Origin of the sequence: Saccharolobus shibatae B12 (assembly GCF_019175345.1) — an archaeon.
In the GTDB taxonomy this organism is placed as follows: Archaea; Thermoproteota; Thermoprotei_A; order Sulfolobales; family Sulfolobaceae; genus Saccharolobus; species Saccharolobus shibatae.
Genome location: NZ_CP077717.1, coordinates 518556 through 576106, shown reverse-complemented (window position 1 = coordinate 576106; position 57551 = coordinate 518556). Strand labels below are relative to the sequence as shown.

Sequence of the window (57551 nt, the reverse complement as noted above, 5' to 3'; positions counted from 1 at the left end):
GTAATATTATAAAATCTTTTGAGTTCGTTAATTCTTTAATTCATTCTTTAGAACTATCTGCTGTTTTAGTTGTAGTTGGAAATCTATTAGGTATATTATTGGCTGGATTGCTCTATTTTCTAACTTCAAATAAGGCTAGATCGCTGTTCCTTTCTATTATAATATATCCTCTAGCTATATCAATGGCTGTAAATGCTTTGATTTGGTTATGGCTATTTAATATAAATATCGGGATCGATTGGCTTTTCGTCAAGATAGGATTACCTCAATTCCCTTGGTTGTCATCAACCTCTACTATGTTTCCTAGTTTAATTTTGGTAAGTGTATGGGCATATACTGGAATAGCTGCCTTATTTTACCTAGCAGGTTTTATGAATATTGATAAGACAGTAGTGGAGGCTGCTAGATTAGATGGAGCTAGCTCGTTTAAGATACTTTATAAGTTTTTAATTCCTAATTCTAGTAACTCATTTATTATATCAACTGCGTTGCTTTTCCTGTTCTCTTTTAGAATATTTAGTCTGCCATATATATTATCCGGAGGGCCTACTAATGTTTTCTTGCAGACCTTAGTAGTTTACATGTATTATCTATTTACTGTTGAGTTTTTCTCTCAAGCTACTGCAGTATCAACTATAATTACTGTAATAGCCTCAGTAATTATAATACCATACGCTCTAATTATAATTAGGAGGTGGATTAGGAGATGAGGCCAATAGTTAAGGCTACTTTACATTATCTTGCTTTAGCTATAATAAGTATAATATGGCTTATTCCGGTTTATGCGATGGTTATAAATGGCTTTAAGAGTAATTTAGAAGTTTTATCCAGCCCAGTATTAGCTACTCCTACTTCGATTTCTATTAGTGCTTATCTTACGGTTTTCAATGCTTTAGCGAAACCATTAGTAAATAGTTTAATAGTGGTAATTCCTACGTCTTTTATATCTGCGTTTCTTGGAGCTATGGGGGCTTACTTCTTTTATACCTTAACCTATTCTTTTAGTAGATTTTCATCTATTCTTAGCGATGTATTATTTTCCTTGATAGCATTAGCAACTTTTATTCCCTACCAAGCTACATTAATACCTCTAACCAGGTTAATAGTAGCCATGGGTGTTTTAGATACGTATATAGGAATTATATTTGCAATGTTAATTTTTTATATACCTACTGGAGCATTATTAATGTCTATGTTTATCTCAGTAATTCCTAGAAGTTTGATTGAAGCAGCTAAGTTAGATGGGACGGGGGATCTAAAGATTTTTATGAAGATAGTATTTCCGCTTTCCTTACCCGGTTTCATTTCAACTTTAATATTTATTATAATAGAGTCTTGGAATAATTTCTTCATTCCATTAACTTTGGTAACAACACCGGGAATGAGATTAGTTTCTGTAGCAGTTCAATCTTATACTGGCGGGTATGGTACTTTGTACAATGATACTTTCGCTGCAGCTATGCTAGCCAGTATAATACCTTTAGTTATATTTATATTTCTTGGCAGATACTTCATTAGAGGGCTAATAGCATTAGGCGGAGGAGGTAAGGGGGTGTAATATATGGTTAAAATTGTTGCAAAGCACATCTCTAAATTATTCAAGAAGGGTAAAGTTATAGCCCTAGAGGACGTTAATATAGTTATCGAGAACGGAGAAAGATTTGGTATTTTAGGTCCTAGTGGCGCCGGTAAGACCACCTTCATGAGAATAATTGCTGGTTTAGACGTACCTTCCAGTGGAGAACTGTATTTCGACGATAAGTTAGTTGCGTCAAATGGTAAACTAGTTGTTCCTCCGGAAGACAGAAAGATCGGCATGGTATTTCAAACTTGGGCTCTATATCCTAATTTAACAGCGTTTGAGAATATTGCGTTTCCTTTAACTAATATGAAGATGAGTAAGCAGGAGATAAGGAAAAGGGTTGAGGAAGTAGCCAAGATTTTAGATATTCATAATGTTTTAAATCACTTTCCTAGGGAATTGTCTGGAGGACAACAACAAAGGGTAGCTCTAGCTAGAGCTTTAGTTAAAGATCCGTCCTTGCTTTTACTCGACGAGCCATTCAGCAATTTAGATGCTAGAATGAGGGATAGTGCTAGAGCTTTAGTTAAAGAAGTCCAAAGTAGATTAGGAGTAACCTTGCTTATCGTCAGCCATGATCCCGCTGATATTTTCGCCATTGCTGATAGGGTAGGGGTCTTGGTTAAAGGCAAATTAGTTCAAGTGGGTAAACCTGAGGACGTATATGACAATCCGGTATCAATTCAGGTTGCTAGTCTCATAGGTGAAATTAATGAACTGGAGGGAAAGGTGACTAATGAGGGGATAGTTATAGGCAGTTTTAGATTTCCAGTGAGTGTCCCTGGTGATAGAGTGATAATTGGTATTAGACCAGAAGATGTGAAGATATCGAAAGATGTCATTAGGGATGACTCTTGGATTTTAGTTGGAAAGGGGAGGGTCAAAGTTATAGGCTATCAAGGAGGTCTATTTAGGATAACTATAACTCCATTAGATTCGGAGGAAGAGATATTCACGTATTCTGATCATCCGATGCATTCTGGTGAGGAAGTATTAGTATATGTAAAAAAAGATAAAATAAAAGTTTTTGAAAAAAACTGAAATCCCTTTTAGAAAGCTCTACCTTTCCATTTTACTCTATGGTTTTTTGTGGTTCTTCAGCTAATCTAGTTCCTAGTGTTTCTGGTCCGAAGTATTGTGCAATACCAACTATTAAAGCTCCAATCATCAATAATACTGCTGTAGAGAACCATACGTTATTCGGCGTATCTATTGACTTAAACAAGTAGTTATGCATTAGAGGTACATATATACTGAACCAACCACCTATGAAAATTCCAGAGGAATAACCGAAACCCACTCCAGAAGCCCTCATCGACGCTTTAAATCTCTCAGATAAATAGATTGGTATTATTCCCCAAGGTCCTTGTGTTATTATACCGATAATTATTGAAAATAACATAGCAGTCATAGCGTTACCTGCAATAGCCGCAGTAATAAGCCCATAATAAATTGGTATTGCAATTATAAAGGTAATTATACTCCATATTATTGTTAACCTTCTTCTTCCAACATACTGGGATAAGGTACCGAACATTACTGCACCAGCAAATGCAGCGTAAGTACCAATACTATATATGTAGTTTGCTTCTCCAAGGCCAAACGTTGAAGGACTATGTTCTAAAATAGTAGGCACAAATGCAAATAGAGAGTAGGCGAAAAAGAACATCCCTGTCATATATGCCATGACTTGAAAGAAATCTCTTCTATAAGGTGGTTTAAACAAATCCACTAATGGTGTCCTTCTAATTAGATTCCTCTTTTTAACGTCTTCAAAAACAGGTGTTTCTTTCATAGCAAGTCTTACTGCTAACGCTATAAAAGCCGGTATTAAGGCAGTTAAAAACACATATCTCCACGCAAACTCCTCAACACCGGATACACCATAAATTCCAATGAAGATACCCTCTACCACGGCAGCTAATGCTGCGCCAAATGAGAAACCACCTTGAACTAGTCCACTAATGAAACCTCTCCATTTATATGGCGTCCACTCCATTGCAAATGGATGACCAGCAGAGTATTCTCCACCAGCGAAAATACCTACCGCAACTCTTATTAAAACGAATAGAACGAATGAAAGAATTCCGACTTGTGCGTAAGTTGGTAATGCTGAAGTTAGTGCACTAACTATTCCTAAGCCCAATACTGTTATTATTAAGTCAGCTCTCCTACCTATCTTGTCTCCCAAATTTCCAAATATTGCTGAACCTAGGGGTCTGAATATTATTGTTAAAGAATATGAAAGAATGACATTAAAGGTCGCAATTAGTGGGCTCGCAGGTGGTAGAATTACCTTTGCTAGCACTGGAGCTATGCTTAAAATCATTGTTAGATCATAGGAGTCTAGAAGGAATCCTATGAACTGGGATATTATTGCCTTACCTGAATCCCACGTGAACTTTTCTGGCTCCATTTGCTTTTTTAACTTATTGGCTTTTTAAAAAAATTAACTTCTCAGAAGAGAATGTAAGTTATTTAAACAGCATACAATGGTCAACATTTTATACCTTGCATGTATAGAAAGTGAGATATGAAAGAGATAAACAGAATAGCGATTATAGGAGGTGTAAGGTCTTTTAGCGGTTCCATAATTTGGCCATTTATCGGATTCGCATTATATAGAGTTTATGGATTCTCGCTGGATACTGTTTCGATATTTTACTTAATCCAAGCGTTGATCAACGTTATCGCGTCAATTGGTGGAGGGATAGTAGTTGATTATTTGGGGAGGAGAAATGCGATGATGCTTTCCACGGTTGTTTCCTCATTGGCTCTATTTACAGCATATCTAGTTAATCTCCCCATACCTATAGCGGGATTGATTTTATTACAAACATTCTTTAATAATATATACAATGTATCTTCTACTGCAATAGTTGGGGATATTTACAAAAGGGCTGATTTAGTTAAGGCGTTTAGTAGGCAAAGGGTTGGAATTAATGCGGGATGGGCCTTAGGACCCTTGATTGGCGGATATATGTTCACATTTTACGGATTTAGGATGCTATTATTGGTGTCAAGTCTGATAGCGATAATCCCAATACCTCTAGTGAGATTATTACCGGAATTTAAGGGTGCAGGCAGTATTTTAAATTTTAACGTCAACAAGGAGTTTGCGCTCTTTCTAATTTCCACATTTCTTACTTTCGTGTTAGTTGGTCAGTTGGGATTCGGTTTACTAACATATTATAATGCCCAACTTCATTTCACAGAATTTCAAGTCAGTATACTATTTGCCATAAACGGAATTATGATAGTAGCATTCCAAGACCTAGTTGGAAGACTTATAAGTAAAAGGATTTGGTTAATTGTAATTGGGACGCTAATTTATACCTTTGGATATTTCGGAGTTGCATTCATCACTAATTTTCTAGTAGCATCAATCGATATTATGATTATAACTATTGCTGAAATGATAGTGACACCACTATCACAAGCCATTGCTAACTCTTTATCAAATCAGAGTTCCAGGGGGAGACAAATTGGATTATACAGTATGGTTACTGGAATTGGCAGGGTATCGGGGTCATCGCTAATAAGTGAGCTTATGAACTATTATTTATACACTCCCGTCATTTTATGGGGAATAATGTCTTCCTTTGGTCTTGTTTCTGCAGCTATTTATTTGTACCAAATAAAAAGGATAAAAACTAACTCATTCCAGCTTTAGACTTTTGCTTAACGAACATGTACATTACAGCTAAAATTATTACTCCTATAACGTCATCTATGGGTATACCAAAATACACTGGATAAAACCAAGCCCATGAAAACGGTAGCCTAAGATCAATTATCCAATACATAACATCTTCAACTATTGACCCGTAAATTAAGTACCATACTGTCTCAATGGATAATAGTTTACCCGAGGCAAGATATGAGGGAAACGCGAAAATTAGAATATAAATTACTCTGTAAAAATAAAGTGATACCGTTGGAGTGAATAAACTTTTCATCCACGTTGGTGAGCCTAAAACCTTTGAAGGATCCCATTGCATTCCTAGTTCAAGAATAGCGTAAATAATTGAGAAAACAGTCATAATTGTTAGTCCTCTACTATTAATCATAATCTTAAAATTTGGTTATACCATTATATATCTATGTTGGATAAAGTAATGGAGACTGTGAGGAAATTTGACCCAAATGCAGAAATAAAGATCAAGACTGACGACAAATTTACAAAAATTAGAGTGAAAAGCAATAGATACTGTGATAGAGCTAGGATTTGGATTTCCTTACATGAACTATTTAAAGATCGTGAAGACGTCATAATAGAGGTAGAATGAGAACAATACTGAGTAGCGATATTGTAATTATGTAGAAATAGTTAAAATTATATTCAGTCAGATTCAAGAGAATCCTATTATTTTTCACTGATAAACAGTACGTAGTTTCCCTTACAATTACCACTGTAATTGGTAAAAGGATAAGGCTTAGTTTGGAGAGAATTGAGAGGGTGAGGAGTACTATTACATTCATCTGAATTATTGAATTCAAGGTTGACCATTGGATAACGTTTAATATTTTAGGTCTCATATTACCGGGATAGTGGAGAACTTTACCCATTACGAGCTTTATTAGCATGTGTGCTAATAAAAGGAAAAACATTATTCCTCTAGTTAATGCATTATCGCTAATGTTAAGCAATACTGCTATCAGAATACCTATCATATAGTATGTAATACTCGATAGGATAGGGACTACATACGATTCCTTCACCTTTCTAAATGAGTAAAAATAATAAGAAAAAAGTAATCCCTTATAGGGATCTAGCCCCTCTACTATCCCTAGGCTAAGGATAGCAATAAGAGTCAGAGGAAGCATCTCCTCCCCTTAACCTAACTTGATGTGATCTAGCCTCTCCAAAATCCACGAAGAACTCCTTATCCACATTTAGACCTCCATCTGGATTAGCATTTAGTTTAACCATCCATCCCTTTAAGCCCTCAGGATAGAATTGATTATCCCAAGTACTATATAGGGAATTGGTAACGTAAACTCTTTTTCCGTCCCTACTGATTTCAATCATCTGAGGAGCTCCAGTAAGTTTATGATCTGAGGGATGGTCAGCCCTATGAAATATACCTCCCAATTTGACCTTTCCAGTAAGTACTGGTTTAAATGGATTACTCACGTCGTACTGCCTAATCTCTCCTATACCCCATAAGCTAACGTAAAGGAACTTATCATCAAGGCTTAAGTCTATATCAGTAACTAATGGTGGTACAGCCTTAAATGGTTTCAATATCTCAGGCAAACTTCCCTCAGTAGGTTCCGCAGGGATTTCAATAACCTTTTCCGCATTCCACTTACCATCTTCGTAGTACCATAACCAGATTGAACTGCTCAGATCCTTTAGGCTTACTACCATATTTATGAATCCCATGAGTTTAGTTGGGTCATGTAGGGGTCTAAGCTCTAACGCCATTCTATTCTCTTCACCAAGGGTTACGCTTGATACCTTCTTTCTTCTCCTCAAGTCCCAGAAGTGTATCCTATTTCCATACCTATCTTTTAGATGTTCCAATCGAAGCCCGTTCTCAATAGTGTTTGGCACTGCCCACTCACTAGTTACCATTACTTCATTTGGTAAATTCCACCAGAAATCGTAAGCCAAATATTGATCACCCCTATCTATTTCCCATTTACCTAATGGTTCAAAACTGTAATGGTCTAGCATTAAAATTCCTCCAGGATCCTCACCGTTTTCATTGCCAAGAGCACTTATGTACACACCGTCTGGTCCACAATGTACTGTATGTAGCCTACTATAACCCGTTACTTTCTTAACTTCCTCTGGTTCTATAGTTTTAACTATGTTAGGCTGTCTAGGGTTTAATTTTGTATCTATTATGTAAATTCTTGAGGAGCGCAAACCGGGTACTACTAGGAATCTTCTCTCAAAATTAGGTCTTCCATTAGGGCATAGGGCTGAACTGCAGGCGTTCCAACCAAAGTGATGTAGCTCATCATTGATATACGGTAATTCAACCTTATGGATTACCTTAGAATAAGTTTCCGATTCAAGCTTTACATCAACTACCGCTATGAAATCTGGCCTATTTATTCCAGTTCCCGTGTATAAACAAGCAACATAAGCTAAGTCCTCTGGAGGTGATTTCATGGCCATCCTTGGAGATGGATAAAACGTTGGATCTCTCTTAAAGGGAGCGAAAACTGATGGTAATTCCATTAAAGTTAGTTTATCTCTAAACCTTATAAAGTTTTATTATTTGTGCAAATTATTGAGGTTGAACATTCATGTTAATTTTCTTATCCCTTATTATGTACCACGTTCCCAATCCAATCGCACCAAGACTTCCCTCAACGTCTTTAAAAGTAATCTCCACTACGACTGCAGTTCTACCTTTTCTTATTACATTTGCTTCAACAGTAAACGGCCCCCTATACATTGGCTCTAGGAAATTTACCTTTAGTTCTTGTGTTACCTGATCCATTCCATCGTTTATTGATAGAACTGCCAATCCACCTGTGTAGTCTATGGACGCAACTATCATTCCACCATTTAGAATATTTCCCCTTCTTGTCAGCTCCTTCTTGAACGGTATTTGTGTTTTAGCATATCCCTCCTTTATCTCTAAAATCTTCACACCTAAATAATGAAATACGTAATCGCTATCGTATCTCTGTAAAATTTTTTCAATATCATAGTTTTGGGAATCCATTGATATAATAATGTATAAGCATTCTTAAAAATCTACCTATATAGAGTTATAAAAAAATATTAATTTCTTGTATCTTATTTGTTAATCTTTTCAAACTCTGCCCTAAACTCCTCTAAAGCTTTTTTAATCTCCTCTACAGAAGCCTCATCCTCCAGTGTAGTTATATCTCCCACTTCAGCCCTAGTTGCAACTGCTCTTACAACTCTTCTCATTATTTTTCCACTTCTCGTTTTAGGCAATTTGCCTACGAAGAATATCTTATCTATAGTGGCTATTGGTCCTACCTTTTCTCTTACCGTCTTCAGTATCTCTTGTGAAAGTTGTGCATTAGGTGTATAACCTTGTCTCAAAATTACAAACGCATAAGGCACCTCTCCCTTAACTGGGTCTGGGACTCCAATTACCGCTGCTTCCGCAACTGCAGGATGCTCAATTAAAGCTGACTCTAACTCATATGTACCTAACCTATGCCCAGCTACCTTGATAACTTCATCAGCCCTCCCTAATATCCAGAAGTATCCATCCTTGTCCTTAACAGCGTAATCACCAACATAGAACATTCCAGGGAATCTACTCCAATACACCTTCACGTATCTTTCAGGATCCTTGTAAATGGTCAATGGCATTCCAGGCCACGGATTCTTTATAACAAGATATCCTCTTTCCTCAGGGTTAACTTGTTTCCCATCTTCATTAACTACATCTGGCTCAATTCCCAATATTGGTGGACCATTTGTCCCAGGTTTCATTGGCACAAGATATAATCCTGGTAAATGAGATATTAGAATACCTCCAGTCTCAGTCATCCACCAGGTGCTTCCAAATGGTACCTCCTCTCTACCGACTAATTTCCATAACCACTCCCAAGCTTCCGGATTTATTGGTTCACCTACAGAATGCATTAGCCTAACAGTGGAGGTAATGTGAGCCTTAACCCAATTATCACCATATTTCATGAAGCTTCTAATTGCAGTGGGTGAGGTATAAAGGATTGTGATCCCATACCTTTCAATTATCGATACCCACCTATCCGGTTGTGGATAATCCAAGGCTCCTTCATACATTATTTCAGTTGCTCCTTCCATTAATGGTCCAAACACAATGTAAGAGTGTCCAGTAACCCATCCTATATCAGCAGTACACCAATAAATATCGTCATCCCTTATATCGAATACCCACTTCATTGTAGCGTGTAATAATGTCATATACCCTCCAATATCGTGGACTATACCCTTAGGTTTTCCAGTGGTTCCAGAGGTGTAGAGTATATATAACGGATCTTCAGATTTCATCCTTTCTGGTTCAACGTAAACGTTTTGTGGAATGTCCTTGATTACTTCATCAAAGTACTTATCTCTACCTTCAACCATGTTGACCTTATTACCTATCCTTCTAACTACTATTACATCCTTTATTGTTGGGGTCTTCTCCAAAGCCTTGTCTACAATTCCCTTTAAGTCAACAACTTTACCCCTTCTCCATCCACCATCTGCGGTAACTAGTAACTTAGCTTCGGCGTCATTAATCCTATTTGCTAATGCGTCAGCGCTAAACCCTGAGAACACCACCGTAAAGATTACTCCGATCCTAGCAGCAGCTAACATGAATATTGGTAATTCTGGTATCATTGGAAGGTAAATCGCTATTGCATCACCTTTCTTTAACCCGTATTTCTCCTTCAAGAGATAAGCTACTCTATTAACTTCCCTATATAGATCGTAATATGTTAACTTTCTAACCTCCTTTGGGTTTCCCTTCTCGTCCACCGATTCTCCTTCCCATATTATGGCAACCTTATTCTTCCTCCAGCTTTTAACGTGCCTATCTACAGTTAGATAAGAGGCGTTAAGCTCTCCACCTACGAACCACTTATAGAATGGAGGATTACTATCGTCTAGTGTTTTCTCCCATGGTTTGAACCAGTCAATTTCTGAGGCTATAGATGCCCAAAATTGTTTGTAATCTTTTACCGTTTGGCTGTGAATCTCTTTATACGTATTTATACTTACTAGCCTATTTGAATTCAGTTTTGGGTTTATCTTTTGATCAAAAGGTAGAGCCCACGTTACTGACATATGTTATATAATGGAATTCTAGGTAATAAATGTTAAGTAGAATACTGTAAGGTAATAAACTTTATAAGTATATTATTGCTATATAAAAATGTCATGACAGAGCAAAAAAGGGCAAATCCAGCCCCCTTAGGACTTTCTGGTTTCGCATTAACAACACTCGTGTTATCTACCTTCAATGCAGGGTTAATAACACAAGGAGCATCGGTGGTGTTGGGACTAGCAGCGTTTTATGGAGGATTGGCTCAACTATTAGCCGGAATATTGGAATGGAGGGCAGGGAACACTTTTGGCTATACTGCCTTCTTTACTTATGGTGCATTTTGGGAGTGGTATTTCCTCACCGCGGGAGGATTTTTTGGAGGAGTCACACCTCAAGCTATAGGCTTGGTATTAATTGCGTTTGGAATCTTTACGTTAGCAATGTGGTTTGGCACGTTTAAGGCAAATCTAGGATTATTCATGACATTTCTATTACTGTGGATAACGTTCTTCCTACTTGGAGTGGGTGCCATGGCCGGAAATGTTGGACTATCTCATGCCGGTGGATATGTAGGAATATTAACGGCAATTGCAGCGTGGTATACTGGACTAGCTATTGTAGTAGCTGAGAGCTTAGGCAAGAGTCCTCCAGTAGGAAGACCAATAATGAAATAAAAAAGTATTTACATTTTTTAGCTCAAATCTTATTGTAGTAATTTTTTCATTAATTCATAAAAGTTTTCATAAGGATGAATTGCGGTTACTTCTATTGTTAGTGAATGACCGAGCTCCTTAACTATTGGTAGGGTCTCTAAAATCTCGTCTAATTCCTCATGAGAGTTAACATCTATTATCGCTACAACCTCTCTTCTTCCAGTAACCTTGTACAGACCCTTTATCTTCCCAGCCTTAACTGCTGGCATTGCTGCCTCAGCTTCCCTTTTCCATATTTCCATTAACTGCTTTTGCGTTATATTCGTTGGTTGTTTTATCTTAAACCATAGAAGGAATAGCATCAAATAATATTAAGTTTAGTTACTTATAAATTGATTTGTTTGTAAGTTAACTATATCTACTTATATTTTTGTCCTCTCTCAAATCCATAAAGTACTGAAAAATTAGATACGATTCCAATTGCTAAAAGGAGATGAATTATGGAGATTATTGGAGAAGCGTTTATGGTATATAGATACCCTAATGCGCCAGTAATAACGATCAATCCAATATTTCCTGCAAGGAGTCTCTTTTCCATTTGTAGTTCTACCCTAAAATAACCATAGATCGCTAGTGCTAGAAGTATAATTGCAACAAAGACATGAAGTAACAATAGATAAGGAGAGTTGTAAAAAACGATTATATTTCCTAAAAGTGTTTGTAAAATAGCTATTCCAGCGCTCACTAGCCATATGTTCAAAACGTTATTACCTCATAGCCTTGATTGACGTAATAGGATACTCTCTCACCGGCTGGCATCAATGACACTCCTAAATTCTCTAGATGAGGCTTTATGTTCATTGCCTGCGCAACTCCTATGCAAGCAGAGTCTACTATTTTATTTTGAAGGAGCTCTTGGAACATGTTTTTCATATCGCCATCCAATTGCGTTAATTTCTTCTGACTTGGTCCGAAGTATATCACTTTAACGTCTTCATATCTCTTATTTTTCACTGAGTTATAAGCCATTCTCATTGCTAGATCGAACTTCTCGTCTCCAGACATTATTAAGAAGAGGACTTTTGCCATATTTTCATCTTTTAAAATCACATTAAAAAGTTTAACTTAATAATGTTCTTGATCTAGAGATTAAAATTCCCAAAAACATCAAGAAAATGCCGAATAGCTGTATAGGAAAAGGTACAACGTGGTACAGTAGGAACTCTACTAGAGTAGTTAGAATAGGCACAGAGAAGCTGAGAACTGTTACCTTAGGTATCTTCTCAGCCTTAACCATCATGTTCCAAAGGAAGAAAGAAATGGCCCCACCTAAAGTTGAAGTATAAGCGATTCCTATATAAAATTCTGGGTTTGGGTCAATGTTATAGTCTATTGGGAGCAGTAATGCTAGAATTATGCTCCCTATCGAGAATTGACTTGCATTTACTGTTATAGGATCGTAACCCTTTAATTTTCTGTAGAAAACTGTGAATAACCCCCAAAATAGGGCATTGACGATAGTTATAATTGAACCAAATAGTGTGAGACCATGAACCAATGGTAAACCGTATAAAATTACGCCCGAGAAACCTATTACTACTCCAACAATCTCAAGTAGCGCGGGTCTTTCAAATAAGATGAGAAAGGAAATGGGTATTGAAAACAAGGGCATTGTATAGCTTAGCACAGCTGACTCAGCTGGGCTTACATAAAGTAAACCATACGCCCATAATAATGATGATACTGTAGTGTAAACTGCCAATTGTATTACGTCTCTGTTAAAGATAATCTTTCCCCTACTAATTGATAAAAATATAATAGAAGAGATAGCATACCTAATGAGATTGAAAGAGATAGGTGATGAAAACGTTATGGCATCCTTTGCGAAGTAGTAGTTAAATGATGTTATTATTACATAAGGTAGTAGGTATTTTAATATTTTCACGTGCTAAATGTTTAGGAGTAAACTTTAAAGTTACCTAACAAAAGTCAGCGTATTCATTTATAAATTTGTTTTATGATATATTTTTTCATGGTTGATCCTGTAGAACTGTCAAGGAAGTACGAGGGAAAAATTGAGATATATCCGAAAATTCCCATCACCTCTTATAACGATTTCGCTCTCATATACACCCCGGGTGTTGCTGAAGTATCTAAGGCGATTTATAAGGATCCGGATAAGAGCTTTGAGTTAACAAGTAGGTGGAACACAATAGCAGTAGTAACAGACGGAACTAGGGTTTTGGGATTAGGAAATATTGGCCCAACTGCAGCAATGCCTGTGATGGAAGGGAAATCTCTATTGTTCAAATACTTAGGAGGAGTTGATGCAATACCTTTGCCAATTAACGTAAAGAGTGCAGATGAGTTCGCAAATGTTGTAAAAGCTCTGGAAACGTCCTTTGGCGGGATTAATCTTGAAGATATTGAGTCACCAAAGTGTTTCTATATTCTGGAAAAATTGCAATCCATGTTGAATATTCCAGTATGGCATGATGATCAACAAGGTACTGCAGCAGCTATTCTAGCCGGGTTGATTAATGCGATGATATTAACCAATAAAGACCCTAAGGAAAGTAAAGTCGTATTTTACGGAGCTGGAGCATCAAATATTGCAGCAGCTAGAATTTTAGCTAAATATGGATTCAAATACGAAAATATTGTAATGATTGATAGTAAGGGTCCATTATATGCTGATAGGGAGGACGTAGATCACTTAATGTTACATCATAAGTGGAAGTACGAATTGGCTATAAAGACGAATAAATGGGAAGCTAAGGAGATAAAGGACGCGTTTAGTGGTGCAGATGCAGTAGTTGCTGCATCTACTCCAGGTCCCAATGTAATAAAGAAGGAATGGATAAGTCTGATGAATAAGGACGCAATAGTCTTTGCCTTAGCCAATCCAGTTCCAGAGATATGGCCGCAAGACGCTAAGGAGGCAGGAGCGAAGATTGTCGCAACGGGTAGAAGTGATTTCCCTAACCAAGTTAATAACTCCCTAATTTTCCCTGCAATATTTAGGGGAGTTTTGGATAGTAGAGCAAAGGCGATTACAGATGAGATGACGATTGCAGCCTCTGAAGCTCTAGCTAAATACGCTAGGGATAGGGGGATAAATGAGAACTACATAATACCTAGAATGGATGAATGGGAAGCATTTTACGAGGAAGCAGCAGCAGTTGCTAGTAAGGCAGTAGAAGTAGGGTTAGCTAGAGTTAAAAAGAGTAGAGAAGAGTTCAGGGAAATCGCTAAGGAGAGAATATTAAGGGCTAGGAAGATAATGAATTTGGTGATATCCACATGGTCACCATAAGGAGGGCTACTAAAGAGGACGTAAAAACGTTAATAGATTTTTTCAGTAGAATGTATAGGTTAAACAGCGAATTCGATCCCTTACTATTGACTCCAGAGAATTTGGAGGAAAGGATTAACAAAGTGGTAGAGAAGAGTCTTGAAGACCAAAATGAAATGATAGTGGTAGCGGAAGATCAAGGTAGGATAGTTGGTGCTGCCAGGGTTTTAATAATAGATAGGATATTTTATACACCGGAAAAGGAAGCATTAATTAGGGAGTTTTACGTACATCCTTCATACAGAAGGCAGGGAGTAGGTAATGAGATAGTAAATTTCATAATAAGCGAGTTGAAAGAGAGGGGAATAGAGATACTAGGAGCTGAATTCCCTTCTAGAAATTTAATAGCAATTTCATTCTATAGAAAAATGGGCTTCAGGGAAATATATTGTGAATTCATTAAGAAAATTTAACCATTTTTTATTCCGGTAAATACTCTTCCATACCAGAAATTCTTCTCAAGTCTCCTAAGGCCTTAGTTACACTTTCTCTTCCAAACTCCCTTTCGTAATCGAAAATGCCTTTAGGAAAGCTTAATCCTAATCTGACACCTAGGTCAATATCTTCCTTGCTTGCAATTCCATTTTTAACCATCCAATTTGCCTCACTTATCGCAGGAGCTATAATGTATAACGGATTTATTTTTTCAGCTAGTTGTGGAGGTAAATTAGGCTTAACATACTTATTTGATGGATAAGTATAGAACCCTTTTCCACTCTTTACGCCTAGATCTCCCTTTTTTGTCATCTCCTCTAGTGTCTTACACGGATAGGCCTTAAATCCCCTTTCCATCATTGCAGAGCTTACGTAATAGTTAACATCCACACCAGTATAATCCACAAGTTCGAAAATTCCCATTGGAAATCCCAATTTATATCTAGCTACTGCGTCTATCGCAGTATATTCACAAATACCCTTTTCAACAAGCATGCAAGCTGTGGTGATAATCCTCAATAATATTCTATTAACCACAAATCCCGGTACGTCCTTATTAACCATTATTGGTATCTTTCTAAGGGATTTAATGAATTCATAAGTCTGTTTAATAGTGTCGTCTGAAGTTTTACTTCCCCTTATTATCTCCACTAACTGCATTAACACTGGGGGATTAAAGAAGTGAGTTCCTACAACCCTTTCCTGCATTTTTACAGCAGAAGCAATTTCCGTAATTGGTAAGCTACTAGTATTAGTAGCCAATATCGCATTATTGGGTAATAGTTCCTCAAGCTTAGAAAATAGTTGTCTCTTTAAATCCAATTTCTCTGGTATTGCTTCTATTGATATATCAATTTCCCTTAACTCATTCGATAACCCTTCTATGGTTTTAATTCTTCCCAAAACGTCCTCAACACTTTCCTTTAAGTTACCTTTTTCATATAATTTATCCAAACTCCACTTGACCTTCTGTATTGCGTTATTCAATATATCTTTAGATACATCACTCAGATACACGTTATACCCAGCTATGGCTGAAACTTCGGCAATTCCGTGGCCCATTGTCCCTGCTCCAACTACCAATACATTTCTTATCATGAAATTTCAACCTACTGGAACCAGTTCATAAGTTAGATATCCTTCTGGTTTCCTCTCAACAACCTCAAGTCTAACCTTCATTCCGACTCTAACTTCCTTAGCCCTTACCCAGCCTAGAACATTTACTCCATTACTCATCCTAGCTATACCCACTATATAATCTTGATAGTGAGAGAATGAGGGAGGTTTGACGTTAATTACGGTATATGCCATAATTTCACCTTCCTTAGGCATTTCAATCCATTCTAAATTGGATATTTTGCACTTTGGACAATCATCTTGAGGCGGAAAATATACAGAACCACACTTTGGACATTTAGTAGCTAAGACTTTACCCTCCTTTAACCCCTCAAAGAATTTGTATATCTTTTTAACTGGAATTTGATACCTTAGGTCAATCTCCCTTACGTCAATCCAAAGGGGGTTATTAGTCTTTTGTTCATTCACTATTGGTAATTTAGTTGTCTTTATCACGTTATCAAGCATTGACAAAGATTGCGAAATTTCCTTTTGCATCTTATCCCTTATTTCATTTAGACTCATGTAGATGGCCTCCTAGTTGAGTATATTGTTACGTATGCGTAATGTCCAGTTCCTCCAACGTTGTGTGTTATTCCCATCCCGTTCCTAACATCCACTTGTGTTCCCTTGTGTGCTCTGTATAATAATTGTCTTGTTATTGATACTGCCATGCTTACCCCAGTTGCCCCTATTGGGTGTCCTTTTGCTTTTAACCCTCCATCAACGTTTACTGGTATTTTTCCACCTATGTATGTTTGTCCTTCTCTTGCCAATAGGTATCCCTCACCTCTTTTTGCGAATCCCAAATCTTCATATGCCATTATTTCCGCTATCGTGAAACAATCGTGCACATCTGCTACGTCGAAGCTCTTCCATGCGTTATCGAAATCAATTCTAGCTCTCTTATACGCTTGCTGTGCTGCAATGTAAGCTGCTTCTATATGTGTGAAGTCAGTTCTCCTACTCAAGTTTGCAGTGCCGCTAGCAACTCCTTGTGATACTATCCATACTGGAGAATCAGTTATCTTTTTAGCAACTTCCTCAGATGCTAAGACTATTGCAGCAGCACCGTCAGTAATTGGAGAGGAGTCCAGAAGCTTTAGGGGATAAGCAACTGGTTTGGACTTCAAATATTCCTCCATAGTTATTTCTTTTTGAAATTGTGCATAAGGGTTCTTAGCCCCATAATAATGATTCTTAATGGCAATCTTTCCTAAGTCTTCCTCTTTCATACCATACTTAGCCATATATGCGGAGGCGTGAAGTGCGTAATATCCCGGGAAGGTCAGCCCGAAGTTCTCAAACTCCCAGAAATAGCCCCCAGCCCTGCCAATTAGTTCAACCACTTGGGGATTAGGTGCTTGATGCATTTGTTCTACTCCCACGACTAATGCGATGTCGGCTTCACCAGATTTAATTGCTAAATAGGCATCTCTTATTGCTGCACTTCCAGTAGAACATGCTGCCTCAACTCTCATAGTCCCCTTTGGTGTTAGGTTACAATACTCCCCTACTATTACTGCTGGTAATTCCTCGGAACTCCAATTCCCTACATTGCCAACAACGAAGTATTGTATTTCATTTTGATCTATGTTTGCTTCTTCAAGAGCTTGTTTAACTGCCTCCCAAGCGAGTTCTTGCAAATTGACATCTGTCCTTACCCCGAATTTGGTGTGTCCAGTTCCGATAATTGCTACATTTCTCATAATTTAATCTACCACTTGATAGTTTATTTAGTTTGTGTCATGTCTCTAAGTACCTTTTTATCTATCTTATTAGTTGAAGTTAGAGGCATCGAACTTATGAATATAAATCTATCTGGAATCCACCACTTTTGGATTTTGCCCTCATCCGCAAGTTTCAATAGGAATTGCCTTATTTCCTCTTCTGACACTTGCTCTTTCGGAACTATGAAAGCCGCTGGTCTTTCTCCCCATTTCTCGTCCTTAATCCCAACCACTGCAACTTGAGACACCTTGGGATGTAATGATATGGCGTTCTCTAAGAGCAATGAAGGAATGAATTCTCCACCGCTCTTTATTGCATCCTTCTCTCTATCAACTATGTGAATGTATCCGTATTGGTCCATATAGGCTAAATCGCCAGTGTGTAACCATCCTCCTTTCCATAATGCCTTAGTCCTCTCTGGATCCTTATAATACTCTTGAGTTAACCACGGTGCTCTAACTACTATTTCCCCTATCTTACCAGTCTCCTTTTCCTTTCCGGTAGCTGGATCGACAATTTTAATTTGAACTAAAGGAATTGGTGCTCCGGCAGTTATTTGTTCCATAAATTTAGTGTTGTCGTCCAATCCTTCAATTGCAGAGTTATAATAACCGACTGACAATACTGGGCAAGTTTCAGATAGACCATATCCCCCTATTACAGTAATACCTAATTCTTTCGCCTTTTTGGCTAATCCTTCTGGTAGAGCAGAACCTCCTATTGTAACTTTCCATCTTTTGAATACGTGAAGGTATTTAGGAGCATCTGGGTTTGTTAGCAATAGATACAGTATAGTTGGTACCATGGCTGAATATGTTACGTTCTCCTTATCCATTAACCTTAGTATAAAACTGTAATCGTATTTACCGGGTAAAACGTATTTAACTCCTGCCATCAATGCTACATATGGATATCCCCAAGCGTGCACGTGGAACATTGGTACTAGGATCATATATACGTCGTTTGAGGTCAAGCTTAATGGGGGTCTAGCACCAACTAGGCTTACGCTCATTGCATGTAATACTATTTTCCTATGATTAAACCATACGCCCTTTGGTTCTCCAGTAGTACCAGAAGTGTAAAAGATCGTTGCCATATCGGTTTCATTAACGTTAATCTCCTCTTCCAATGGCTCATTTGACTCAATCAATTCCCAAAAATCTATTGTATCTAATGAGCTTCTCACCTTTTCCTTAGAATCACTATAGGATATCACTTTCATTCCCACAGGCATTATTCCCTTTGCTTTTTCAATAAGTGGCATGAACTCGTCTCTTACTACTAAATACCTATCCTCTGCGTGTAATATTGTCTTTGCTATTAACTCCAAGGGATATCTGATATTTACCGTGTGTAGCACTGCACCTACCATTGGTATTGCATAATAATTATGCATATAAACATCAGTATCCCAATCTATAACTCCTATCTTTTCCCCTATCTTAACTCCTATCTTTCTTAATCCATTTGCTAACCTTTTTACAGAATTTGCGAAAGATCTAAAGGTATATCTTCTAATATCTCTATATACTATTTCTCTATCTGAAAAACTTCTAGAACCAGAATCTAATATCTTATCTATTGTTAATTGGTACTCATAATATTCGCTATTCATGTTATAATACTTAGAAAAACAACTATAAAAAATTTTACATCTTAATTCCGAGGAGTCTTCTCGCAGTTTCCCTTAATATAACTAGTTTTTGAATATCGTTAGCACCTTCATATATTCTCATTACCTCAACATCTCTCAACAATCTCTCTACACCAGTAGAAGTAGCTACACCATATCCGCCATGAACAGTTATTGCCCTAATTGCAACCTTCTCTGCAATATCTGTTGCGTACAATTTCGCCATTGATGCTGCTACTATAGCCTCATTCTCAAGACCACGATCAAATAAACTAGCTGCCCAGTACGTAAGTAGTCTTGCAGTATTTACTTCAGTTAGTGATTCAGCTATCTTCTCTTGAACCATCTGAAATCCTATCAATGGACTCTGGAAAGCAAACCTCTGAGTAGAATATGTAACCATTCTCTCTAGTGCAGCTTGTGCAACACCCACTCCTTGAGCGGCAACACCAACCCTCGTCCTATCAAAAGTCGCCATTGCGTACTTAAACCCGTTTCCCTCTTCTCCTAGTAGATTTTCTGCGGGGACTTCAACATCCTCAAAGGCTAACTCTGCAGTGTTTGATGCCCTTAGTCCCATAGTCTCAATTCTATTTAATACCTTAACTCCTTTCCATTCCCTTTCTACTATGAACATCGATATCCCTTTCCATCTGGCATTGGGCTCTGGGGGTGATGTCCTAGCTGTAACTACGTAATAGTCAGCTATCCCACCATTGGTGATAAAGATTTTCCTACCATTAATAACGTACTTACCATTTATCTTTTTAGCAACTGTTTGTATTCCAGCAACGTCAGATCCAGCGGCTGGTTCAGTATTAGCAAAAGCTGCAACTTTATCTCCTCTAGCCACTGGAGTAACGTACTTTTTCTTCTGTTCTTCATTACCGAAAAGCAATATTGGAGTCATGAATAGGCCTCCAACAGATATTCTCGTAGACAACGAGGCCCAAACTCTAGATATTTCCTCTTGGGCTATGGCAGTCATTAGCGTATCTCCACCTTGTCCACCGTACTGTTCTGGTACTGCAACGCCATATAGACCTATTTCCTTAGCTTTTTCTAGCACTTCCTTTGGTACTGTACCTTCTTTTTCACCCTTTTCAACATAAGGTGCAACGTCTCTCTCCATGAATTCCCTTACTGCTCTCCTAAATAGTTCATGTTTCTCAGAAACGTTTACAGAAAATGCTTCCACACTATTGAAAGGTAAAACCATATATACTTAAGACCTACTAGACTGATTATAACTCTTTCTATCATTAGGTTTTATTTTAGCCTATAATTTAGCGTATACTTACCTCAAAAACTAATATGTTACTCATAATGAACTAAAGAAAGGTCAACGTAAAAATACAATATTTAGGTTATCACCTTATGAGAACTACACGTATAAAGAAGGTTAAATTACCTTTAATACAGCTCTTCCTAGAACCTTTCTCTCCATCATTTTCTTATACGCCTCATTTATCCTCTCTAGTTCGTAAATCTCATATATCGCTTTTATTTTCCCTTCTCCCACTAATTTAATAGCCTCCTCGTACTCTGCCCTAGTATAAGATGCCGAACCTATAATTTTATGTTGTCTCATTATAGTCATGGCTGGCCTTAACAACGTTATTGGCTCGCCTTCAGTATTTCCGATCAAAACTAGAGTACCCTCCTTCTTTAGTGCCCTCAAGGAATCGTTTATTGTTTTAGAGCCTACCAGTTCAAATATGGCATCAAACTTCTCACCTCTTATATCGCTAATGGGCATTACTCCCAATTCTTGCAGCTTTTCCCCTTTAGACGATAGTCCATAAACACTAGAAATACCCAAATATTTCAAATATTGTACGAGATGAATACCCACTCCTCCACCTGCACCAGTCACTAAAACTTTACTATCTCTATTTAAATTTGCAAGCTTAGTTGCGTGAATTGCAGTTGCTACGGGGTCCATGGTTGCGGCGTATTTTTCTAATTTATCGTCTGGTAATGGTATAATGTTTCTTTCTGGAATTATAACCTCCTCAGCGTACCCTCCAGTTATCTCTCCTTCTCCTAAAATTCTAGCATTGTCGCACAGATTCTCCTTCCCACTTTTGCAATACTCACAGCTTCCGCAATTCAGATTTGGATAAATCGCAACAGGTCTTCCCTTATAGTAGCCTACTATTTCATGTCCTAAGATTAAGGGCAATTTAAGGTTTTTAAATCCACCCTTCCAGATAACCAGATCTCTTCCACATATTCCAGTATATGCTACATTTACTTTAACTCCTACCCCTTTAGGCTCAGCGTTACCTATAACAAAAGGTGAGTTAAACTGTGTGAGAATAGCCGCTTTCATGTATTAAAAAAGTAATTGATTGTTAATATATTCATTGTTGACTTAAAGACTTAGGTACAAACATACACTTATCTTCAATCTTTCCAGCTAAAGCGTCATCTAATAGAAGATAAGGATTCTTAACTTCTTGTAAGCGTTTTCCAGTACCTCCTCTAAGTTCTAACACTACCTCGGATAATATGCTCAAGGCTATCTCCTCTGAAGTCTTTGAACCGATATCTAAGCCTAATGGGGAGTGCAATCTTTTCTTAATTTCCTCTAATGGGATGTTTCTCTTCATTAGTAATGAAATCATTAAAGCTGCCCTCTTTTGGCTAGCAAGTAACCCAACGAACCTAGCCTTCTTTTTCATTGCGATATATAACGCATCTATATCGTATGGTTTGCCTCCCTCATTTGCGACAATTACAAATGAATCCTCACTTACCATTTGTTCTAAGAGATTTAGATCATTTGAGATGGCGTAAACTCCAACAAAGTCTTCCTCTTTAACATCACCAGATCCAACTACTGCAACGTAATAACCCATATCTACTGCCAATTTTGCTATAAACTTGGCAATAATACCGGATCCCACTACAATTATAGCTGGCCTAGGTTCTATCGGTTCAATGATTAATTTTCCACCCTCTACATCCTTCTGAATTACCTCACCCTTTTCCAATGCTTCCAGTGCAAGTTCAATTATTTCCTTATTCAAACTTCCAAGAAGTACTTTTCCATCAGATACTAAAGTCCTCTCTAGCCTATCTCCCTTGTAAATTGAAACTATTGCAAAGCGCTTCCCTTCGGCACTTAACTTTGAAATTAATGGAAAGATCTCACATGAACTCATAGGTAAATATTAAATTAGCTAATTAAATACCTTTTTCTCTAACTAGTTTTAATTCTTTAAGCATCTAGGGAAACTCTGTTTCGATACCCATTTAAATAGATGGGTTTATAAAATCCATGACATTAATTTCTTATTATAGCGATTAGTTAAAAAAATGGTATAACAGAAAAGTTTTTTATATAGAAAAAATAACTTACTTATGCCACAACCAAATATGGAAAGAGTTGGATTAGAAAACATTAGAAAGGGAGCTAAATATTTCCTAATCTACTCCGTCCTAGACATTATCGCATCAGTGGGAGTTTTCATAATACTACTGTCAGAGTTTCATTTGCCTTTAACAATCAACAGTATCGTGGCCCGTTCTGGAGTTTACGCTGAGATTGCCTTAATTACTGAAGCAATTTTGTTGCCAATATTCATACTCTCGTTTTTAAGAACAAGAGAGGGATTTAAATTACTAGCCACTTCTGGAAGGAACCTAAATAAAGGAATATTGGGAGGTACTATAGCAGTAATAGGTTACGTATTAGTTCTAGCTGGACTAATAGCTCTTATACCAGTTCAGTCGCAACAAAGTGTTATGCCTATTGCTGGTAGGATTGTGATAGGTGGATATTTATTGTCGCTCGTTGGAGTATTTTTAATAGGAACAGCATATGTGGGGGCCGGTAATATCTATGATAATAAAACCATGAAGAGAGGAGGAATACTAATTCTAACTTGGGTTTTAATTGCATTTATAGTTGGTATTGCACATAGCGAACCAATTGCAATATTTTCAGAGATATTTGTTAGTTCGGTCGGATTACTTAGCGCCTATCTAATATCCTCAGGGTTAGGACAAATTCTAAGAACAAAACAGATCTAAAAAACACTATAAGTGTAAATCATTTTTTAAGAATCTTCTATTAGGTTAGTGAAGAAGAGAATGCCAGTTTGAACAGTTGGAATATTGACCAAACAACGCCATAAGTAGTATTTAGATTTAGATCCTTATACTCTAATGCTGACTTCCCTTTAGTTCCTTTAAGCCTTTCGAAATACCACTCTATAGTGTTAAACACCTTATCGATCATATACGTTACAATTGATCTTATTAAAGGGTTCTTGCTAGTATAAGCTATTGTACTTCCCAGCCTTCTAGTAATCTTCAAGTCATATTTCCATGAGAGATATAGCAAATCCCAATATCTAGATGGTAATCGCTCCAATGCAGGTAATGGATTATCCCTAATTTTGGATAAGCCCATAGGTATAACGGGTAGTGGGAATATCCACGCAATTGGTTCGTGATCTATGATATACTCAACTAAATTTATTGAATCCTCGACGTCTTTGCCAGTCTCCTCTGGATACCCTATTGTCATTGTATAGCAAGGGAAGATATAACTTTCGTTCATTATGGCTGTTGCCTCGACTATCAAATCTTTCCAATGAGTGTAGTTCCAAGGATAAGCTTTCATCTTCATATACTTATTAAATATTTTTTCGCTTCCGGTCTCAAGTCCTACAACTGGAGCAACAGCCTTTTCCTCATTCCATTCAGCTATCTCACTCATAGCCTTAACTGTCTTAGGACTTAACTTGACCGGCGCTGCGGAAATGTGGGCAAAGTTTATGTAGTCTACTCCAGCTCTCTTCAACTCCATATATAGCCTCACTATGGCATCGTGGTTCACCTCATTGAGTCTTTTAGTACCATATAGCAACATGTCATCAGTTATTAGGCTAACGTCCTTAATTCCAGCTTTCATGTTAACCTCTACCTCTTTCATGATGTAATCTAGTGGGAAAGAGATAAACGTATCTGGAGTCACCGAACAGAACCAACATCCCCTAGGGCAACCCCTAGTGATCTGAACTTCACCGCCCCTAGAAGGGTTAATAATTGGTGGGATTTCCTCCAATTTTCTAGGATATCTACCCTTTACTACTCTAGGTACTACCTCCCCCTCTTCTAACTTCTTGATAACTTCTGGGAAATCAACTTCTGCATGTCCTAAAAATATTACATCCGCCCAATCTGGAGAATCCTTTTCCAATTGCCAAGCCCCCGCCCCTCCTATTACGACTTTGAAGTTGTATTTTTCTTTTAATTTGTTTACCTTTTCACCCAATTCGTCAAAGAATTTAGCAGTCCACGTCTCTCCTCCTCCAAAAATTATGCTAAGTTTTGCACTAACTGGTTCAATTCCTCTTGGGTCATGAACGTTAATACCGACTACTTTGGTCCCCTTACTAGTTACAACCTTCTCTAGTTTTTCCGGCGTTGTAACTATTGCGTTAAATCCGCTTCTCGCTAAAACTGCCTCAACTTTCCTAAGAGGATAAGGTGCTATTATGGCTTTACCCTCCTTATCCGTGGGGATAGGGGGTGTGAATATTTTATCCATGAAAAATCTCGGAACTAGTCTATAAGGTAAACACGCCACATAACCTAATGGTGCTATTCCACCATAATCCGTAAACGTACCCCTGTCAGAAGTTAAAACTACATCATACGTCTTTTAACTCACCTCCAGATTTAACATATCTCTTTCTTAAAATATAAACTTTCATATTATAAAAAGTTAGGGAGCTAACTTTTAACTTTATGAAGAAAGTTATCAGTTAAATAGTTTTTTACACGTGAAAGCCTCGCTAGTGGAGAGTGAGTTAGTCAGAGGCAGATTGTGCTTCTTCGTACTCCTTATCACTAACCTTTTCGAGCCACTCTACTGTCTTACCGTTTAGTTTTTCTTGAATAGCTATATGAGTCATTGCAGTTGTTGCAGTAGCTCCATGCCAGTGCTTTACATTAGGCGGAGTCCATATTACATCCCCTGCCTTTATCTTTCTGGGAGGACTTCCCCACGTTTGAATTAACCCAGTTCCGTAAATGACTACCAATAACTGACCTAATGGATGGTAGTGCCAATTTGTTCTCGCGCTTGGCTCAAATGTTACAACAGCTGAACTAACTCTAGACGGTTCATTAGCTTCGTATAATTGTTCAACTATTACGTTCCCAGTGAAGTATTTCGGGTCGCCCTTAGTAAAGGGAATTGTACCGTTTTTTCTAATTATAAGATCCATATTATCACATCTTGTGACTAAGCTTTTTTACTTTTCTCCTCCTCTTCAAGTTCCTTAATAGCCTCTTGTGCTATTCTAAAACTCTCCATGGCAGCGGGTAGACCACAATAGGCTCCTACTTGCAACAATACCTCTTTTATCTCCTCTTCAGTGCAACCGTTTCTTATGGCACCCTTAACATGTAATTTAAGTTCGTTTTGTCTGTTCAAAGCGCTCAATATCCCAATATTTATTAGACTTCTTATCTTCCTCGGAATAATATCTTCCCTAGTCCATATTAGCCCCCATGCGAAGATTGTCACCATTTCTTGGAGTTCTCTGCTAAAGTCCGTAGCTTGACTTAAAGACTTCTCCACATATTCTTTTCCCATTACCTTTTTCCTAACTTCAAGTCCTTTTTCATAAATTAACTTAAGTTCAGGGTCTTTGTCAAATAGACTACCCATAAACTATTCAATTAATGTAAGATAAAAAAGTGATCTGGTAAATAAAAAAGCTCAAATCATCTTGGGAAATAATCTATTACGACTTTCTTAACTACTTCATCTAATCTTCTCAAGTCGCTATCTCTCAGAGACCATCCTAGACTGCCCAAATTCTCCCTAAGGTGATCCTCTTTTGTTGTGTTGAAAATTGCAAATACGTTTTCCTTATTGACCAACCAATTCAGAACTACTTGTGCTGGGGTTTTCCCTATTTCCTTTGCAATTGAGGATATTTCCTCGACGAGTGGTTCCAAGTTTTTGACGTAAGCCTCTCTCGCAAGGACATACCATCTATATTCATTTCTGATCTCCTTTCTTCCTATCAGATAACCTAATCCTAAGGAATCATATGCCAACAAGGGGATATTTTCCCTTAACATGTAAGGGAGAACCTCCTTCTCAACGTCTCTGAACAAAACGTTATAATGCAATTCATTTGCTGCGACGTCTGTCTTAGACAGATGTTCCCTGAATTCCCTCAACAAGGGAAGTGAAAAGTTGCTTAAGCCAATGTATCTAATTTTCCCTTCACTAAATAACCTCTCCATTGCCTTAGCTGTTTCTCTTATGGGCACATAGTGGTTAGGCCAATGAACGAGGTATAGGTCTATATATGAAGTGTTAAGCCTTCTTAAACTTCCCTCACAAGCCCTTAAAACGTCATCATATCTTAGGTGGTCAATTGACACTTTAGTTATTATGAACAAATCTTCTCTCTTGAACTTACCTATGGCTCTTCCAATAATTGTTTCTGAGAGACCATTTCCATAAGATTCGGCAGTGTCAATGGCGTTAATTCCGAGCTCTATTGACTTTTGAATAGCTTTTATGGCATTGGTCTCATCAATTATTGAAGGGGTACCAAATTCCCATGAACCTAAAATAAATGGGGATATCTTCTCATTCGTCCATCCTAATGTCTTCTTTTCCATGAGTAAGTAAGATATTGTTAGGTATTTAAATGTTTATCATTTGAGTTTTGCTTAGACCAATTTTCTTTTAATTTTGAGTACGTATTAATTCTTATGGAGAGGGAGATTGTTAAGATCTTATCCCTAATTGAATTCCATCCCTCGATCATGGCTTTTCATCTTGGTTTGATGTTAGTAGGAGTTTCTCTGTTAAGCTACTCCGTTTTCTCAATAATCGTCAAAAAGATAGATATTATGCTCCCACTATTAACTGGTTTCATGGTTTACCTCGTGTCATTAATACTCCTTATACTAATTCTGCTTCTAGAAACCTATCGTTTTCTAATCATTAACGAAAGAATCATGGTGAAAAACGCTCTTTTAAAGAAAAATAGCTTTGAATTCAGTATAAGAGATAAAAATCTAATCATCGGTTTTTACGATAAGACCTCTTTCGGAAAGTTTGCAATAATATATGGTGATAGGCTACTTTTTAAATTTTTAACTCGACAAAAAAATATAAGATTGATAAAAAATTTTATTGTAAAATCGGGATACAGAATAGGCGGAACTTACAAGGTTTGTAGGATCTGTGGAAGTATAAATGAAGAAGACGCCCAATATTGTGATTTTTGTGGCTCAAGAGAATTATCGCCTTATGATCTCTACTGGATGGATTAGATAAAAAGGAGGGAGAAGCAAGAAAAAATTAAAAAATTTTTACCTTATGATTAGATTGGATAGGGATAAACTGCAGGATCGCTGAAGTACAGAACCATGTTCGAGTTAGTAGCATTGAATAGCTGAGATGGTGAACTAACTCCCGGTACTATGACCTCTAGCCCGGGCTTCCCTAATGCCTGCCATATTGGATTATTTGCATTGGCCACAGCTACAGCACTATCATAAGTAGTCATTGCACTCTCTAAAGCCTGTATGTTGTTTAAGCAATTTTCTGTGGGGTTAGATACATTAGATGGAACTACAGCCTGGCATTGACCAGTTATTGGATTAGGGAATATGTTGGGATCGAATACTAGAACTACAACTATATACCATGGTATTGAGGTATTAGTAGCGAATGTCACTAAGTGGTCGTGAGCTGGAGTTGGTAATACACCCTCAGGTAATCCGAATACGCCGTTCTTAATTCCTAAGTACTGTTCAACTACTGTAAACGCTGGAGAGTATATTAGACTCATGTGATCCGGACAAGCGGTTTCAGTTAGAGCAGCACCACATTGTGTTAATATCGTGTACGTTACGTTATTGTAAGTGAACGTAGGGAATCCTTGAGGAGTAGCGCCTAACTTTGTAACGCCAAATATGGATAGTCCCGCAAAAGCTGGTACTAGTACGAATACTGGAGCAGCTCCCTTTGGAAATGCAGATATATTGCCAGCACCTACTTCACAGCCCATTGCAACTTTGCTTTGATTAACGGCGTTGGGGAAGAATGTAGTAGCTGGAGGAGTGCATTCAAATTGGGCTGTATATAGGAAAGTTATTACTTGGCCATTATAGAAGGCTCCACTAGCGTTAACAGTTATAGGCCTTGTTAGAGTTGTTGTAGAAGTCTGAGTTACAGTTTGAGTTGTAGTCTGTGTAGCAGTTTGAGTTGCAACAGAAGTAGTTACTGAGGTGGTTGTGCTCGTAGTAGTGGAGGTCACGGTTATGCTAGATACAGAAGTTGTTGGGATTGAGGTAGTTGTAGGCTTAGTAAAGTATAATGCAAATCCTATAGCTGCTATTATTACTAAAACTATCGTTACTCCTGCGAAAACTGCATTAGATACAGCTCTTTTTGTCTTTTTCATTTTTTAAGACCTAACTACCAATTCTGGCTTTTCATCTTTAAAGATGTGTTCGAAAAATTCTAACGCAAATTAAAATGGTAATCCTAGTCGGAATTAATATATGAGATACAAGCAGATTATTAGAATAATAATTATTGTTTTCTTTATTGCATTAGCTGTGACTGCTATAACAATCTCCTTCATGAATACTAGTAAATCACAGGAGGTTTCTTCATTAATAGGTAGTTCGGTTCCTTCAGATTTATACACACAGCTAGTCGAATTAAGTAATCAAGGATATAATCTATCAGTAACTACAACTAATCTAAATATCCTTCCCTATAATTTCTCTTCCAACGGCAAACCCGCAGTGATTTTTGTTGGAGCGGAGTGGTGTCCATATTGCGGGGCTGAAAGATGGGCGTTAATAATAGCCCTTCTAAGATTCGGTAATTTTTCAAATCTTCAATATATGTTATCTAGCTCTACTGATGAATATCCAAACGTACCCACCTTTACTTTCACCAATGCTAGTTATAATAGCCCATACATTTCGTTTATAGGAATAGAGTATGAAAATAGGCAAGGTCAGTATTTGGATAAGGTTCCAACTACAGTTTACTCCATGTGGGAAGAATATGGTAACTTATCTATTCCCTTCATAATTATAGGATATTACTACCAGGTTGGGACTACAATAGATCCCGGATTATTGTCTGGGAAGAACTGGACTTATGTAATAGATCAATTGCACAATCCTAATAGTCCAATTTATAACCAAATCTACTACCAGGCTAATCTAATAACTAAGTATATTTGTAAGATTGACGGAGGACAGCCTTTAAGCGTTTGTTCACACTTCATTCAAGATTACTCATACAACCCCCAGCAGAATTTAGGCGTGTACGCTATTGTTTACACTGAGAACGTACAGAATTATAGTTTAGAATATAAAATAGGAGGAGACGAAAAGTGAATATAGAAACTTTTTATTATTTAGGTTCCTTTTTCGTAATAAATGTATACGTTATATTATCTTGCTGGAAGAAAATGAAGAAAATTGTGTTGCATTCCATTATCTTTTTCTCAATACTCTATTCTTCTTCAGCAGCTCTGATTTACATTAACCAAGTCTACGTAGCTTTAGTATCCTCGTTGTTAATTTCCTTTTACGTGGGTTTGATGTATCACTATGATTTTTACAAGAATAGATTTAAGCAGAGGCAAGATATGGGTTTAGGAATAGAGGTAATAATTCTCCTTTTAATATTTGCAATATCCCTCCTTTACTATTACGTTAATGATAATTTTGCCCTCTTTGAGATTAGCTTGTTGATTTCGTCAGCATGGTCAATTCTCAGATCTAAACTCAGTCAAAAATTCATTGAAGACAACTACCTTAAAAACGCCAAATTAACTTTTTCTCTCATACTGTTGACTTTCCTACTGATGTGGTTTTTAGGGATAGATACCAATCTAGCTCTAGGAGTTCTAACGTTTAGTGATCTCCTAAGTTCCAATTTAGCATATATACTTTACAATTTTCTAACTGGAGTTACCGCAACTCCTTGGTTTTATATCATAGTAGGTATATGGTTAGGTATCCTTTCGTTCTATAGGATGGTTGATGAAAGAAAATTTGAAAATAAAATAAGAATGTTATTGATGATAATTGCTTACTGGATATACAGCCTTTATATACCATCTTTCTCTCCTATTTCCAATAAAGTTCAGTATATCCCATACATGTGGTATAGTGGATTAGGTACTTATGGCCCGGTATCCCCTTCAGTAGTGCTAACTGGAATTGTCGGAACTTATGTGGTAACTGCAGTGTTATCAGCGTTATTTGGTTCTAGGCAGATATGCTCAGTAACTTGCACTGCCCCTTACATGTTGCAAGGGACGTTCTTCAATTCCCTCAAATCATTTAATCGCAACTCAAAACTAGGAAGAAAGACCTTAACCAGTAAGATTAGTTGGTGGTTTAGAGCCAACGCTATTGTATTATGGACATCGTTATTAGCTCTTGCGGTAATTTCGTATTTGAATCAGATTGGGTTAATTTCCTTTACGATATTCGGAAATGATCCTACAGTGTTTTTGACTTCACTATACTTTAACTTTCTATGGTGGGTACAGTTTATTGGAATACCGTTTTTTGGTAATTACGCTTGTGTGACCCAAGGACTATGTCATTGGGGATTATTTAACCAATTTTTCTCGTATGTGGGAAGAGTGTACAGATTAAAGGTGAAGGATCCAGCTATTTGCCTTAATTGTAAGACAGTAGATTGCGCTAAGGCTTGTCCAACTGGATTAACTGATATGCGAGCAAGTTTCATCAAAAAGGGCGAATTTAGGTCATTCAAGTGTATAGGGGTAGGCGATTGTGTAGAGGCATGTCCTTATGACAATATCTACATTTACGATATTAGACATAAAATTAGGGAACTGAGGAAAGAAAAAATTATATAAAAAATTTTTACATTACCTTTATATTTTGTTTTATCTTATTTAAAGTATCTTGTGGAATTGATGTCAGATTGTGAGACATTTTGGCATGAATTGACAATTCCTCTAACAATTCCTGCTCAGATGAAGCTCCTGTTATTTCAAACCCACAGTTCATTCCCACACTTGAACAAGCGAAATAGTACTTCCCAGACTTCTTTATATTTTGCTTTATTTTATTTAATAAATCTGGAGGTATTGAAGTTACACCATGGCTTGACTTAGCGTGAACCTTAAGCATCTCCAGTAGCTCTTCCTCACTTCCAGCGTTCTCTATGGCGAATCCGCAATCCATTCCTACATCCTGGCACTTAAACGTATACTTTACCATATTTATAATAATAGTTTAGGACTATTTAAGAAGGTGTATAAATTCTTCTAACAAATCATTATATACGTGTTAATAATAGAGATAGATATGGTATTTGGTCTGGGAAAGAAGAAGAAGTTTGAATTTAGTTGTTCATCCATAGGGATGAATTGTGGATTTGAGGTTAAGGGAGCAAGCTCAGAAGATGAGTTATTCGAAATACTTAAGGTACATGCTAAGACTTCCCATAACATTTCTGATATACCAGAAGAAACTATTAATAAGATAAGGAAGAATATAAGGAAAGTGTGAAAATGGAAATCGTCGATAAGAGGATATTATTTTATCTATTAAAGGACGGAAGAATATCACAAAGGAGAATAGCCTCATTACTAAATCTAACTCCAGCAACATTGAACTATAGGTTTAAACGACTAACGGATAGCGAGACGTTGAAAGGATTCAAACTTTATATAAACCCTAATTTTCTGGGGAAGTATCAACTATTTATTGTATTTAAAAATTATAATGACATCAACGCGGAATGGATTTCGTTCAAATTGAAGTGTTTAGAATGGTATAACGTTTATGGAATTTACGCCTCAGATAATATTGAACTTAAAGACAAGATTAATTACATGACTAAGGAATTAGGAGATCCCGTTTTAACCTATTTCCCGGTTCAATCTTTATTCAAACCATCAAATCTTGATAAAAAGATAGTTGATATATTAAGGGCAGATCCCAGGGTACCCTCTTCAGATATAGCCAAGAAATTGGGTATAAAAGCGAAAATTATAGAGAAGCATATAAAGTACATGCGACATAGAGGATTAATATTGATAGTTCCAGACATAGATCTGAGTAAAACAGATATAGTTTTGTTTTCAATGTTCTCTAAGAATATAGATGAGATCTCGGTAATACTACAAGAATGTAAATTGTGGCAGTTCACTGATGGATATGCGGGGATAACTGTGTGCTACGCAGATAATATAGAAATGGCTAGGAAATACATTGCAGCAGCTAGGAATATAGACAAGTCCGCTGACGTTATGATAATTTACGGTTATGAGTTTAAATAATAATTGACAAATCGATTTATAGAAAAATACCATATAAAGATTTATACAGTATACTCTTATTTTGACAGCACATTTTATAATACTGTAATACTAAGTATTAAGTATGAGTCAGAAATATAAGTGTTGCGATACGGAGTTTGAAAATCTGAATGATTTCAAAAGGCATATAAGAAGTAGGAATTGGCATAGACTCAATTATTCTGATTTAATTAGATTAAAAATGAAAAACGAGACTCTCTATAATATTATAAGGAATCCCAACATATTATTTGCCCTTTCCAACCTAATTACACCAATTCAAGATAAGGGAATATTATACTTGCCTTTTACTAAACAAAGGACTGGACTAGTTTTAAAAAGGAGTATAGTAGGTAAACTAGAAGGACCTAAGCCAGATATAGATCTAATAAAATACAAGTTTACTTCAGATAATATAGTCTATGAATTAGGATTTAGAGTAAAGAAAATAAACGAGGAATATTCTGAGTTGTTAGTTCTATGTTCAATGAATGTTAATATAGGATTATTAGGAAGACTTTTGCCCAGTGAGGTATTAAAGACCTTGCAGAAAATGGTGACACCTCAAATAGTAGTTGAAAAGGTTAGTAAAAACCTAAGTGCTATAAGTGTTTAGCTATGGAGAAAACAAGGTTAAGTAATATAACCGTTTTTAGGTTCTTTGTTGAATAAACCTCCGTTGATAGGGTAGTTTTTATTATAATTGGGCGTTTATCAACCAAGTTTTTAACTTCAGTTACTAGTTTGTTTACTACCTTAGATAAGCTTGGAAAGGTAAATCTTTTTATCATCAATTATGATGGCAAATCTTTGAGGTCTCAAACAATGTTATAAACCTAATTTACATACAATAACTATGCCATGTAGGGGTTTGCACGCAGTACCCGCTGGTCCACCGGAATTTCCAGAACTAGCAACAATTTACGTAGTTTGCGGGGATAAACTTAACGTAATGATAGACGCTGGTGTCACAAATTCAATTATGGACTCCTCTTTTTTAGACAAACTTGATCTCGTTATATTAACACACATTCATATAGATCATATTGGGCTATTACCAGAAATTTTAGAAAGGTATAAGAACGCCAAAGTCATGGTTAGAAGTGGATTTAAAAAGTATTTGACAACTGATGATGGGGTAAGGAGATTGAATGAGAGCTCAGAGAAAGTATTAGGTGATCTTTATTACGTATACGGTGAGTTTACAAAAATAGATCCAGATAGAGTGATAGAAGTTGAGGGTGGGGAAGTAATTGATCTTGGAGATGGAAAGGCTTTGAAGATAATTTACACCCCGGGCCATACAAAGCATCACATTTCCGTGATCAGCGACGATATTCTATTTACGGGAGATAGTGGAGGAGCGTACTTTAACGGTATGGTAATACCAACTACTCCACCGCCATTAGATTACCATAATTACGTTAATAGTTTGAAGCTACAAATTTCCTTAAAACCTAAGGTAGTTGGCTTAGCTCATGGTGGGCTTGTAAGTCCTAACATATTAGAACAACACTTGGAACAGATGTTGGGTAAAGAGAGTGTGAATATTAATGAAATTGATATTGGAGGTGTAGGCGGGGAAATTCTTAGGAAACAAGTGGAGGTCAACTTGAGAGGCCTAAATGAGGCCTTAGGAAGAAGATAAAAAATTATGATAATCTTATGACTTATTTTTATTTATAATGACGATTTAAACTTTATCAAATTAAAGAATATAAGATATATTTGTATGTTAGACTTATGGTCTGGAAAAGAACCATATCCGCAAAAGCTTTAGAAAAAGCGAAAAGCGCAGCAGTTAAGGTAGAGGATAAGGTTGTTTTTATAGCAAATATTAAGGGAACATTATACGCTATGGATGCAGTGTGTTCACATGCAAGGTGTATATTAGGTCAACTAGATGAAGAGAAGCTAACTGTAAAGTGCTATTGTCATCACGCGTTGTTCGATTTAAGGACTGGCCAAATGCTAGAACCTCCATATGTTGCACCAGATGCACCAAAGGAAAAATTGGGTTTGAAAACATATCAAATAAGAGACAACAGTGGTTGGATAGAGGTAGATGTTTAGTTCTTCTTGCTAATAGATTCAACTAAAGGCTTTAACATAAAGTCCACTCCACCGCTTAAACTGGCCCAATATAAGCTAGTGAAAGCTTTTTTCATATAACGATAAATTGATGTGGGCCCTAAGGCCTTGCTCTTCTCGTAGTTTAACCATACTAACATACCTTCATTTGGTCCAGAGTAAACTGCACACATTGCAGTCCCGTCGTAACTCTCTTTACTCCTATTTCCCTCTATCTCAGCTAGTATATTATTTACAACAACCTCAGCTTGAAAGTGAGCAGCTGCCCCTGTTTTAGGTGTCGGGGTATTATTAGCATCACCGACCACGAAGACGCCATCCTTATAAGTTAAGGTGCTCTTATCAACTGGAATTAATCCAGACTTATCAGCCAATTCTGTAAAGCTCGTTGAGATTGGCGTATCTATAATTAAATGGTCAAAAGCGATCTTCTCACCTTCAGTTGATACCACATATTTCTCGTTATGGTTTACTTCTTGTATCACAAAACCTTTGTAAACTTTTATTCCTAACTCATTAGCCTTCTTATTGAACATGTTTGACATTGGAACTTGCAATGGTGGTGGTTGTTTAGCTGGAACTATTACGCTGACATTTGCATCTGGATATTTTCTCTTTATCAAAAATGACAATTCCCACGGCGCAGCTGGACACTTTATTATTCCTGGAAGAGACCCAATAACGAAGTTCTTTCCTTTCGGATTTATAACCTCATTCCTAATTGCCTTAGCTTCATCAATTCCATGATACCCCTTTAAGTCATAAACGTTTTTATTTTGACCTCCGGTTGCTATTACTAGGTAATCACCCTCATACGCTTTTCCGTCCTCAGTTACCACAGCTCTATTTTCTAGTATTATTTTGGTAGCTTTTGCCTTTACCCATTTTACAGACGGTTTCAACAATGACCTAGTGGGCATTTGTATTTTAGTCTCATCTACCTCCCCAGTAATGTAATCCACCAACCCTGGTTGATAAGTGTGATATTCATTTGGTTCTATAACTGTGATTTCCAATTTCCCTGCTAACAGATTTGCCATTAGTGTTCCTGCATTTCCTCCTCCTACTATGATTAATCTTTTCATGACTAAATACTGTTAATGGTATAATTTAAACTTTCTGTAGAAAAAAGTTTATATAAAAAATATTAAACTTATGTACAATCCCTTGATACCTCTAATTTTAAAAAATTATCCTCCTTCCCCTTTTCCTCAATTTTCATTTTCAGATCATTAATTTTTAGAACGTATCTTAAGCTTAGCAGCCAATCATAGTCATTAATTAAAATTTCAACACCTTCATCACACTCCTTAATTTTCCTAATCACATCAAGCATTATCGATAATGGACTTCTAGATCCACAAGAGTCCAATTTATCTAGTTTAACTTTTTCTACGATCTTCATGGTTCAGCTCCTTTCTTGACTGGAGCTCCTACTATATTTCCCCATTCTGCCCAAGAGCCATCATATACTCTAACAGCTGGATATCCCAGTAGGTATTTTAGAACAAACCAAGTGTGGGAAGCCCTCTCTCCTATTCTACAATACGTAATTATCTCCTTTTCCGGAGTTATACCAGTGCTCTCAACTAATCTTCTCAACTCCTCTATTGGCTTAAACTCACCAGTATCTGGGTTAACAGCTTGAGCCCAAGGAAAACTCACTGCTCCCGGTATATGCCCACCTACTTGAGTTTGTTCATCAGCGTATTCTGGAGGAGCTCTAATTTCACCGGTGTACTCCTTGGGAGACCTAACGTCTACTAGTATAGTAGTTCTCCCCACTTCACCCTTAGTTATCTTCTGAAGGATCTCCCAGAAGAAAGCCCTATGGCTACCCCAATCTACCTTCTTAACCTTATAACTGCCTTTAGGATATTGAGGTTCTTTTGCCCCTTGTTCTGTAGGTAAATTCTCCTTAGCCCATTTAGTCCTCCCGCCATTTAAAATTCTAACATCATCATGGCCGTAAGACTTAAACAACCAGAAAGCATAAACTGCAAACCAGTTGTTATAATCACCATATAGTACTATAGTAGTGTTATTACTTATTCCCTTTGACTCCATTAACTTCTCAAACTGACTAGGTTCTATGAAGTCCCTTAAGACTGGATGTCTTAAGTCTTCCCTCCACCTTACTAGAACTGCTCCTGGGATGTGCCACACATTATAAGCCGTATTTGGATCATAGTCTACTTCCACGATTCTGACTCTCTCATCTTTTAAATGATCCAATACCCACTTGTTATCTACTATTACTTGTTGTTCTTGTACTTGACTCATTTATACTCCCTAAATTATTCCTATTCCCAGTAAGTTATATATCTATTGATATGTGCAAATTTGGCACTTAACACAAAATTTAAAAATAAGAATAATAGGGTTTCTAAACAATTTATCAACTAGATTTCCATAAAATACCTCTTAATTTTACAACGTCTCCTAAAACCAGCATGGAGGGAGAAGCTAAATTACCAATTTTAGTTAATTCCCTCAATTTGGTAACGTTTACTTTCTGGTCAAAATAAGTTCCTCTTTGTATAACTGCAACCTCTTCAGAGGGATCCCTCTTCGTCATTAACCCTTTACTTACCTCCTCCAATCTTTTACCGCTCATTAAGACTATTAAAGTACCATAACTCGGAATTTTTCCAAAGTCAAAGAGCCTTCCACCTTGTGTAACAGCACTTATAACTGTTATCATGTCAGAGATTCCGTTGAAAGTAAGTGGTATTCCAGCATATGCTGGTACTGAGTTAACTGATGAAACTCCAGGTATTACTTCACACTCTATACCGTCCTTAATTAGTTCTTGGCAAATTTTCCCTCCCCTTCCGAACACGTAAGGATCCCCATTTTTTAACCTTATCACCAGTTTATTTTCCAAAGCGTACTTCTTCAATAAGTCAATTTCAATATCATCGCTACTAAGGAGTATAACGCTACAAGATGGCTTAGCGTAATTAATTAGCTCTCTAGATACCAGCTTATCGTAAACAATTACATCAGCCATTTGCAAGTATTTAATACCCTTTAACGTTATTAGTTCGGGATCCCCAGGACCAGCTCCCACTAAAACTACCTTACCCATACCTATTCACCTCTTCCAAACGCTTTCTCAACAAGTCGTGATATTCCCTATAACCCTCGATCTTTTTATCAAACTTATGAGGTCTCATTAGGTCTCTAGTCTTCTCATGGCTCTTTAACCATTCAATTATCTTCCTATTACCTAATACTCTGAATACTTTTCCTGGTTCCTTACTTATATCCTTATTTCTCTCGTATAATTCAAACAACGCTTCAGTCACGTCTGCTAGTCTATTGGCTGGAACTTGATATAGGTAAATTACATTTTCATCCCAGTCAATTAGTGGCTCTCCCAAATTACCGTTTCCTCCACCTATTTTTAACATGTAGAGCTCATATCCACTACCAATCCAACTAATGGGATGAACGGCTGGTTTCGAACATTGAGCTACACATCCCGATAGTCCTATTGAAACTGGAATATCTTTCCATCCTCTTCTCTCCAACTCGTCAATTAGACTCGGAAGGAATCTTTCGGAATCTGTAAATGATAATTTACATGTTGGAAATCCTACACATGCAATTGAGTTCGTTCTTAAATTCGAGTAAGGTTTTCCATCTCTAAAGCCGTAGTTGAAATCCCTTAGTGTTTTCTCAATTTCCTCCCTCTGATCCTCGTCTATTTCCGTAATTAATAAGTGTTGATTTGGAGTTATGTAAAACGTTACATTATGGAAATTATCCGCAATGTATCTGATCATACTCTTTACCTTACCGTTTTTTCCATCTATTAGTCTACCGTCTTCAACGAAAACACCATAAGCCCACTTGCTATTACCTAAGTCTATCCATCCCAAGTGCAAGTCCCTATGATCTAAGTTTACATTCACTATTTTACCTAATCGAATTCCTGAGTATTCCCATACTTTTTCCCTTACCCACTCTAATCCCATTTTATATACAACGTACTTAAACCTAGCCCAATGCCTATTCTTCCTATCTCCCCATTGCTCTTGTATTCTCACAATTGCATCCAATATTCTCAATAACTCCTCATCTTTAGATACAGTCCCAATTGGAAGTCCGAGGGCTGAAAAAGTGGGATAGGAGTTATTTTCACCCATTGACCCACCAACGTATATCTGATAACCTATTACCTTTTCCCCTTCTATTAGAGGGACTACGCCTATATCGTTAGCTCGAATCTCAACGCAGTTGTCAATTATGTACTTTCCGTCAATTGCCCTCATTACTCCAGCTATTCCAATCTTAAACTTTCTGGGTAGAAGATTATCAGAATATTTGAAGGATTCTTCATTATTAAATTGCCTTTCTTCAGAAACGGGTATTTCAAAAACTTGAAGATAAAGCTCTGAAGGTAATCTAAAGTAGTCAGCAATTTTTCTAGCGAGCGTATTTGAGTCGAAAATCCAAAACTTGGAAAGTGGGCAAGCTATCGTATTCCTTATATTGTCCCCACAACCATTTATGGTAAGAAAGCCGGACTCTGCAATCTCCCTTATAAGGTTAGGCAAATTCCTTTTCTTTACATGGTGAAATTGAATAGCTTGTCTAGTGGTTAGTTTTAGAGAAGGTAAAGGATATCCAGTATATGCATCTGAAATGGTATATTTGTTTGAAACATCATCTAAAATTCTCCATTGGTCAGGCCTTATTGGACCTCCTCCTGGAATCGGTAACCTTACCATGTAGATCCAGTCTTTTACTGCATTTGATTTCATCTTATCCCTATTGAATTCCATATATATTCCGAAACTCTTAGCTATCAAAGATACTTCCTTTTCAAGCTCTTCCCTAGTAAAATCGTGAAATGATGAATATATCCCTATGGTATCCTCAGTTAATCCCTTCGTTTTCAGCTTTACTCTCTCTTCCTCGCTGTAATCCTTAGGATCTGTTCTAAAATTAGGCTCTATGGGAATCCTCACTTCACCCCTCTATAGTGAAGTCCACATTCTTTATCACTATTCTGCTCCCACCACCATCTACCTGCCCTAGGATGTTCCCATGGTTTTACTGGTCTAGTACATGGTACACATCCTATGCTCTTATAACCCTTATCGTAAAGTTTATTGTAAGGTACGTTGTTTTTCTTTATATAATCCCATACTTGTTCCCATGTCCAGTCAGCCAAGGGGTTTAACTTAACTATACCTCCATTAACCTCATCTATTTCTATCTTCTTAATTCCCCCTCTCGTGAAATTTTGTTCTCTTCTTAGCCCAGTTATCCAAGCCTGCATTCCCTCCAATGCTCTCTTAAGGGGTAGAACTTTTCTCACTTCGCAGCATGCTTTTCTAAGTTCAACACTTTTATAAAATAGATTTATTCCGTGTTTATTGACTAGGGCTTCTACCTCACTATAATCTGGGAAATATATCCTCAAATCGGTGTTGTATTTTTTGTTTATCTCCTCTATTAAATCATAACTCTCTTGATGAAGTCTACCAGTATCTATTATGAAAACCCTTGGTTTTTCAACTACCTTACTTAACATATCCAGTATTACCAAATCTTCAGCCTGAAGACTACATGCTAAGACTATTTTAGGATGAAATTTCTCTATACCCCATTTCAGCACTTCCAATGGTTCCTTATCTTCAAACCATTTGTTTAGAGAGTCTAACTCCTCTTTGCTAAGCATCAGAATAATCAAGTAAATATTAATACTTTAGTGTTTCGATATGTGCAAAATTTGCACAAATAGCTAAATATATAAGCTTACCCTAAACAAGATTTTGACTGTGAACCTAATAGGACACGGCAAGGTTGAGATAGTCGAGAGGATAAGAAGGATTCCAGACTTTGAAGAACTACAGAAAATTGAAGTGAAGAGACAGTTAGCTCATGAGGTAGTAAGCATAGCTTACGGTTTCCTATCTCCATTAAAGGGTTTCATGAACTATGAGGAAGTGAACTCGGTAGTGGAAAACTTGAGATTACCAAACGGCGTGTTATGGCCAATACCAATAGTGTTCGATTATAACCAAAACGAAAACGTAAAGGAGGGGGATATTGTAGGAATAACTTATTTAGGAAAACCATTGGTAGTAATGGAAGTAAAGGAAATCTTCAAATACGATAAGGTGAAAATGGCAGAGAAAGTTTACAAGACTAAAGATATTAAGCACCCTGGAGTGAAGAGGACATTAAGTTATGGAGATATTTTCTTAGCTGGAGATGTTTGGCTTATTAGGGAACCACAATTTACTTCACCGTACTCGGAATTCTGGTTAACTCCTAGAATGCATAGAGTAGTTTTTGAAAAGAAGGGTTGGAAAAAAATAGTTGCATTCCAGACTAGGAACGTTCCTCACACCGGTCACGAATACTTAATGAAGTTTGCTTGGTTCGCTGCGAACGAGAACCAAAAGGTTGATGAACCTAGAACGGGTATACTAGTTAATGTGGTTATTGGTGAGAAGAGGATAGGTGACTACATCGATGAGGCGATTATTTTAACTCATGATGCGCTATCTAAATACGGTTACATAAGTAAGAGAGTACACTTACTTTCATTTACCTTATGGGATATGAGGTATGCTGGACCTAGAGAGGCATTGCTTCACGCCATAATTAGGAGTAATTTAGGGTGCACCCATCACATCTTTGGTAGAGATCACGCTGGAGTTGGGAATTACTATTCGCCTTACGAGGCTCATCAAATATTTGATTACATCAATGAGGATGACCTATTAATAAAGCCAATATTCTTAAGGGAAAACTATTATTGCCCAAGATGTGGTAGTATAGAGAACGAGATACTTTGTGATCATAAGGATGAGAAACAAGAGTTCAGTGGTAGTTTGATAAGGAGTATTATATTGGATGAGGTAAAGCCAACTAAGATGGTAATGAGGCCAGAGGTGTATGAGGTTTTAATGAAAGCAGCAAAGGAATATGGATTCGGGAGTCCTTTCGTGACGGAGGAATACTTGGAGAAGAGACAGAGTATATTGAGGTGAATGAAAATGAAAATCTACATTTGGCTTAGTGAGGAAATGAGTAAAAAATTGGAGGATTTAGGGTTGAATTACGCGAGGGAGGTACTTGGTGGTATGAAGCGTATAGAGATAGAGTTGGAACAAGATATAGTAGAGGAGATAGTTAAGCTCTTTCCCAATGCGAAAGTCGATTCTTCAACTACGAAATCCATTGAACTTTTACCTAAAAGTTTTAAGAACGAGATACTGAGAATAATTATTGAAAAGAGAATTGAACCGAAGAAAGCCCTTCTGGAAGCCATAAAAAGTTTTAAAGGGAGATGAAAGCTGCCATTAGACTTAACTTATTTATCAATAATTCTCTTTATTGCCTCTATACCTTCCGGTGCATTAGCCTATGGATTTTCAGCAACCGCGACACCGTTACTGCTTATTAAGTATACAAATAGGCAGATCTCTCCAATATTAAACTTTATAGAAATTTTCCAGAATACTGCAAACGTCATTTTAAACTCTAAAAACTACACCAGAAAGTCTCTAATTGTCACAATTTTCGGAATACCGGGTATAATTATAGGCTCAATAATAGGGGCTTATATTCTGAAAATTTCCTTAAATGACTCACTGATAAAGGTGATAGTGTATAGCGTATTAATACCGTTAATCCTATTGCAAGCTGCTGGTTTTAGAAAGGAGGTAAGTTTAGATAAGTGGAAAAAGATCGGATATCTAGTGACCTTTCCAGTAGGTGTATTGTACGGAGTATCAACAATAAGTGGACCTCCTTTAGCTCTAATAATAAACAATCAAGGGTTATCGAAAGAAGAGTTTAAGTTCGCTATTTCGACACTTAGGGTTGCAGAGAGTATCACAACGTTCAGTGCCTACCTTACGTTAGGGGTGTTTAATCCTCAAGTTTTCTATTACGCAGCTATTACTTCTCCCGCTGTGACAACGGGAATGTTAGTGGGAATATTCACTGCAAGGATAATTAAACAAAAGGAGGATTTCAGAAGACTCGTTATGAGTTTTGATAGTTGGGTGAGTGGATATGGACTTTCGTTTAACTTAGGCAAGCTTATTGGCAATGATGTATTATATTGGCCCATGATTGTAGTAATTGGAATTGACCTATACCTTTTATCAAAGTACGTAGTTAAAAGAAAGAAGATTGTTAAAGAGATTGATTAAATTGCTTTTATAAGCTCTGAATATAAATTAATTATATGGAAAAACCCGACTTTGAGGAAATACTATACATAGTCTCCGGAGTTATATTTCTCGCCTCCTTAGGTGTAGGATTGGAGGTTATAGGGGATTACGTAATAGGAGATATAATGTTATTTCTCTCGATTTTGTGGGCATTAAGTATATTTCTCTTCATGCGATATGTGGAAAGGAAAGACAGTAAAGATAGTGAGGAATGACGTTATTATTTTGTTACTAACAATATCGTAAATAAAAGAAATAAGGAAAGGGCTGAGAATAATACGGATAAGGAAACGTCGTATAATAATGGAAGAACGATTAAATGCAGCCTTAGAACGTTAAAAGTACCAGTTGCGAAAACAGCTTGTGGAAAGATTACTGACCAAAGGGATGGGTGATATTTTATCGAAACACTAACGTAGAGCAGTTTCATCACACTAACTATTATAACTAAGGGGAAGAGGGATAAGGCTAAATACCAGAAAACTAGACTTAATAGTTCAGAAAAGGGACTGATCGCAAATGAGATTAGTGCAGATAATCCCATCTGAATCCAGGTGGCCCCGTCTATAATGTTAATTACACCCTTCTCGGTTAAAATCCTCTTTAATAGTAATGCAGTTACTATAAAGTACATTGAAACGCCCAAGCCTATGAATAATAAGGATAAAGGTATAACGTAGCTTCTCAAGTCAATTGAGAGAAGTGTTCCCGCAACTCCTAGCAAGTGATACTTAAACGTTACTTGTCTAATCGATACAAACACCTTATACAATACTAGAAAGTAAAAGAATGATAAAACTAGGGAGGGAATAAAATAGAGGAAAGAGGGGTATATTAAGCGTAATCTAGTAATGAATAAGGTAAGCCCAGAAATGACTGCCATGAAGTCAACAATTTCGTATTTCAACCTCTTTAAATTAAGAACAGAAAAGACTATTAAGAGGATTAAAACCACAAGGGAAATTCCAAACGAAATTAATGAGAGTAAGGTCAATCTGCCTAAATATGAGGCTATTGAAATCCCTGCAATTCCCATGAGCATTGTAAAAGATATTGGATTACCCAGAACATCGGTGAGATTCACATAAACTATTATGGATCAATAATAAATAAGTTATACAGTTTCATAAATACTCAACAACACCATTCTGCGTGGTATAATAGCCAAGTAATATTGGTTGCGTTATACAGGTTAAATTAATACCAATTGATAGAATAACGATAGTTGTAACAATTATGCTAAGCAAAGACTTATTCTTTAGATCAAATTTAAACCACTCACAGAATATGCTAAAGAGAAGGGATATTTAAACCATGAACTTCTTACTATACGCAAAGAAAGAAAATACTAAAATGTTTAGCTGATAGATGACTAGTGGTGAAGAGAACTCCCCAGGCTGAAATATGACGAGTCCTTTAAGTGCTGAGTATTTTAACCTTTGCAGTTACTAGTACTAAATGACCTTATTGTTTTACTACAGACTTTTAACTGAAATCAGATTTTTTGATGAATATCTTATAGTCATTATTTTTCGTATATATGATAAACTCCTTATTAACTAAATCTATGTTTTGAATGATCTGTATTTTATTACCATCCCTCTTTATCGTAAACGGAATATCGTGACCTGGGACTACTTTACTTGCAAGGTCTAGTACCTTTCTGATACTCTTGTTAGCTTCGGTAATATTATAATATGCAAATGACGTCTCACTTTTCTGTGCGTCAATAATGTATTTAATAGCATCTCCAACGAAAATAGTATCCTTGTAAATTACACCTAAACTTCCGGCCGTATGACCTGGTAATAGGACAAACTTCAAGCCATATAATTCTTCATTATCTTTGACTAGAATTATTCTATCCCTTAACAGATCTGGTAGATAAGTAACTGAATAATTGTCTGGACTATTCTTTGTGTACTCAACTTCTTCCTTACTAATATAAACTTTAGCATTTGGAAATATTAGCGAGTTGAGGGAATGGTCGTAGTGCATATGGGACAAGATAACTCCATCAATATCTAATGGCGATAATCCATTATCCTTTAATGCTCCTAACAAGACTTCCTTATTTCCGAAATGCCCTGGGTCATAAATCAAATAACTATCATCAGCTTCTATCAATGTAACATTGCAAAAACCCACGAAACCTAAACTAGTGTAAATTGGCGCACCATTAACTAAAATCTTCCAACTCATATAAAAATTATTGATTTGACAGTAAAAAGTTTATATTGCACAAAAATTAGATGAGCTATATGGAGTGGATAAAAGTAGGAGTAATAATCCCTTCTTCCAATACTACTGTGGAATATGAATTTAATAATATATTTAGTCAGATTAAGGAGTACAGAATTACCTCTCATTTTTCAAGGATAAAGTTGAGAAACGTTAATATAGAGGATTTAGCAGAAATGGAAAGGGAAACGGAAAGGGCTGTTACTGAATTGTCAACTATTTCACCTCAAATTATTTCTTATGCATGCACTACGGGTAGTTTATTTAAAGGACCTAAACATCATGAGGAAATAATTCAAAGGATTGAGAAAATTGCTAAAGTACTTGCTACTGCCACATCTGGGTCTGTAATAAATGCCTTGAAGAAATTAAACGTAAAAAGGTTAGTTTTACTTACACCTTATATAGAAGAGGTTAACAAAAAAGAGATAGATTTCTTATCTAAGAACGGTTTTGAAATAGTTAGAAGTGCGGGAATGGAAATACTAGAAAATATTAAAATAGGCCAAGTGAGCCCGGAGGAAACTTATAATTTTGCGATTAACGTACTAAGAAACGTTAAGGAGGATTATGATGGAGTCTTCATTTCCTGTACAAACCTTAGAACATTTGAGATTCTTAGTAAATTAGAAAAGGAAATTAAAAAGCCAGTAATCAGTAGTAACAGTGCTACATTGTGGGAAATACTGTACAAACTGAATCTTAATATTAAAGTAAAAGGGTTGGGGCAATTATTTGAATAGACTTAAAAACTATAAAAGGAAATAAGGGTTCTTGAATATAGTAAATATAAAAGAAAGCTGCTAAACGCACTAAGAAATTGAAAATTGTTAATATTTAATAGCATATAACGTATCAAACATACACAAGGATTAACTCTTCAATTTAAAAAATTTATATATATTTAACGTGAACATTATAATTGTGGCAAAAATGGTTTCAGAAAAAACCAAAGCCATAATTGCCTCAAGTTTTGGAATGGCATTAGAATGGTATGACTTCTTCATCTACACATTTGTAGCTACGGTTGTTTCGAAGCTATTCTTTCCTTCAGCCAATCCAATAGCGTCGTTATTGGCATTCTATTTAACATTTTTTATAGGATTTTTGGGTAGACCGTTAGGTGGAATATTATTTGGATATCTAGGTGATAAATTGGGAAGAAAGTACTCATTGGTATTTACAATACTACTTACTGGATTTAGTGTATTTTTTGTAGGACTCTTACCTACATATTACCAAATAGGTCTATTGGCCCCAATCTTATTGGCCATATTAAGGTTTCTTACTGGTGTTGCATTAGGGGGAGAATGGGGTGGAGCGTTTTCTTTAACATCAGAATATGTAAATCCTAAATGGAGAGGATTATACTCAGGGATTCTTCAGGCTACCGTATCTATTGCCAACTTATTGGCATCTGGAATAATATTCATTATAATTACAATAATGGGACAAACAGGATTTAATAATTTTGGATGGAGAATATTGTTCTATACCGGACTGGCTATTGCGATAATAGGATTAGTAATAAGACTAAGAATAGAAGATTCTCCAGTATTTAGGAAGCTGAGAGAAGAGCGAAAAATAGTGAGAAATCCAATATCTGAAGCGTTTAGGAAATATTGGAAATTAATACTTGCAAATCTATTTATAGTTGGAATCATTAATGGAGCTTGGTACTATACAAATTTCGCCTATTCTATAGGCTATGCTACCACTATTGCTCAACGGTTTAATATGCCTCATGTCTCCCTTCAAGAAATAGATTTTGCCATATTTCTCGTATCAGTAATAGGAATTTTTGCCTCGATATTTTTCGGATATCTGTCTGATATCATAGGAAGAAGAACACAAATAATAATAAACGCCGTAATTGGAATAATACTAGCATATCCATACTACTATCTATTACTTCAAGGTAATGAATTAGCAGCAATTGGTGCTATATTTCTTGGTGGGTTGTTAATATACTACTTTGCTGGCGCAATAACGCCGGCTTTTCTTGTTGAATCATTCCCTCCAACTGTGAGATATACTGCAATATCATTTTCATATCAAGTAGGAGTTGGATTCATAGGAGGTTTCACACCATTTCTCCTAACTTACCTAGTTAGTGCAACTAATGACGTGTTCTCTCCAGTTTACTTCACAATAGCAACCGGCATAATTGTTCTAGTGCTCGCATTGCTACTTAAAGAGACTAAAGGAAGAGTTTATGAGGGAGAGGAGATACTAAAACAAGAATATTAAATCAAGTCAAATATATTTTTTATTATATTAACATGGAAGTTATAAACTTGGTTAATTATATTTTAAGATATAATAAAGTATAATAACCTACTCTTTTAAAGAAAGCTAGGTCGAAGCATAGTCTTATGAAGAAATCTCATATGCCGAAATATTACGATTCTTTAAAACGCTACTTTTTAAAGCCGATGTTACTTAGTTATTCTATGATTAAGGTAATTGAGATTGACGGTTTTCCAATAATGATCTATGAAAAAGACGGAAAGGAATACGCATATCTAGCTGGTTGTCCCCACAAACAAAGACCAATAACTGCAAACGGTTATAAAATTGAAGGAGACAAAATTATTTGTCCTTTTCACAATGCAGTATTCTCCCTAATTACTGCAGAACTAATAGAACCACCCAAATCTAAAACACCATGTCCTCCAAATTGTAAATTAATAAAGGCTAAAATAATAGATGGAAAAGCACTTTTTGAAGGTGAACCATTTATTCCAAGGCTAAAGAGTTGAGAGAAATGCAGTGCAAAATTGCAATTGATATAGGTGGAACTTTTACAGATTTCATAATCCTATCAAGTGAGGGAGAAATAAGCACAATAAAAGTACTAACCAATCCCAAAGATCCAGGAAAAGTAATCAAAGAAGCAATAATCAGTCTAAATTGTAATATTAGTGAAATAGTCCATGCGACAACATTGGCAACTAACACTTTATTAGGACAAGAAAATCTAGAAATCCCAAAAACTGCCTTATTAACAACTAATGGATTTCGAGATGTAATAGAAATAGGTAGGCAAAACAGACCTAGATTATATGATTTATACTTTGAAAAACCTAGACAGTTAGTACCTAGGAGTCTAAGATTTGAGGTTCATGAAAGGGTTAACGCTAATGGTGACATTATAAAGGAAGTTGAGGAGGATGAAATCGAAAACGTTGCCAAGAAACTATTAGATGAAGGAGTTGTATCAGTTGCAGTAAGCTACTTACACTCATACCTAAATCCACAAAATGAGTTGATTACGGAAAGCATTCTAAATAAGTATTTTAAGTATATTTCGATATCCTCTAGGATCGCATCAGAGCCTAGGGAATACGAGAGGACATCAACTACAGTTGTTAACGCAGTATTAATGCCAATTGTCTCCTCATACCTAGAAAACTTACGCTCGTCTCTACCGACTAGCAATTTTTACATAATGTCTAGCTCTGGAGGACTAATAGATGTAAGCGAAGCTTCAGAAAAACCAGTCCAATTAATTGAATCTGGCCCGGCAGCGGGCGTTATAGCCTCAGCGAGTTTCTTACCTAATGAAAATTTAATAAGCTTTGATATGGGTGGTACAACCGCCAAAGCTGGAGTTATTATTAATGGTAATTTCGAAATAACTACCGAGTATGAAGTTGGTGGGGAAGCGCATCACGGTAGGATTGTCAAAGGAAGTGGTTATCCAATAAGGTTTCCGTTTGTCGATTTGGCTGAGGTTTCAGCAGGCGGAGGAACAATAATTTGGAGGGATGAGGCAAACGCGTTAAGGGTAGGTCCAATAAGTGCCGGTGCTGACCCTGGACCAATTTGTTATGGAAGAGGTGGAAATAAGCCTACAATAGCTGATGCTAATCTAATCTTAGGAAAGCTTGGAACTGAGTTGATAGGAGGTAATTTAAAGTTAGATAAGGAGAGCGCGATAAAGGGAATGTCGAAATTGGGTGATCCTTATGAGGTTAGTAAAGATGCGTTGGATTTGATAAACTTGGAAATGGCTAGAGCAATAAGGTTAGTAACAGTAGAAAGGGGATTAGATCCCTCTAGTTTCTCCTTAATAACATTTGGTGGGGCAGGTCCACAGCATGCAGTGTATTTGGCTGAGGAAATAGGGATAAGAAGAGTCATAATACCACCGCACCCTGGACTTTTCAGCGCTTTAGGATTATTACTGGCAGATTGGCGATTTGAGGCTAGGAAATCCTATCCTAAAGATTTAGAAAACGAGTTCAAGGAATTAGAAAGAAGGCTACACGAGAGACTAAAGAGTAGTGTTGACTATTATATAAGGCTTGCAGATGTGAGATATGAGGGGCAAGGATGGGAATTAACAATCCCAGTAAACGATGTACGCGAGATTAGGAAAGTGTTTGAGGAAAAGCACTTGGCAACCTATGGTTTTACCATGAGAGATAGGGAAATAGAAGTTGTTACAATAAGGGTTTTCGCAGTAAAGAAGAGACCAATGCCTAAGATTAAAGTCACATATGGAAATTATGATAAACCTAAAGAGGTTAGAAAGGTTATGATTGATGATGATTGGGTAGACGTAAACGTTTACGTTAGGGAGAAATTGCCTAAAGGTTTCAAAATAAAAGGCCCTGCAATAATTGAGGAGTACAGTTCAACTACAGTTGTGAAGGATGGTTGGAATGGGATAGTAGAGGATTCAATTACGTTGGTGAGAGAATGACCAGTTGGGAAATAATTCACAAAGCCTTTGAGTTCATTACTGAAGAAATGGGCGTAATGCTAAAGAGATCTGCGATGTCACCAAACATTAGGGAGAGGATGGATCACAGTTGTGCAATAACAGACGTTAATGGAAATATTATAGCACAAGCTGAACATATTCCAGTTCATTTGGGCTCATTCAGCATTGGTGTTAAGAGCACTCTAAACGTAATAGGCGAACTTGAAGAGGGCGATATGGTCGTTTTGAACGATCCTTACATATCTGGTACACACTTAAATGACGTCATGTTGCTAGCACCAATTTATTATAACACTAAGTTGGTAGGATTCGTTGTAAATAAAGCGCATCACGTAGATGTTGGAGGTCCATTACCCGGTAGTTTAAACCCATATGCTACTACAATCTACGAAGAGGGCTTTGTGATTCCTCCAGTAAAGGTAATGAAAAAGGGGAAAATCAATGAGGAGGTAATTAGTATTATTAAGGAGAATTTCAAGGTTCCAGAGGTATCAATAGGTGATTTGAATGCGCAGATTTCTGCCAACCTAAATGGGATAAATAGGATTAAACAGATGTTCGATAAATACGGCCACGAAAATGTGTTAAAGACATGGGATATTTCCATAAAATATAGTAAAGAATTGGCACTTTCTGAAATATCTAAGTGGGGTAATGGCGTAGGTGAGGATGAGGATTATTTGGAAATAAGTGACGAGTTAAAGACCATAAGGCTTAAGGTTAAAGTCGACGAGGATGGTATTTACGCTGATTTTTACGGTACTGACAATCAAATTGAGGGTCCCCTAAACGCTGTATATGGAGTCACCTTTTCAGCCGTTAGTTTCGTTATAAGGTCGTTATTAGGTAAGGATATTCCAACTAATGAGGGGTTTTATAGTGTGATTAAGGTTAATGCACCTAAAGGTACTATAGTTAATCCCAATAAGCCAGCTGCAGTTGGTGGCGGTAACGTTGAGACTTCTCAGAGGATTGCTGATGTCACCTTTAAGGCTTTATCCCATATTATTGCCGTTCCCGCTGCCGGTTCTGGTACAATGATGAACGTAATGATGGGTGGTATTTATAGGAGTAAGTATTGGGCTTATTATGAGACAATAGGTGGTGGTACTGGGGCGAGGCCAAATAAGGATGGAGTTTCTGCTGTGCAAGTTAATATGACTAATACTTTGAACACTCCAATTGAGATAGCTGAAAGGTATTATCCAATAATGTTTACTACCTATAAGATAAGGGAGGGTAGTGGTGGCGTTGGTAAATACAAGGGAGGTGATGGTATAATTAGGGCATTTAAGGTTCTTGAAAAGACTAGGTTATCAATAATGGCTGAAAGGTTTAAGGTTGCACCTTGGGGTTTGAAGGGTGGTGGCAATGGTAAGCCCGCGAGGGTTACAATAATAAGGATTGATGGAAGAAAGGAGGAGATGCCTAGTAAGTTCTCAACAATTTTGAATAAGGGTGATGAGGTGATAATTGAGACTCCAGGCGGTGGAGGATATTACAGTGATTAAATTTTTTAGTTTATGACGTAAATTTAATAAGTTATCAAGTATAATTATTACGACTCTGGAAAGTATGCGTAATTTTCTTGTCTTAACAATAACAATGATATTTAGTGAATTTGGTTACAGCTATATAACTTAAAAATTTACCAGTCTTCAACGTATTATAGTTGGAATTGATGTGAAAAGTGTTTTTCGTTATTTACAAATGGTAAGAATAGTAAGGTTAAAATTTGTGTAATTCATTACATTTTTTTGATGAATAGGTGGTTAAAATTTTATTTTAAGAATAACTTTTTGCTTAGCATAATTGTTACAACCATCGTTATTTTAACTATTGGTATTAATTTAACCTATCTAACACAGCCAATATTTATAGGAATGTATGTAACGCAAAACGGTGTTGTTGAGTATTTTAGAAGCATTGATCCAGCATTTGTAATAAAACCGTATCTTAACGGTTCTCAACAGCCCGCGTTGATTTCAGTATTTGTGAACTTGCCTAATAAGGTCTTGTTACTAGAGAGTGGTTTTGTACAAAGTCTGAAGATACCGTTTTCTACTATTAGATCATTTATCACGCCTTGGATGAGGTGGAAGGATATGAATACATCGCTCTTAGTAATTGTAACTTACTTTAACGGTAATCAATCATATTCATCTGCTGAGGAGATAGAGTATAATCCACAATGGGTGTTTAGTAATGCAAATATTCAAATAGTAGGATTGGTGAACGTTATAGGTAAAACAATACCAATAAACTACACACATTTAATGCAAGAATATGAGAAATTATCGAATCAATTCAGAAGAAGTTCTGTCAATATTATACCTCATAGTGGTCCTTCAAACATTTACACAATCAATTTAACAACAAATGGATATGCGGATGTATGTCTATATAATACTACATATTTTCCGTATGAATATGCTTGGGAATGGTGGGAACAAGGATATTTCTTTAACAACATTTCAATTCCGCTATTTTGGATTTCGTTAAGTAATAACGTCCTAAAATATGACCAATTCAATAATATTGGTTTATATATTGAGTATAAAGGCAATGTTTCTTGGGTAGCAATTAGTAATACCACAAATTATGGCGGACCATATATAGGAGTATCGTTTTCTGCAACTGTAGATTGGAGTACTAGCGAATCATTTAGTCAAAATCTTTTAGAAAAACTGGATAATCCTATAATTTACATATATTATAATGCTACAGTTGCAGTTGTACATTATTGGGTAAAGGCTACTATTCCACGTGTAAATATTACAGTACTTGAAGTTACTTGGGCCAATCCAAATAAGATAGGATATGCTGTTGAAACCTCTAATGGTTATACTCAAATTGAGTTTACGAATTCAAGTAGTGGTACAACAATCATTTCTTCTCCCATTCAAGATGGCAATGGTACGGTATGGCTATTCTTTAATTTAACAAAGAGCTTTGAAGCACTATCTACTAGTCCTTTAGGCCAAGTATATTGGCAAAATGGAGAGTTCTCACATAATGAGACAACAACAGGATATATACAACCACCGAGCGATGATACATGGAATTTGAATATGTCTATACTATATATAAATATTACTAATAACAATAATAACGATGAGTTAATAACATTGATAGGAGATATGGCTATAGATGTCTTATTGTTCCTAGCAACTGAAGGACTTAACGGTGCTGCCCAAGTTGCTGTAGGATTATCATCAACCGTTTTGGAAGATGCACCATTTATCATATTTCAATCAACCCCATTATTTGAGTATTTTCTACAAAATACACTTACATTAATAACCTTATCAAATGGTCAGAATGGCCATCTATATGTAACGTTTTCTAAATATTCTACAGAATTATCACTTCCAGTAACTGGCTACATATTAAATTATACAACGTATTATAATAAAAGTTACTAATTAGGGGTGGCTAATTATGGAAGAGCATAAAGCTATCAAATACTTCTTGCTTGCATATATTTTATTCTTCTTTATAAGAGGGTTATACGATTTCTTAGCATATACTCTAACGTTTAATCCACTACCAACGCCTTCGTTCCTACTCGTTACTCCAACCTTTGTAGGACTAAACGAAATAATATTCTCCATAGGATTAGGAGCGTTCTTCATAGCATTGTACGTTATAACTAGGAAACCTAGAATAGGTGCAGAGGTAATATTTTACCTTCTATTTTACATACTATTCATAATATTTACACCAATAATAGGGTTTGATTACACTTTCTGGTTCTTGGTACTCTACGCGATCTCTGGCTTCGTAATGGTATTAACAGTAATACCAATATTTCAACTCAAGATAAGTAAAATCCTTTGGGGAATATCATCAACGTTTTACATATCGTTAATATTCCCACAATTATGGGGATTAATCCTATTCAGCGTTACAGCGGCAGGTGTAGAATTGTTATTTAGAAAGGAGAAACCACTGGAAACTGGAAAAAATACTAATGTTACTCCACCACCCCCTCATTAATATTTATTAATTTCTTTTTCTGTATAAATCTATGTCATCCCCTTTTCGCTATCCACAATTCACCAAGTTTACTATCTTTAGCGTATTCGCAGGGTTCTCTTTTATACAAAACGAGTTAACCACCTATTGGCTCTTCCTTTTACTATTCCGTCAAGAGATAACGTTGTTTGGATTAGGAGTGATAGCTAGACCTTTAGTGAGAGTTTTCGTCTCTTACTTCATGGGTTACATTTCCGATAAATACGATAGGGCTAAACTATTTTACATAACTAGGGGTATATCTTCAGTATTACTCTTCCCCTTAACCTTAGCCTTCATTTACCATTCTATACCTTTAATTTTCGGAATTTACTACATTAGGACAATAATTGTTGAGTTATCCAATAACGTTGGTTACGTTGCCTATTACGCTGTAGTTCCAGAACAAGTTAGGGCAAAGGCAATATTCTATATAAGGATAATATCGATGGCCTCCAGAGTAGCTTCTGGTGCTGTTTGGTTTTTAATATACCAAGCAATTGATGCTTATGACTTATTCCTAACTGCAATATTGGGCCTCATTGGATTAGCTATGTTGAAGGGGTTTAACATAGGAGGTGGGAGTGAGAGAGTTAAACTAAGTACAGCAATAAATTTCTTCAGAAAGGATGAGAGAGTTAGGGGTATAATACTCTTATATTCAGTAACCGACGGACTAACTTACTCTATAAATTACCTCTTACCCTTGTTAATTCTAGTATATCACGGTTCTGAGGAAATATATAGTCTCTCACAAACAGCCCTATATGGTGTATTAGTTATCGCTAGCTTTATAATGACTAAGATGAAGGATCCCGTCAAGATAGCATCTACCTATATTCTGAGCGGTTTCTTGTTTTACCTAGTTTTACTCTACCCTTCACCATACGTTTTGCTAGTATCAGTATTACTCGATGGGTTTGGGAGTGGAATTATTGAGAATTACGTAATGGCTACGATAAAGCAGAGCGTTGGTGATGAGTTCTTGGGAAGTGTGTTGGGATTAGACGTTTTAGTTACAAGCTCAGTTGAGATACTCGTTATACTCTTAGCCCAATACTTGATAACCATTAACGTATTGTACTACATCATTTTAGGCATTGCGGGAATGGCATTTGTCTTAATCTTATGGTTATTACATCCTAAGCTTAGGGAGGTAAAGTTATAAAAATAAGGGGTTCAAAGGGGACGGAAAACCTCACCTTTTACGGTAGACCCAAAATCACCTCCTTAAAAATAAATCTATAGTATTAATAAGTGTTTTTAACAAATTAACTAGAGAATTTTCCAAATTTAGTAAATCTTCAGGGAACAAGAGGACAAGTAGTGATCTGAACTCTTCCCTTCCCACCACACTCTTAAATACGGTGTACAAGGAGTAAAAAACCATCAATACGAAGATCAACATGCGGAAGACGAACTTAGTGGAACTGGTGAAGGGAAGGAAAGCCTTGATGTTCCTGTAAGAGGTCTCTATGGGACTCCTTACCTTATTATACAACTTCAACACCTCCTTCTTCGGTAGGTTAAGATTAGTCGCCCTAGCGAAGTAAACAACCTTCTCCTTTTTCCTCTTCATTTTCTCCCTACTATAGACCAGAAGCCTGAACTTAACCTGCTCGTCCTTCTTATGCCTCTTACTATTTGTCATGTACTCCCCATCAAACTCCTCATAGACCTTCACGTCCCCAACGGGGACACCAATTATATAATTGAACTGCGAAATGAAGTTGAGCACATCAACTGTGTAGAAACCCGCATCAAGAACTATTAACCTTATCTTGAATCCCATTGCAACAACTTGCTCCACGAGGACCTTCACGATATCATCCTTAGTCATCCCGTTCACTTGTGTGACGAAAGCCAGTAGGAGTACTTTCCCATCATGTTTAGTCGTCACAGTGTAGTTCCATGAGTTTCCCTTTTCCGAGCTTCCGAGTCCTTCCACCGGTTTCCCATACCAGGTTTTGGTGGTCCAGTCTATTGAAATGTCTATTTCCTTTTCTCCCTTTAGCGTCTCCAAGGATATTTTCCTCACTTGTTCCAAGAGTTTCTCAACTACTTCTACACCTTGCTCCTCCGCGTAGTTCCTCACGGTTTGTGGTGATACGTTGTATGCGCTTGACTTGTTTTCTATGGAGTCGTTCCATAAACACGCGGAGACTAGCGTTTTTTCTACGTTCTCTGCCTTTTTCCCTTGGAAGTCTAACATGGAAAGTAATTTATATCCTATTTGTTGAATGTTATTTTGGTGGGGAAGACAAGGTGTTATCACCTTGGTTCACCTCGTGATAATACCGTCTTCCTCACCTTAAGCTTTTCTTCAATTTGTTGAACTCCTAATATAGTTATAAATTCCATTTATTTTCTATAAAATTAATAGTACCTTACCGGAATTATTTTTGTAAAATGATTTTGGGTCTACCGTGAAGGAGGAAGCTTCCTGCTTCATAACTCCACCTTGCCAGTACATCAGTGCTGGTAGAGGGTGAAGCTCCACAGGCACTAAGGGCAGCTCCCACCCCGACCTACGTAAGATATTTAGAGAAGCATTATAGTCACGGTCAGCTATCCAACCGCACTTAGGACAAGTAAAGATACGGTCAGCTAAAGTTAGATCTTCCTTCACATATCCACATCTAGCACACGTCCTTGACGTGTTTGACGGATTAACTAACAAAAATTTCTTTCCATACTTCCCTATCTGATATTTGATTATATCCCTTAGCTCACCAAACGATACGTCATGTAACCTCATCCTAAGCTTTCTGAGAGACTTACCAACCAGTTGTTTAACATTAATATCCTCCATTACCACAACATCGTAATTCATCGATAGATACTTCCCTATCTTCATGTACATATCCCTCTTCAAATTAGCAAGATGTTCATATGCCTTAGCTAACTTAACCTCGGCTTTAAACCAATTCTTGGAAAGGAACTCCTTCCTAGACAATTCCTTATGCAAATGCTTAATCTTACGGAGTGCCTTCTCGTAAAACTTGAAGTTGGGTAAATACTCACCATCTGAAGTTGTTAGAAGCTTCTCTACACCAACATCTATTGCCACTACCTTGCTTGTTTTCGGAGCTTGCTGGAACACATAGTCTTCCACCACAAAGGATATGTATACTCTTTCAGACTTCGTTAGCTTAACTACCACCCTCTTCACCTTGTCCAAGGGAAAGTCTCTATGGACAATGACCTTGAAGGTGCCTAAGTGAGACAAGCTTAGCACAAGCAGTTTCTTTTTATTCTTTCTACTTCCAGTCCTTATTTCTCTGGCGGATAGTATTTTCCAACCACTTTGAGGATAGACAAGAGAATACCACTTGTGGATTTTCTTTTCCTTAGGAAAACGTGCTAATTCTTGGAAGAACCTCTGTCTTGCTTCATAAAAACGATTTGCTATTTCTTGTACCACTTGTGAATATAGTTGTTTGTACTCCTCGTCTTGTTTTCTCAAGTCTAGGGCTAATTGTCTTAACTCCGTTTGTGTTAGACCTTTTCCATCTTTTTGGTAGAAATAGATGTCTGCCCATCGTAACGTGTTGTATATCTCACATGCTAACTTCAACTGGGTTTTTAACGCCCTCAAGGTTTGCTCGTCTGTAAAGGCACGAAAACGAAACGTTACGATGGACATT

The 57551-nt window shown here is 36.8% G+C and carries 62 protein-coding genes (1 of these 62 only partly in view); 29 read left to right on the top strand and 33 right to left on the bottom strand.

Annotated features, from left to right (window positions below; genetic code table 11):
- The 3 genes in view from glcT to glcV are tightly spaced (at most 3 nt apart) and all read left to right on the top strand, a layout consistent with a single transcriptional unit that may run on beyond the window.
- Positions 1-710 carry the 3' portion of a glucose ABC transporter permease GlcT gene (glcT, locus tag J5U23_RS03300; RefSeq protein WP_240781742.1) on the top strand. 148 nt of this gene lie to the left of the window's left edge, so only the last 710 of its 858 coding nucleotides appear in the window; the start codon falls outside the window, past its left edge; its stop codon occupies positions 708-710.
- On the top strand, positions 707-1558 hold the full coding sequence (gene glcU / locus J5U23_RS03295; protein WP_218266949.1) for a glucose ABC transporter permease GlcU: 852 nt from the start codon (positions 707-709) through the stop codon (positions 1556-1558). The genes glcT and glcU overlap by 4 nt, the downstream gene beginning before the upstream one ends.
- 3 nt (positions 1559-1561) lie before the next feature.
- Positions 1562-2623, top strand: a complete 1062-nt coding sequence (glcV, locus tag J5U23_RS03290) for a glucose ABC transporter ATP-binding protein GlcV (RefSeq protein WP_218266948.1) — start codon at positions 1562-1564, stop codon at positions 2621-2623.
- 31 nt (positions 2624-2654) lie between these two features.
- Here the strand turns inward: glcV and J5U23_RS03285 are convergent, their stop codons facing one another.
- A complete protein-coding gene (locus tag J5U23_RS03285; protein WP_218266947.1) occupies positions 2655-3998 on the bottom strand; it encodes an MFS transporter in 1344 nt (447 codons plus the stop codon).
- A gap of 117 nt (positions 3999-4115) precedes the next feature.
- Between J5U23_RS03285 and J5U23_RS03280 the strand changes: the two genes are divergently transcribed.
- Positions 4116-5255 (top strand): MFS transporter, encoded by a 1140-nt coding sequence (locus tag J5U23_RS03280; protein ID WP_218266946.1) that lies wholly within the window; start codon positions 4116-4118, stop codon positions 5253-5255.
- Here the strand turns inward: J5U23_RS03280 and J5U23_RS03275 are convergent.
- Positions 5236-5652, bottom strand: coding sequence for a hypothetical protein (locus J5U23_RS03275; protein WP_218266945.1), 417 nt, complete (start codon positions 5650-5652; stop codon positions 5236-5238). The two genes, J5U23_RS03280 and J5U23_RS03275, sit on opposite strands and share 20 nt — an antisense overlap.
- Positions 5653-5685: 33 nt before the next feature.
- On the opposite strand from J5U23_RS03275, the gene J5U23_RS03270 reads away from it, so the two are divergent.
- Entirely contained in the window at positions 5686-5871 is a 186-nt protein-coding gene (locus J5U23_RS03270; RefSeq protein WP_218266944.1) for a hypothetical protein, read from the top strand.
- On the opposite strand, the gene J5U23_RS03265 is transcribed toward J5U23_RS03270, so the two are convergent.
- From J5U23_RS03265 to acs, 4 genes are all read right to left on the bottom strand, one after another.
- A complete protein-coding gene (locus tag J5U23_RS03265; RefSeq protein WP_218266943.1) occupies positions 5852-6409 on the bottom strand; it encodes a hypothetical protein in 558 nt (185 codons plus the stop codon). The genes J5U23_RS03270 and J5U23_RS03265 overlap by 20 nt on opposite strands.
- Positions 6378-7778, bottom strand: coding sequence for a selenium-binding family protein (locus J5U23_RS03260; protein WP_218266942.1), 1401 nt, complete (start codon positions 7776-7778; stop codon positions 6378-6380). The genes J5U23_RS03265 and J5U23_RS03260 overlap by 32 nt, the downstream gene beginning before the upstream one ends.
- 49 nt (positions 7779-7827) lie before the next feature.
- Entirely contained in the window at positions 7828-8271 is a 444-nt protein-coding gene (locus tag J5U23_RS03255) for a PaaI family thioesterase (protein WP_218261165.1), read from the bottom strand.
- A 74-nt stretch (positions 8272-8345) separates the two neighbouring features.
- Positions 8346-10346 carry an acetate--CoA ligase gene (acs, locus tag J5U23_RS03250; protein WP_218266941.1) on the bottom strand — a complete coding sequence of 667 codons (2001 nt, stop codon included), beginning with the start codon at positions 10344-10346 and terminating at the stop codon, positions 8346-8348.
- A gap of 93 nt (positions 10347-10439) precedes the next feature.
- Between acs and J5U23_RS03245 the strand changes: the two genes are divergently transcribed.
- Positions 10440-11000 (top strand): acetate uptake transporter, encoded by a 561-nt coding sequence (locus J5U23_RS03245; protein WP_218259432.1) that lies wholly within the window; start codon positions 10440-10442, stop codon positions 10998-11000.
- 29 nt (positions 11001-11029) lie between these two features.
- Here the strand turns inward: J5U23_RS03245 and J5U23_RS03240 are convergent, their stop codons facing one another.
- From J5U23_RS03240 to J5U23_RS03225, 4 genes are read right to left on the bottom strand one after another with little or no spacing between them, the layout of a single operon-like run.
- Entirely contained in the window at positions 11030-11341 is a 312-nt protein-coding gene (locus J5U23_RS03240; protein WP_014514275.1) for a muconolactone Delta-isomerase, read from the bottom strand.
- A gap of 56 nt (positions 11342-11397) precedes the next feature.
- A complete protein-coding gene (locus tag J5U23_RS03235; protein WP_218266940.1) occupies positions 11398-11739 on the bottom strand; it encodes a hypothetical protein in 342 nt (113 codons plus the stop codon).
- The gene (locus J5U23_RS03230) at positions 11736-12068 is read right to left on the bottom strand and encodes a DsrE family protein (protein WP_009989834.1); all 333 of its coding nucleotides are present in this window, start codon (positions 12066-12068) and stop codon (positions 11736-11738) included. Before J5U23_RS03230 ends, J5U23_RS03235 begins: the two co-directional genes overlap by 4 nt.
- A 31-nt stretch (positions 12069-12099) precedes the next feature.
- Positions 12100-12924: a DMT family transporter gene (locus tag J5U23_RS03225; protein ID WP_218259430.1), complete on the bottom strand. Its 825-nt coding sequence runs from the start codon at positions 12922-12924 to the stop codon at positions 12100-12102.
- A gap of 87 nt (positions 12925-13011) precedes the next feature.
- Between J5U23_RS03225 and J5U23_RS03220 the strand changes: the two genes are divergently transcribed.
- Together J5U23_RS03220 and J5U23_RS03215 are read left to right on the top strand one after the other, a co-directional pair.
- Entirely contained in the window at positions 13012-14295 is a 1284-nt protein-coding gene (locus J5U23_RS03220) for an NAD(P)-dependent malic enzyme (RefSeq protein ID WP_218259429.1), read from the top strand.
- Positions 14283-14747: a GNAT family N-acetyltransferase gene (locus J5U23_RS03215; RefSeq protein WP_012712373.1), complete on the top strand. Its 465-nt coding sequence runs from the start codon at positions 14283-14285 to the stop codon at positions 14745-14747. Before J5U23_RS03220 ends, J5U23_RS03215 begins: the two co-directional genes overlap by 13 nt.
- Positions 14748-14754: 7 nt before the next feature.
- Here the strand turns inward: J5U23_RS03215 and J5U23_RS03210 are convergent, their stop codons facing one another.
- The 7 genes from J5U23_RS03210 to J5U23_RS03180 all read right to left on the bottom strand — a co-directional run bounded on the left by J5U23_RS03210 (position 14755) and on the right by J5U23_RS03180 (position 22419).
- Entirely contained in the window at positions 14755-15867 is a 1113-nt protein-coding gene (locus tag J5U23_RS03210; protein ID WP_218266939.1) for a 3-hydroxyacyl-CoA dehydrogenase, read from the bottom strand.
- 6 nt (positions 15868-15873) lie between these two features.
- Entirely contained in the window at positions 15874-16410 is a 537-nt protein-coding gene (locus tag J5U23_RS03205) for a Zn-ribbon domain-containing OB-fold protein (protein ID WP_218259427.1), read from the bottom strand.
- On the bottom strand, positions 16407-17594 hold the full coding sequence (locus tag J5U23_RS03200) for a thiolase domain-containing protein (protein WP_218259426.1): 1188 nt from the start codon (positions 17592-17594) through the stop codon (positions 16407-16409). Before J5U23_RS03200 ends, J5U23_RS03205 begins: the two co-directional genes overlap by 4 nt.
- Before the next feature lie 23 nt (positions 17595-17617).
- The gene (locus J5U23_RS03195) at positions 17618-19231 is read right to left on the bottom strand and encodes a long-chain fatty acid--CoA ligase (RefSeq protein ID WP_218266938.1); all 1614 of its coding nucleotides are present in this window, start codon (positions 19229-19231) and stop codon (positions 17618-17620) included.
- 34 nt (positions 19232-19265) lie between these two features.
- The gene (locus J5U23_RS03190; RefSeq protein WP_012719148.1) at positions 19266-20468 is read right to left on the bottom strand and encodes an acyl-CoA dehydrogenase family protein; all 1203 of its coding nucleotides are present in this window, start codon (positions 20466-20468) and stop codon (positions 19266-19268) included.
- A 183-nt stretch (positions 20469-20651) separates the two neighbouring features.
- Entirely contained in the window at positions 20652-21584 is a 933-nt protein-coding gene (locus J5U23_RS03185; RefSeq protein WP_218266937.1) for an alcohol dehydrogenase catalytic domain-containing protein, read from the bottom strand.
- Between the two features lie 31 nt (positions 21585-21615).
- Positions 21616-22419, bottom strand: coding sequence for an XdhC family protein (locus J5U23_RS03180; RefSeq protein ID WP_218266936.1), 804 nt, complete (start codon positions 22417-22419; stop codon positions 21616-21618).
- A 199-nt stretch (positions 22420-22618) separates the two neighbouring features.
- Here J5U23_RS03180 and J5U23_RS03175 point away from each other — a divergent pair, with 199 nt between their 5' ends.
- Complete coding sequence (locus tag J5U23_RS03175; protein ID WP_218266935.1) at positions 22619-23290, top strand: DUF973 family protein; 672 nt, start codon at positions 22619-22621, stop codon at positions 23288-23290.
- Between the two features lie 40 nt (positions 23291-23330).
- On the opposite strand, the gene J5U23_RS03170 is transcribed toward J5U23_RS03175, so the two are convergent.
- From J5U23_RS03170 to J5U23_RS03155, 4 genes are all read right to left on the bottom strand, one after another.
- Positions 23331-24815, bottom strand: coding sequence for a B12-binding domain-containing radical SAM protein (locus J5U23_RS03170; RefSeq protein ID WP_218260210.1), 1485 nt, complete (start codon positions 24813-24815; stop codon positions 23331-23333).
- A gap of 262 nt (positions 24816-25077) precedes the next feature.
- Positions 25078-25497, bottom strand: a complete 420-nt coding sequence (locus J5U23_RS03165; protein ID WP_218259421.1) for a (R)-mandelonitrile lyase — start codon at positions 25495-25497, stop codon at positions 25078-25080.
- 17 nt (positions 25498-25514) lie between these two features.
- Positions 25515-25943, bottom strand: coding sequence for a carboxymuconolactone decarboxylase family protein (locus J5U23_RS03160; RefSeq protein WP_218259420.1), 429 nt, complete (start codon positions 25941-25943; stop codon positions 25515-25517).
- A 56-nt stretch (positions 25944-25999) separates the two neighbouring features.
- On the bottom strand, positions 26000-26914 hold the full coding sequence (locus tag J5U23_RS03155) for an aldo/keto reductase (RefSeq protein WP_218266934.1): 915 nt from the start codon (positions 26912-26914) through the stop codon (positions 26000-26002).
- A gap of 93 nt (positions 26915-27007) precedes the next feature.
- Here J5U23_RS03155 and J5U23_RS03150 point away from each other — a divergent pair, with 93 nt between their 5' ends.
- Positions 27008-27574, top strand: coding sequence for a hypothetical protein (locus tag J5U23_RS03150; protein WP_218266933.1), 567 nt, complete (start codon positions 27008-27010; stop codon positions 27572-27574).
- 50 nt (positions 27575-27624) lie between these two features.
- Here the strand turns inward: J5U23_RS03150 and J5U23_RS03145 are convergent, their stop codons facing one another.
- Entirely contained in the window at positions 27625-28710 is a 1086-nt protein-coding gene (locus J5U23_RS03145; RefSeq protein WP_218266932.1) for a hypothetical protein, read from the bottom strand.
- Between the two features lie 181 nt (positions 28711-28891).
- On the opposite strand from J5U23_RS03145, the gene J5U23_RS03140 reads away from it, so the two are divergent.
- Complete coding sequence (locus J5U23_RS03140; RefSeq protein WP_322789635.1) at positions 28892-29665, top strand: DUF929 family protein; 774 nt, start codon at positions 28892-28894, stop codon at positions 29663-29665.
- The gene (locus J5U23_RS03135; protein ID WP_244988810.1) at positions 29662-31167 is read left to right on the top strand and encodes a 4Fe-4S binding protein; all 1506 of its coding nucleotides are present in this window, start codon (positions 29662-29664) and stop codon (positions 31165-31167) included. Before J5U23_RS03140 ends, J5U23_RS03135 begins: the two co-directional genes overlap by 4 nt.
- A gap of 7 nt (positions 31168-31174) precedes the next feature.
- Here J5U23_RS03135 and J5U23_RS03130 read toward each other — a convergent pair whose 3' ends face one another.
- Positions 31175-31534, bottom strand: coding sequence for a DUF1059 domain-containing protein (locus J5U23_RS03130; RefSeq protein ID WP_218266930.1), 360 nt, complete (start codon positions 31532-31534; stop codon positions 31175-31177).
- An 87-nt stretch (positions 31535-31621) separates the two neighbouring features.
- Between J5U23_RS03130 and J5U23_RS03125 the strand changes: the two genes are divergently transcribed.
- The 5 genes from J5U23_RS03125 (at position 31622) to sdx (ending at position 34689) form a co-directional block, all read left to right on the top strand.
- Positions 31622-31825, top strand: coding sequence for a DUF1059 domain-containing protein (locus J5U23_RS03125; protein WP_218260208.1), 204 nt, complete (start codon positions 31622-31624; stop codon positions 31823-31825).
- Between the two features lie 2 nt (positions 31826-31827).
- Positions 31828-32598: a winged helix-turn-helix transcriptional regulator gene (locus tag J5U23_RS03120; RefSeq protein ID WP_218266929.1), complete on the top strand. Its 771-nt coding sequence runs from the start codon at positions 31828-31830 to the stop codon at positions 32596-32598.
- Between the two features lie 103 nt (positions 32599-32701).
- A complete protein-coding gene (locus J5U23_RS03115) occupies positions 32702-33232 on the top strand; it encodes a hypothetical protein (protein ID WP_218266928.1) in 531 nt (176 codons plus the stop codon).
- 240 nt (positions 33233-33472) lie between these two features.
- A complete protein-coding gene (locus J5U23_RS03110) occupies positions 33473-34264 on the top strand; it encodes an MBL fold metallo-hydrolase (protein WP_218266927.1) in 792 nt (263 codons plus the stop codon).
- Positions 34265-34359: 95 nt separating this feature from the next.
- Entirely contained in the window at positions 34360-34689 is a 330-nt protein-coding gene (gene sdx / locus J5U23_RS03105) for a sulredoxin (RefSeq protein ID WP_218259411.1), read from the top strand.
- Here sdx and J5U23_RS03100 read toward each other — a convergent pair.
- The 6 genes from J5U23_RS03100 to J5U23_RS03075 all read right to left on the bottom strand — a co-directional run bounded on the left by J5U23_RS03100 (position 34686) and on the right by J5U23_RS03075 (position 40402).
- Entirely contained in the window at positions 34686-35792 is a 1107-nt protein-coding gene (locus tag J5U23_RS03100) for an NAD(P)/FAD-dependent oxidoreductase (RefSeq protein ID WP_218266926.1), read from the bottom strand. The two genes, sdx and J5U23_RS03100, sit on opposite strands and share 4 nt — an antisense overlap.
- 68 nt (positions 35793-35860) lie before the next feature.
- Complete coding sequence (locus J5U23_RS03095; RefSeq protein WP_218259409.1) at positions 35861-36112, bottom strand: hypothetical protein; 252 nt, start codon at positions 36110-36112, stop codon at positions 35861-35863.
- Positions 36109-36990, bottom strand: coding sequence for a sulfurtransferase (locus J5U23_RS03090; RefSeq protein ID WP_218266925.1), 882 nt, complete (start codon positions 36988-36990; stop codon positions 36109-36111). The genes J5U23_RS03095 and J5U23_RS03090 overlap by 4 nt, the downstream gene beginning before the upstream one ends.
- 115 nt (positions 36991-37105) lie before the next feature.
- The gene (locus tag J5U23_RS03085) at positions 37106-37780 is read right to left on the bottom strand and encodes a uroporphyrinogen-III C-methyltransferase (protein WP_218267487.1); all 675 of its coding nucleotides are present in this window, start codon (positions 37778-37780) and stop codon (positions 37106-37108) included.
- Positions 37781-37790: 10 nt separating this feature from the next.
- Positions 37791-39686 carry a nitrite/sulfite reductase gene (locus J5U23_RS03080; protein WP_218266924.1) on the bottom strand — a complete coding sequence of 632 codons (1896 nt, stop codon included), beginning with the start codon at positions 39684-39686 and terminating at the stop codon, positions 37791-37793.
- Complete coding sequence (locus J5U23_RS03075; protein ID WP_218266923.1) at positions 39683-40402, bottom strand: phosphoadenylyl-sulfate reductase; 720 nt, start codon at positions 40400-40402, stop codon at positions 39683-39685. The genes J5U23_RS03080 and J5U23_RS03075 overlap by 4 nt, the downstream gene beginning before the upstream one ends.
- A 100-nt stretch (positions 40403-40502) precedes the next feature.
- Between J5U23_RS03075 and sat the strand changes: the two genes are divergently transcribed.
- Genes sat through J5U23_RS03055 form a run of 4 tightly spaced genes read left to right on the top strand, consistent with a single transcriptional unit; the run spans position 40503 to position 43129 of the window.
- Complete coding sequence (gene sat, locus J5U23_RS03070; RefSeq protein ID WP_218266922.1) at positions 40503-41723, top strand: sulfate adenylyltransferase; 1221 nt, start codon at positions 40503-40505, stop codon at positions 41721-41723.
- 6 nt (positions 41724-41729) lie between these two features.
- Positions 41730-42026 (top strand): DUF6955 family protein, encoded by a 297-nt coding sequence (locus J5U23_RS03065; protein ID WP_218266921.1) that lies wholly within the window; start codon positions 41730-41732, stop codon positions 42024-42026.
- Between the two features lie 3 nt (positions 42027-42029).
- Positions 42030-42893: a TSUP family transporter gene (locus J5U23_RS03060; RefSeq protein WP_218267486.1), complete on the top strand. Its 864-nt coding sequence runs from the start codon at positions 42030-42032 to the stop codon at positions 42891-42893.
- A gap of 35 nt (positions 42894-42928) precedes the next feature.
- Entirely contained in the window at positions 42929-43129 is a 201-nt protein-coding gene (locus J5U23_RS03055) for a hypothetical protein (protein ID WP_218259401.1), read from the top strand.
- A gap of 5 nt (positions 43130-43134) precedes the next feature.
- Here the strand turns inward: J5U23_RS03055 and J5U23_RS03050 are convergent, their stop codons facing one another.
- Positions 43135-43998: an SLAC1 family transporter gene (locus J5U23_RS03050; RefSeq protein WP_244988808.1), complete on the bottom strand. Its 864-nt coding sequence runs from the start codon at positions 43996-43998 to the stop codon at positions 43135-43137.
- A 401-nt stretch (positions 43999-44399) separates the two neighbouring features.
- Positions 44400-45116 (bottom strand): MBL fold metallo-hydrolase, encoded by a 717-nt coding sequence (locus J5U23_RS03045; protein WP_218266920.1) that lies wholly within the window; start codon positions 45114-45116, stop codon positions 44400-44402.
- Positions 45117-45175: 59 nt separating this feature from the next.
- On the opposite strand from J5U23_RS03045, the gene J5U23_RS03040 reads away from it, so the two are divergent.
- From J5U23_RS03040 to J5U23_RS03005, 8 genes are all read left to right on the top strand, one after another.
- Positions 45176-45898 carry a maleate cis-trans isomerase family protein gene (locus J5U23_RS03040; protein WP_218261142.1) on the top strand — a complete coding sequence of 241 codons (723 nt, stop codon included), beginning with the start codon at positions 45176-45178 and terminating at the stop codon, positions 45896-45898.
- A gap of 190 nt (positions 45899-46088) precedes the next feature.
- The gene (locus tag J5U23_RS03035) at positions 46089-47405 is read left to right on the top strand and encodes an MFS transporter (protein ID WP_218267484.1); all 1317 of its coding nucleotides are present in this window, start codon (positions 46089-46091) and stop codon (positions 47403-47405) included.
- A 203-nt stretch (positions 47406-47608) separates the two neighbouring features.
- Positions 47609-47917, top strand: a complete 309-nt coding sequence (locus J5U23_RS03030; RefSeq protein WP_218259398.1) for a Rieske (2Fe-2S) protein — start codon at positions 47609-47611, stop codon at positions 47915-47917.
- A 5-nt stretch (positions 47918-47922) separates the two neighbouring features.
- Positions 47923-49866: a hydantoinase/oxoprolinase family protein gene (locus tag J5U23_RS03025; RefSeq protein ID WP_218266919.1), complete on the top strand. Its 1944-nt coding sequence runs from the start codon at positions 47923-47925 to the stop codon at positions 49864-49866.
- A complete protein-coding gene (locus tag J5U23_RS03020; RefSeq protein WP_218267483.1) occupies positions 49863-51398 on the top strand; it encodes a hydantoinase B/oxoprolinase family protein in 1536 nt (511 codons plus the stop codon). The genes J5U23_RS03025 and J5U23_RS03020 overlap by 4 nt, the downstream gene beginning before the upstream one ends.
- Positions 51399-51647: 249 nt before the next feature.
- Entirely contained in the window at positions 51648-53312 is a 1665-nt protein-coding gene (locus J5U23_RS03015; protein WP_218266918.1) for a hypothetical protein, read from the top strand.
- 16 nt (positions 53313-53328) lie between these two features.
- Entirely contained in the window at positions 53329-53886 is a 558-nt protein-coding gene (locus J5U23_RS03010; RefSeq protein ID WP_218266917.1) for a hypothetical protein, read from the top strand.
- A gap of 31 nt (positions 53887-53917) precedes the next feature.
- Positions 53918-55072 (top strand): MFS transporter, encoded by a 1155-nt coding sequence (locus tag J5U23_RS03005; protein WP_218266916.1) that lies wholly within the window; start codon positions 53918-53920, stop codon positions 55070-55072.
- A 54-nt stretch (positions 55073-55126) separates the two neighbouring features.
- On the opposite strand, the gene J5U23_RS03000 is transcribed toward J5U23_RS03005, so the two are convergent.
- Together J5U23_RS03000 and J5U23_RS02995 are read right to left on the bottom strand one after the other, a co-directional pair.
- Positions 55127-56179, bottom strand: coding sequence for an ISH3 family transposase (locus tag J5U23_RS03000; protein ID WP_218266914.1), 1053 nt, complete (start codon positions 56177-56179; stop codon positions 55127-55129).
- 93 nt (positions 56180-56272) lie between these two features.
- Positions 56273-57550, bottom strand: coding sequence for an RNA-guided endonuclease InsQ/TnpB family protein (locus J5U23_RS02995; protein WP_218266915.1), 1278 nt, complete (start codon positions 57548-57550; stop codon positions 56273-56275).
- Position 57551 lies beyond the last annotated feature (1 nt).

Excerpts from the sequence above, each read along its gene's own strand:
- J5U23_RS03150 (WP_218266933.1), top strand. The coding sequence starts at position 27,008 with ATGGAGAGGGAGATTGTTAAGATCTTATCCCTAATTGAATTCCATCCC.
- J5U23_RS03120 (WP_218266929.1), top strand. The coding sequence starts at position 31,828 with ATGGAAATCGTCGATAAGAGGATATTATTTTATCTATTAAAGGACGGA.
- J5U23_RS03065 (WP_218266921.1), top strand. The coding sequence starts at position 41,730 with ATGAAAATCTACATTTGGCTTAGTGAGGAAATGAGTAAAAAATTGGAG.
- J5U23_RS03275 (WP_218266945.1), bottom strand. The coding sequence starts at position 5,652 with ATGATTAATAGTAGAGGACTAACAATTATGACTGTTTTCTCAATTATT.
- J5U23_RS03030 (WP_218259398.1), top strand. The coding sequence starts at position 47,609 with ATGATTAAGGTAATTGAGATTGACGGTTTTCCAATAATGATCTATGAA.
- J5U23_RS02995 (WP_218266915.1), bottom strand. The coding sequence starts at position 57,550 with ATGTCCATCGTAACGTTTCGTTTTCGTGCCTTTACAGACGAGCAAACC.
- J5U23_RS03140 (WP_322789635.1), top strand. The coding sequence starts at position 28,892 with ATGAATACTAGTAAATCACAGGAGGTTTCTTCATTAATAGGTAGTTCG.
- acs (WP_218266941.1), bottom strand. The coding sequence starts at position 10,346 with ATGTCAGTAACGTGGGCTCTACCTTTTGATCAAAAGATAAACCCAAAA.
- J5U23_RS03090 (WP_218266925.1), bottom strand. The coding sequence starts at position 36,990 with ATGAGTCAAGTACAAGAACAACAAGTAATAGTAGATAACAAGTGGGTA.
- J5U23_RS03020 (WP_218267483.1), top strand. The coding sequence starts at position 49,863 with ATGACCAGTTGGGAAATAATTCACAAAGCCTTTGAGTTCATTACTGAA.
- glcV (WP_218266948.1), top strand. The coding sequence starts at position 1,562 with ATGGTTAAAATTGTTGCAAAGCACATCTCTAAATTATTCAAGAAGGGT.
- J5U23_RS03265 (WP_218266943.1), bottom strand. The coding sequence starts at position 6,409 with ATGCTTCCTCTGACTCTTATTGCTATCCTTAGCCTAGGGATAGTAGAG.
- J5U23_RS03035 (WP_218267484.1), top strand. The coding sequence starts at position 46,089 with ATGGTTTCAGAAAAAACCAAAGCCATAATTGCCTCAAGTTTTGGAATG.
- J5U23_RS03100 (WP_218266926.1), bottom strand. The coding sequence starts at position 35,792 with ATGAAAAGATTAATCATAGTAGGAGGAGGAAATGCAGGAACACTAATG.
- glcU (WP_218266949.1), top strand. The coding sequence starts at position 707 with ATGAGGCCAATAGTTAAGGCTACTTTACATTATCTTGCTTTAGCTATA.
- J5U23_RS03195 (WP_218266938.1), bottom strand. The coding sequence starts at position 19,231 with ATGAATAGCGAATATTATGAGTACCAATTAACAATAGATAAGATATTA.
- J5U23_RS03005 (WP_218266916.1), top strand. The coding sequence starts at position 53,918 with ATGTCATCCCCTTTTCGCTATCCACAATTCACCAAGTTTACTATCTTT.
- J5U23_RS03095 (WP_218259409.1), bottom strand. The coding sequence starts at position 36,112 with ATGAAGATCGTAGAAAAAGTTAAACTAGATAAATTGGACTCTTGTGGA.
- J5U23_RS03260 (WP_218266942.1), bottom strand. The coding sequence starts at position 7,778 with ATGGAATTACCATCAGTTTTCGCTCCCTTTAAGAGAGATCCAACGTTT.
- J5U23_RS03075 (WP_218266923.1), bottom strand. The coding sequence starts at position 40,402 with ATGCTTAGCAAAGAGGAGTTAGACTCTCTAAACAAATGGTTTGAAGAT.
- J5U23_RS03185 (WP_218266937.1), bottom strand. The coding sequence starts at position 21,584 with ATGAAAGCGGCTATTCTCACACAGTTTAACTCACCTTTTGTTATAGGT.
- J5U23_RS03270 (WP_218266944.1), top strand. The coding sequence starts at position 5,686 with ATGTTGGATAAAGTAATGGAGACTGTGAGGAAATTTGACCCAAATGCA.
- J5U23_RS03190 (WP_012719148.1), bottom strand. The coding sequence starts at position 20,468 with ATGGTTTTACCTTTCAATAGTGTGGAAGCATTTTCTGTAAACGTTTCT.
- J5U23_RS03125 (WP_218260208.1), top strand. The coding sequence starts at position 31,622 with ATGGTATTTGGTCTGGGAAAGAAGAAGAAGTTTGAATTTAGTTGTTCA.
- J5U23_RS03110 (WP_218266927.1), top strand. The coding sequence starts at position 33,473 with ATGCCATGTAGGGGTTTGCACGCAGTACCCGCTGGTCCACCGGAATTT.
- J5U23_RS03175 (WP_218266935.1), top strand. The coding sequence starts at position 22,619 with ATGCCACAACCAAATATGGAAAGAGTTGGATTAGAAAACATTAGAAAG.
- J5U23_RS03160 (WP_218259420.1), bottom strand. The coding sequence starts at position 25,943 with ATGGGTAGTCTATTTGACAAAGACCCTGAACTTAAGTTAATTTATGAA.
- J5U23_RS03145 (WP_218266932.1), bottom strand. The coding sequence starts at position 28,710 with ATGAAAAAGACAAAAAGAGCTGTATCTAATGCAGTTTTCGCAGGAGTA.
- J5U23_RS03055 (WP_218259401.1), top strand. The coding sequence starts at position 42,929 with ATGGAAAAACCCGACTTTGAGGAAATACTATACATAGTCTCCGGAGTT.
- J5U23_RS03230 (WP_009989834.1), bottom strand. The coding sequence starts at position 12,068 with ATGGCAAAAGTCCTCTTCTTAATAATGTCTGGAGACGAGAAGTTCGAT.
- J5U23_RS03280 (WP_218266946.1), top strand. The coding sequence starts at position 4,116 with ATGAAAGAGATAAACAGAATAGCGATTATAGGAGGTGTAAGGTCTTTT.
- J5U23_RS03130 (WP_218266930.1), bottom strand. The coding sequence starts at position 31,534 with ATGGTAAAGTATACGTTTAAGTGCCAGGATGTAGGAATGGATTGCGGA.
- J5U23_RS03245 (WP_218259432.1), top strand. The coding sequence starts at position 10,440 with ATGACAGAGCAAAAAAGGGCAAATCCAGCCCCCTTAGGACTTTCTGGT.
- J5U23_RS03155 (WP_218266934.1), bottom strand. The coding sequence starts at position 26,914 with ATGGAAAAGAAGACATTAGGATGGACGAATGAGAAGATATCCCCATTT.
- J5U23_RS03045 (WP_218266920.1), bottom strand. The coding sequence starts at position 45,116 with ATGAGTTGGAAGATTTTAGTTAATGGTGCGCCAATTTACACTAGTTTA.
- J5U23_RS03010 (WP_218266917.1), top strand. The coding sequence starts at position 53,329 with ATGGAAGAGCATAAAGCTATCAAATACTTCTTGCTTGCATATATTTTA.
- J5U23_RS03205 (WP_218259427.1), bottom strand. The coding sequence starts at position 16,410 with ATGAGTCTAAATGAAATAAGGGATAAGATGCAAAAGGAAATTTCGCAA.
- J5U23_RS03200 (WP_218259426.1), bottom strand. The coding sequence starts at position 17,594 with ATGAGAAATGTAGCAATTATCGGAACTGGACACACCAAATTCGGGGTA.
- J5U23_RS03165 (WP_218259421.1), bottom strand. The coding sequence starts at position 25,497 with ATGGATCTTATAATTAGAAAAAACGGTACAATTCCCTTTACTAAGGGC.
- J5U23_RS03215 (WP_012712373.1), top strand. The coding sequence starts at position 14,283 with ATGGTCACCATAAGGAGGGCTACTAAAGAGGACGTAAAAACGTTAATA.
- J5U23_RS03115 (WP_218266928.1), top strand. The coding sequence starts at position 32,702 with ATGAGTCAGAAATATAAGTGTTGCGATACGGAGTTTGAAAATCTGAAT.
- sdx (WP_218259411.1), top strand. The coding sequence starts at position 34,360 with ATGGTCTGGAAAAGAACCATATCCGCAAAAGCTTTAGAAAAAGCGAAA.
- J5U23_RS03015 (WP_218266918.1), top strand. The coding sequence starts at position 51,648 with ATGAATAGGTGGTTAAAATTTTATTTTAAGAATAACTTTTTGCTTAGC.
- J5U23_RS03285 (WP_218266947.1), bottom strand. The coding sequence starts at position 3,998 with ATGGAGCCAGAAAAGTTCACGTGGGATTCAGGTAAGGCAATAATATCC.
- J5U23_RS03180 (WP_218266936.1), bottom strand. The coding sequence starts at position 22,419 with ATGAGTTCATGTGAGATCTTTCCATTAATTTCAAAGTTAAGTGCCGAA.
- J5U23_RS03025 (WP_218266919.1), top strand. The coding sequence starts at position 47,923 with ATGCAGTGCAAAATTGCAATTGATATAGGTGGAACTTTTACAGATTTC.
- J5U23_RS03040 (WP_218261142.1), top strand. The coding sequence starts at position 45,176 with ATGGAGTGGATAAAAGTAGGAGTAATAATCCCTTCTTCCAATACTACT.
- J5U23_RS03220 (WP_218259429.1), top strand. The coding sequence starts at position 13,012 with ATGGTTGATCCTGTAGAACTGTCAAGGAAGTACGAGGGAAAAATTGAG.
- J5U23_RS03240 (WP_014514275.1), bottom strand. The coding sequence starts at position 11,341 with ATGCTATTCCTTCTATGGTTTAAGATAAAACAACCAACGAATATAACG.
- J5U23_RS03210 (WP_218266939.1), bottom strand. The coding sequence starts at position 15,867 with ATGATAAGAAATGTATTGGTAGTTGGAGCAGGGACAATGGGCCACGGA.
- J5U23_RS03255 (WP_218261165.1), bottom strand. The coding sequence starts at position 8,271 with ATGGATTCCCAAAACTATGATATTGAAAAAATTTTACAGAGATACGAT.
- J5U23_RS03170 (WP_218260210.1), bottom strand. The coding sequence starts at position 24,815 with ATGGATAAAATATTCACACCCCCTATCCCCACGGATAAGGAGGGTAAA.